At 58.3% G+C, this 57671-nt stretch carries 53 protein-coding genes (2 of these 53 only partly in view); 42 read left to right on the top strand and 11 right to left on the bottom strand.

The annotated features are described in order from the left end of the window. On the bottom strand, positions 1 to 345 hold the 5' portion of the coding sequence (locus tag JJN09_RS19645; protein ID WP_249483147.1) for a chorismate lyase. It extends 207 nt beyond the left edge of the window; 345 of the gene's 552 nt are visible here — the first part of the coding sequence; the start codon lies at positions 343 to 345; its stop codon lies beyond the left edge, outside the window. A gap of 199 nt (positions 346 to 544) precedes the next feature. Here JJN09_RS19645 and JJN09_RS19640 point away from each other — a divergent pair, with 199 nt between their 5' ends. The 5 genes from JJN09_RS19640 to JJN09_RS19620 all read left to right on the top strand — a co-directional run bounded on the left by JJN09_RS19640 (position 545) and on the right by JJN09_RS19620 (position 4440). Continuing rightward, positions 545 to 712 (top strand): rubredoxin, encoded by a 168-nt coding sequence (locus JJN09_RS19640; protein ID WP_007954349.1) that lies wholly within the window; start codon positions 545 to 547, stop codon positions 710 to 712. 20 nt (positions 713 to 732) lie between these two features. Next, a complete protein-coding gene (locus JJN09_RS19635; RefSeq protein WP_249483145.1) occupies positions 733 to 1881 on the top strand; it encodes an NAD(P)/FAD-dependent oxidoreductase in 1149 nt (382 codons plus the stop codon). A gap of 192 nt (positions 1882 to 2073) precedes the next feature. Continuing rightward, positions 2074 to 2349 carry an HU family DNA-binding protein gene (locus JJN09_RS19630; protein WP_003213368.1) on the top strand — a complete coding sequence of 92 codons (276 nt, stop codon included), beginning with the start codon at positions 2074 to 2076 and terminating at the stop codon, positions 2347 to 2349. A 409-nt stretch (positions 2350 to 2758) separates the two neighbouring features. Then, positions 2759 to 3133, top strand: coding sequence for a helix-turn-helix transcriptional regulator (locus JJN09_RS19625; protein WP_249483144.1), 375 nt, complete (start codon positions 2759 to 2761; stop codon positions 3131 to 3133). Next, positions 3130 to 4440, top strand: a complete 1311-nt coding sequence (locus tag JJN09_RS19620; RefSeq protein ID WP_249483141.1) for a type II toxin-antitoxin system HipA family toxin — start codon at positions 3130 to 3132, stop codon at positions 4438 to 4440. The genes JJN09_RS19625 and JJN09_RS19620 overlap by 4 nt, the downstream gene beginning before the upstream one ends. Here the strand turns inward: JJN09_RS19620 and JJN09_RS19615 are convergent, their stop codons facing one another. The 5 genes from JJN09_RS19615 to tssI form a co-directional block, all read right to left on the bottom strand. Continuing rightward, positions 4441 to 5385, bottom strand: a complete 945-nt coding sequence (locus tag JJN09_RS19615; RefSeq protein ID WP_249483139.1) for a phosphatidate cytidylyltransferase — start codon at positions 5383 to 5385, stop codon at positions 4441 to 4443. It abuts the gene before it with no gap. After that, complete coding sequence (locus JJN09_RS19610; RefSeq protein WP_249483138.1) at positions 5382 to 5981, bottom strand: 1-acyl-sn-glycerol-3-phosphate acyltransferase; 600 nt, start codon at positions 5979 to 5981, stop codon at positions 5382 to 5384. Before JJN09_RS19610 ends, JJN09_RS19615 begins: the two co-directional genes overlap by 4 nt. Continuing rightward, positions 5968 to 6600, bottom strand: a complete 633-nt coding sequence (locus JJN09_RS19605) for a CDP-alcohol phosphatidyltransferase family protein (RefSeq protein ID WP_249483137.1) — start codon at positions 6598 to 6600, stop codon at positions 5968 to 5970. Before JJN09_RS19605 ends, JJN09_RS19610 begins: the two co-directional genes overlap by 14 nt. Positions 6601 to 6681: 81 nt before the next feature. Then, entirely contained in the window at positions 6682 to 7371 is a 690-nt protein-coding gene (locus JJN09_RS19600; protein WP_249483135.1) for a DUF2931 family protein, read from the bottom strand. Further along, entirely contained in the window at positions 7364 to 10705 is a 3342-nt protein-coding gene (tssI, locus tag JJN09_RS19595) for a type VI secretion system tip protein TssI/VgrG (RefSeq protein ID WP_249483134.1), read from the bottom strand. Before tssI ends, JJN09_RS19600 begins: the two co-directional genes overlap by 8 nt. Before the next feature lie 715 nt (positions 10706 to 11420). On the opposite strand from tssI, the gene tssA reads away from it, so the two are divergent. The 36 genes from tssA (at position 11421) to JJN09_RS19415 (ending at position 51461) form a co-directional block, all read left to right on the top strand. Further along, positions 11421 to 12983, top strand: coding sequence for a type VI secretion system protein TssA (gene tssA, locus JJN09_RS19590; RefSeq protein WP_249483133.1), 1563 nt, complete (start codon positions 11421 to 11423; stop codon positions 12981 to 12983). A gap of 32 nt (positions 12984 to 13015) precedes the next feature. After that, a complete protein-coding gene (tssB, locus tag JJN09_RS19585; protein WP_096817191.1) occupies positions 13016 to 13519 on the top strand; it encodes a type VI secretion system contractile sheath small subunit in 504 nt (167 codons plus the stop codon). A gap of 28 nt (positions 13520 to 13547) precedes the next feature. Continuing rightward, positions 13548 to 15023, top strand: coding sequence for a type VI secretion system contractile sheath large subunit (gene tssC / locus JJN09_RS19580; protein WP_249483131.1), 1476 nt, complete (start codon positions 13548 to 13550; stop codon positions 15021 to 15023). Between the two features lie 9 nt (positions 15024 to 15032). Beyond that, positions 15033 to 15440, top strand: a complete 408-nt coding sequence (gene tssE, locus JJN09_RS19575; protein WP_085708830.1) for a type VI secretion system baseplate subunit TssE — start codon at positions 15033 to 15035, stop codon at positions 15438 to 15440. An 11-nt stretch (positions 15441 to 15451) separates the two neighbouring features. Then, complete coding sequence (locus tag JJN09_RS19570) at positions 15452 to 15976, top strand: PAAR domain-containing protein (protein ID WP_249483129.1); 525 nt, start codon at positions 15452 to 15454, stop codon at positions 15974 to 15976. Between the two features lie 57 nt (positions 15977 to 16033). Beyond that, positions 16034 to 17002 carry a DUF6402 family protein gene (locus JJN09_RS19565; RefSeq protein ID WP_249483127.1) on the top strand — a complete coding sequence of 323 codons (969 nt, stop codon included), beginning with the start codon at positions 16034 to 16036 and terminating at the stop codon, positions 17000 to 17002. A 20-nt stretch (positions 17003 to 17022) separates the two neighbouring features. Continuing rightward, complete coding sequence (locus JJN09_RS19560) at positions 17023 to 17412, top strand: hypothetical protein (protein WP_249483125.1); 390 nt, start codon at positions 17023 to 17025, stop codon at positions 17410 to 17412. A 134-nt stretch (positions 17413 to 17546) separates the two neighbouring features. After that, entirely contained in the window at positions 17547 to 17828 is a 282-nt protein-coding gene (locus JJN09_RS19555; RefSeq protein WP_236187594.1) for a hypothetical protein, read from the top strand. Between the two features lie 147 nt (positions 17829 to 17975). Further along, positions 17976 to 19763: a type VI secretion system baseplate subunit TssF gene (gene tssF / locus JJN09_RS19550; protein WP_249483123.1), complete on the top strand. Its 1788-nt coding sequence runs from the start codon at positions 17976 to 17978 to the stop codon at positions 19761 to 19763. Continuing rightward, complete coding sequence (gene tssG / locus JJN09_RS19545; RefSeq protein ID WP_007954381.1) at positions 19727 to 20734, top strand: type VI secretion system baseplate subunit TssG; 1008 nt, start codon at positions 19727 to 19729, stop codon at positions 20732 to 20734. The genes tssF and tssG overlap by 37 nt, the downstream gene beginning before the upstream one ends. Positions 20735 to 20745: 11 nt before the next feature. After that, positions 20746 to 23403 (top strand): type VI secretion system ATPase TssH, encoded by a 2658-nt coding sequence (gene tssH, locus JJN09_RS19540; RefSeq protein WP_249483122.1) that lies wholly within the window; start codon positions 20746 to 20748, stop codon positions 23401 to 23403. 10 nt (positions 23404 to 23413) lie between these two features. Continuing rightward, positions 23414 to 24940 carry a sigma-54-dependent Fis family transcriptional regulator gene (locus JJN09_RS19535; protein ID WP_249483121.1) on the top strand — a complete coding sequence of 509 codons (1527 nt, stop codon included), beginning with the start codon at positions 23414 to 23416 and terminating at the stop codon, positions 24938 to 24940. 93 nt (positions 24941 to 25033) lie between these two features. Then, positions 25034 to 25174 (top strand): hypothetical protein, encoded by a 141-nt coding sequence (locus JJN09_RS19530; RefSeq protein WP_003229566.1) that lies wholly within the window; start codon positions 25034 to 25036, stop codon positions 25172 to 25174. An 18-nt stretch (positions 25175 to 25192) separates the two neighbouring features. Next, positions 25193 to 26386 carry a type VI secretion system-associated FHA domain protein TagH gene (gene tagH, locus JJN09_RS19525; RefSeq protein WP_249483120.1) on the top strand — a complete coding sequence of 398 codons (1194 nt, stop codon included), beginning with the start codon at positions 25193 to 25195 and terminating at the stop codon, positions 26384 to 26386. A gap of 5 nt (positions 26387 to 26391) precedes the next feature. Beyond that, positions 26392 to 26892 (top strand): type VI secretion system lipoprotein TssJ, encoded by a 501-nt coding sequence (tssJ, locus tag JJN09_RS19520; RefSeq protein WP_249483118.1) that lies wholly within the window; start codon positions 26392 to 26394, stop codon positions 26890 to 26892. 2 nt (positions 26893 to 26894) lie between these two features. After that, complete coding sequence (gene tssK / locus JJN09_RS19515) at positions 26895 to 28226, top strand: type VI secretion system baseplate subunit TssK (protein WP_096817226.1); 1332 nt, start codon at positions 26895 to 26897, stop codon at positions 28224 to 28226. Between the two features lie 5 nt (positions 28227 to 28231). Beyond that, on the top strand, positions 28232 to 29107 hold the full coding sequence (icmH, locus tag JJN09_RS19510) for a type IVB secretion system protein IcmH/DotU (RefSeq protein WP_007954389.1): 876 nt from the start codon (positions 28232 to 28234) through the stop codon (positions 29105 to 29107). A 13-nt stretch (positions 29108 to 29120) separates the two neighbouring features. Then, positions 29121 to 32660 carry a type VI secretion system membrane subunit TssM gene (gene tssM, locus JJN09_RS19505; protein ID WP_249483116.1) on the top strand — a complete coding sequence of 1180 codons (3540 nt, stop codon included), beginning with the start codon at positions 29121 to 29123 and terminating at the stop codon, positions 32658 to 32660. Continuing rightward, positions 32660 to 33388 carry a PP2C family serine/threonine-protein phosphatase gene (locus JJN09_RS19500; RefSeq protein WP_011336583.1) on the top strand — a complete coding sequence of 243 codons (729 nt, stop codon included), beginning with the start codon at positions 32660 to 32662 and terminating at the stop codon, positions 33386 to 33388. The genes tssM and JJN09_RS19500 overlap by 1 nt, the downstream gene beginning before the upstream one ends. Continuing rightward, positions 33385 to 34386, top strand: a complete 1002-nt coding sequence (locus JJN09_RS19495; protein WP_249483115.1) for a serine/threonine-protein kinase — start codon at positions 33385 to 33387, stop codon at positions 34384 to 34386. The genes JJN09_RS19500 and JJN09_RS19495 overlap by 4 nt, the downstream gene beginning before the upstream one ends. Before the next feature lie 28 nt (positions 34387 to 34414). Next, positions 34415 to 36451, top strand: a complete 2037-nt coding sequence (locus tag JJN09_RS19490) for a type VI secretion system tip protein VgrG (RefSeq protein ID WP_249483114.1) — start codon at positions 34415 to 34417, stop codon at positions 36449 to 36451. Positions 36452 to 36461: 10 nt separating this feature from the next. Then, the gene (locus JJN09_RS19485; protein WP_249483113.1) at positions 36462 to 37484 is read left to right on the top strand and encodes a tetratricopeptide repeat protein; all 1023 of its coding nucleotides are present in this window, start codon (positions 36462 to 36464) and stop codon (positions 37482 to 37484) included. Beyond that, positions 37484 to 40498, top strand: a complete 3015-nt coding sequence (locus JJN09_RS19480; protein WP_249483112.1) for an NlpC/P60 family protein — start codon at positions 37484 to 37486, stop codon at positions 40496 to 40498. The genes JJN09_RS19485 and JJN09_RS19480 overlap by 1 nt, the downstream gene beginning before the upstream one ends. Before the next feature lie 8 nt (positions 40499 to 40506). Then, complete coding sequence (locus JJN09_RS19475) at positions 40507 to 40911, top strand: hypothetical protein (protein ID WP_249483111.1); 405 nt, start codon at positions 40507 to 40509, stop codon at positions 40909 to 40911. A 127-nt stretch (positions 40912 to 41038) separates the two neighbouring features. Beyond that, positions 41039 to 41614 carry a hypothetical protein gene (locus JJN09_RS19470; RefSeq protein ID WP_249483110.1) on the top strand — a complete coding sequence of 192 codons (576 nt, stop codon included), beginning with the start codon at positions 41039 to 41041 and terminating at the stop codon, positions 41612 to 41614. A 208-nt stretch (positions 41615 to 41822) separates the two neighbouring features. Beyond that, on the top strand, positions 41823 to 42410 hold the full coding sequence (locus JJN09_RS19465) for a hypothetical protein (RefSeq protein ID WP_249483109.1): 588 nt from the start codon (positions 41823 to 41825) through the stop codon (positions 42408 to 42410). 233 nt (positions 42411 to 42643) lie between these two features. Next, positions 42644 to 43075: a hypothetical protein gene (locus JJN09_RS19460; protein WP_042561777.1), complete on the top strand. Its 432-nt coding sequence runs from the start codon at positions 42644 to 42646 to the stop codon at positions 43073 to 43075. After that, positions 43072 to 43518, top strand: coding sequence for a hypothetical protein (locus tag JJN09_RS19455; RefSeq protein WP_249490831.1), 447 nt, complete (start codon positions 43072 to 43074; stop codon positions 43516 to 43518). The genes JJN09_RS19460 and JJN09_RS19455 overlap by 4 nt, the downstream gene beginning before the upstream one ends. A gap of 99 nt (positions 43519 to 43617) precedes the next feature. Further along, positions 43618 to 45012, top strand: a complete 1395-nt coding sequence (locus JJN09_RS19450; protein WP_249483108.1) for a TIGR01777 family oxidoreductase — start codon at positions 43618 to 43620, stop codon at positions 45010 to 45012. 9 nt (positions 45013 to 45021) lie between these two features. Further along, complete coding sequence (locus tag JJN09_RS19445; RefSeq protein ID WP_249483107.1) at positions 45022 to 47472, top strand: alpha/beta fold hydrolase; 2451 nt, start codon at positions 45022 to 45024, stop codon at positions 47470 to 47472. Beyond that, positions 47469 to 48191 (top strand): hypothetical protein, encoded by a 723-nt coding sequence (locus JJN09_RS19440; protein ID WP_249483106.1) that lies wholly within the window; start codon positions 47469 to 47471, stop codon positions 48189 to 48191. The genes JJN09_RS19445 and JJN09_RS19440 overlap by 4 nt, the downstream gene beginning before the upstream one ends. A gap of 88 nt (positions 48192 to 48279) precedes the next feature. After that, complete coding sequence (locus JJN09_RS19435; protein WP_249490830.1) at positions 48280 to 48735, top strand: hypothetical protein; 456 nt, start codon at positions 48280 to 48282, stop codon at positions 48733 to 48735. A 4-nt stretch (positions 48736 to 48739) separates the two neighbouring features. Next, complete coding sequence (locus tag JJN09_RS19430; RefSeq protein WP_249483105.1) at positions 48740 to 49603, top strand: type IV pilus biogenesis/stability protein PilW; 864 nt, start codon at positions 48740 to 48742, stop codon at positions 49601 to 49603. Positions 49604 to 49605: 2 nt separating this feature from the next. Then, entirely contained in the window at positions 49606 to 50415 is an 810-nt protein-coding gene (locus JJN09_RS19425) for a lysozyme inhibitor LprI family protein (RefSeq protein WP_249483104.1), read from the top strand. Then, positions 50412 to 51017 carry a lysozyme inhibitor LprI family protein gene (locus tag JJN09_RS19420; protein ID WP_249483103.1) on the top strand — a complete coding sequence of 202 codons (606 nt, stop codon included), beginning with the start codon at positions 50412 to 50414 and terminating at the stop codon, positions 51015 to 51017. The genes JJN09_RS19425 and JJN09_RS19420 overlap by 4 nt, the downstream gene beginning before the upstream one ends. 12 nt (positions 51018 to 51029) lie before the next feature. Further along, positions 51030 to 51461 (top strand): hypothetical protein, encoded by a 432-nt coding sequence (locus JJN09_RS19415; protein WP_368388965.1) that lies wholly within the window; start codon positions 51030 to 51032, stop codon positions 51459 to 51461. A gap of 56 nt (positions 51462 to 51517) precedes the next feature. On the opposite strand, the gene JJN09_RS19410 is transcribed toward JJN09_RS19415, so the two are convergent. Beyond that, entirely contained in the window at positions 51518 to 51895 is a 378-nt protein-coding gene (locus tag JJN09_RS19410; protein ID WP_249483102.1) for a DUF6124 family protein, read from the bottom strand. A 587-nt stretch (positions 51896 to 52482) separates the two neighbouring features. Here JJN09_RS19410 and JJN09_RS19405 point away from each other — a divergent pair. After that, a complete protein-coding gene (locus tag JJN09_RS19405) occupies positions 52483 to 52866 on the top strand; it encodes an SCP2 sterol-binding domain-containing protein (RefSeq protein WP_096817262.1) in 384 nt (127 codons plus the stop codon). Between the two features lie 119 nt (positions 52867 to 52985). Here JJN09_RS19405 and JJN09_RS19400 read toward each other — a convergent pair whose 3' ends face one another. The 4 genes from JJN09_RS19400 to JJN09_RS19385 form a co-directional block, all read right to left on the bottom strand. Continuing rightward, positions 52986 to 53243 carry a hypothetical protein gene (locus JJN09_RS19400; protein ID WP_249483101.1) on the bottom strand — a complete coding sequence of 86 codons (258 nt, stop codon included), beginning with the start codon at positions 53241 to 53243 and terminating at the stop codon, positions 52986 to 52988. 137 nt (positions 53244 to 53380) lie between these two features. Further along, positions 53381 to 54781 (bottom strand): aminoacyl-tRNA deacylase and HDOD domain-containing protein, encoded by a 1401-nt coding sequence (locus JJN09_RS19395; RefSeq protein ID WP_249483100.1) that lies wholly within the window; start codon positions 54779 to 54781, stop codon positions 53381 to 53383. A 79-nt stretch (positions 54782 to 54860) separates the two neighbouring features. After that, positions 54861 to 56936 (bottom strand): ATP-dependent DNA helicase RecG, encoded by a 2076-nt coding sequence (gene recG, locus JJN09_RS19390; protein WP_249483099.1) that lies wholly within the window; start codon positions 56934 to 56936, stop codon positions 54861 to 54863. A gap of 9 nt (positions 56937 to 56945) precedes the next feature. Then, positions 56946 to 57671, bottom strand: partial view of a hydrogen peroxide-inducible genes activator gene (locus JJN09_RS19385; RefSeq protein WP_249483098.1) — the 3' portion only. It continues 204 nt past the right edge of the window; only the last 726 of its 930 coding nucleotides appear in the window; the start codon falls outside the window, past its right edge; it ends in the stop codon at positions 56946 to 56948.

Below are 57671 nucleotides of genomic sequence, written 5' to 3'. Positions count from 1 at the left end.
GCCCAGCGAGCGGCTGCCCAACTCATCCATATGCAACCCGTCGCCCTGCAAGGCGCTGCGCGACGCAACGCTGCGAGCGAACACCCAGGCCTCGCCAAGACCGCGCAGATACACTTCGCGCACCCAGCCTTCGCTACCTTCGGCCAGGTCCAGCGCCGCGCATTCGTCGTCGCGCAGGGTCTGCCAGCCTTCGAACAGCGGCGTGACGCTGAAGCCGTCATCGGACAGACGCGTCAGGCGGCGGGTCAGGGAGCCTTCGTCGAACAGCCAGTCGAGCGTGGACGTGTCGGGGAGGGGTGTCAGGTGGCTTTGCAGGCGCCACAGCGGGGCGTTTTTGAGTTGCACAATGAGTCATTATTGGCAGCAAATGAGGCGGCGAGCTTACCATGGCGAACCGCGAGTTTGATTGATCCGGGCCGCCATTGCGCCGAACAGGCTTGCATCTGGCCGGTACGATCAGTACAAAACGCCCTGAGCCGGACGGCAGCGCTGCACCATCGACCGTCCGCGCCAGCTAAAGCCTGAATCCTGAGGAAGTACCTGAATGAAGAAGTGGCAATGTGTGGTCTGCGGCCTGATCTATAACGAAGCCGATGGCTGGCCGGACGACGGCATCGCGCCGGGCACCCTGTGGCAGGACGTGCCGGAAGACTGGCTATGCCCGGACTGCGGCGTCGGCAAGATGGACTTCGAAATGATCGAAATCAACTGAGAACCCACAAGGAGTAAGGCATGAGCGCACCTGTCGTAATCGTCGGCACCGGGCTGGCGGGTTACAACCTGGCCCGTGAGTTTCGCAAACTCGATGGCGAAACCCCGCTGCTCTTGATTACCGCCGATGACGGTCGTTCCTACTCCAAGCCGATGCTCTCCACCGGCTTCGGCAAGAACAAGGACGCCGACGGCTTGAGCATGGCCGAACCGGGCGCAATGGCCGAGCAATTGAAGGCCGAGATCCGCACGCACACCCGCATCAGCGGCATCGACCCGGGCCACAAGCGGCTGTGGATCGGTGAGGAAGCGGTGAACTATCGCGACCTGATCCTCGCCTGGGGCGCCGAAACTGTGCGTGTGCCGATCGAAGGCGATGGCGCAGACCTTGTATTCCCGATCAACGATCTCGAAGACTACGCACGTTTTCGCGCTGCGGCGGCGGGCAAGCGCCGGGTGTTGCTGCTCGGTGCCGGCCTGATCGGCTGTGAGTTCGCCAACGACCTGATCCTCGGCGGCTATGAAGTGCAACTGGTTGCACCGTGCGAGCAAGTGATGCCGACCTTGCTGCATCCGTCCGCTGCGGCAGCGGTGCAGGCCGGGCTGGAAAGCCTCGGTGCGCGGTTCCACCTCGGCCCGGTACTGACCCGACTGCAAAAAGTCGCCGATGGACTGGAAGCCCACCTGTCCGACGGCCAGGTTGTCCCTTGCGATGTGGTGGTCTCGGCAATCGGCCTACGCCCACGGATCGATCTGGCGGCGGCTGCCGGTATCCAGACCAATCGCGGCGTGATGGTCGACCGCCACCTGCAAACCTCTCACGCCAACATTTATGCCTTGGGCGACTGCGCCGAGGTCGACGGGCTGAATCTTCTGTACGTAATGCCCCTCATGAGTTGTGCGCGAGCGCTGGCACAGACCCTGGCCGGCAACCCGACGGCGGTGAACTACGGGCCGATGCCGATCACCGTGAAAACCCCGGTCTGCCCACTGGTGGTTTCGCCGCCACCACGGGGCCGCGAAGGCGTCTGGACGGTCGAAGGGCAGGGCGCCGACGTCAAGGCGCTGTGTCACGACGCAGAAGGGCAATTGCTCGGTTATGCCCTGACCGGCGCGGCGGTGATGGAAAAACTCGCGCTGAACAAACAGCTTCCGGCCTTGCTGGCGTAAATACTGGTCGTTCTGTCGGAATCACCCCGCTTTTGCCCCCACAAAGGTCACGGGGAGACTGGCGCCGCCCTTAACCGCGTGCCATCCTCACTCCCGTCTGCCGCAGAGTAGAGCCTGCGGCGCCTTGGGCGCTGTTCCAACGAGAACAGCACGGACATAACAACAAAAAACCGACTCAAAGGGGCTTCACTAATGCGTAAACCAGAACTCGCCGCTGCAATCGCTGAAAAAGCGGATCTGACCAAAGAGCAGGCCAACCGCGTTCTCAACGCTGTTCTCGAAGAAATCACCGGCGCCCTGCACCGCAAGGACAGCGTCACGCTGGTGGGCTTCGGCACCTTCCTGCAACGCCATCGCGGTGCCCGCACCGGCAAAAACCCGCAAACCGGTGAGCCGGTGAAGATCAAGGCCAGCAACACTGTTGCGTTCAAGCCAGGCAAATCGTTGAAAGACAGCGTCAATCCATAATTGCGGCGTACTTCCTGAATCACGGGGAGAACCGGAATGAAAAAATGGGCACACCGATCAAACCGGGTGCCCATTTTTTGTGTCTGGAGGATTCCAGAGACCGCCGATTCTCATCTGGCCGTCATTCCTGTTTTGGTTGAGTGTATGTTGTCTTGATATTCATACGTTATCAGCCAATATCTTGTTTATTGTCTAGTTATGTAGGCATTGCTGGTGTTGCGTATAGTGTGAATATTGCTGAGATCCAATGCCTTTAAATTGAGACATAAGGGCCATTTTATTCATTAGTGCCCAGATTTTCGTACGCAGGGATTGCATTGAGTGTGATGCAGCTCGATCCTTCTGCAATGTCTAGTATTGAATACACACACTTCGTGATTTGCACATTCGCTCCAGGAATTTAGACACTATGCGCCTCCAAGCCATGACTGACGATGCGATTGCCAGCGCCATTGGTGCCCGGCTCCAGGAATTGCGCCTGAAGAAAAATCTCAGCCAGGAGCATGTCGCCAGGGAAGCCGGCATCAGCCGGCAGACCTTGATCAACCTTCTCCATGGCAAAGGCACCCTGGTGAATCTGCTGGCCGTCCTGCGTGTCATTGGCGAGCTGGAAAGAGCAGCTTCACTCGTAGAGCCTGTTCGGCCGAGCCCTTTGCAAGTGATCAAGATGGCCGGGACCCGGCGTATGCGGGCAACCGGCACACGGGCGGTGGGCAAGGCATCGGCAGGGAGCGCAAGCGATACGGTGTCCGGTAGCGAAGTCAAAAAGGAGGTTGATTGGTGATTACTGCAAAGGTGTATCTGTTCGACCGGTTTGTCGGGGGGCTGCTTTGGGATGAGGGCACCGAACTCGGATTGTTCGAATACGATCCTGAATTCGTAAAAACCGGTATCGAAATCTCGCCCATCCATATGCCCTTGGCAGCCAATGAGACATACGCTTTTCCCGGCCTGAACCGGGAAACCTACAAAGGCCTTCCGGCTATCCTGGCTGACTCTCTGCCGGACGATTTCGGTAACGCACTGATCGACGCCTGGCTCGCCAAGGAGGGACGTGACAAAGCGACGTTCACTCCTGTTGAAAGGATCCTGTATCAGGGTTCGCGCGGGATGGGTGGGCTCGAATATCGGCCCGCCCTCACAGGCTCGGTTAACGCCAGTGAAAGTGTCCAGATTGACGCGCTGGTAGAGCTCGCCAGCGAAGTGCTCTCGCAACGCGAAAGCCTGGCTGATCGTCTCGCCCATCACGATACCCAGGTCGATGATGAGGCTCTGAAACGTTTGATCCAGGTCGGTACCAGCGCTGGCGGTGCGCGGGCCAAAGCGGTTATTGCGATGAATGCGGCTGGCGAGATCCGCTCAGGGCAAGTCATGGCGCCAAAAGGGTTTTCCTACTGGCTGCTGAAATTCGACGTTGCCAAGAACACCGACGTCCTGGCCGACTCGCAAGGCTTCGGCCGCGTGGAGTACGCCTATTCGCTCATGGCCAAGGCCGCCGGCATCACCATGAGCCCGTGTGAGTTGCTGGAAGAGGGTGGCCGTGCCCACTTTCTGACCAAGCGCTTTGATCGAACCGATGACGGTGAAAAGATCCACATGGCCACTCTTTGTGCCATGGATCATGCCGACTACAAACAGCCGGGCGGCTATTCGTACGAGGAGGCTTTCGGGGTCATGCGAGTTCTTGGTTTGCCGCGCAGTGACGCCGTAGAGTACTTCCGCCGCATGGTTTTCAACGTAGTGGGCCGCAATCAGGATGACCACACCAAGAACACCAGCTTCCTGATGGATCAGGCAGGCACTTGGTCTCTTTCCCCGGCCTATGACGTTTCGTGGTCGTACCAGCCTGGCAGTTTCTGGGTCGCGACCCACCAGATGACGATCAATGGCAAGCGCGACAAGTTTGAACTCGCGGACCTCGAGGTCGTCGCCAGACAGATCCGAGGCATCGATGCCCCGGCCATCATCCAAGAAGTTTGCGCTGCCGTTAAGCGCTGGCGCGAGATCGCCGGATCGGTAGGTGTTGCACCGCGATTGATCGATGAGATCGAGAAAACACACCGGCTCTATCTCGGCGAAACCCTCGCCTGATCAAGCGGAGAAAAAATACCGGGTCAGGTGAAAGAAAATCGGTGCGGCGAAGCAGATCGAGTCCATCCGGTCGAGCATCCCGCCGTGGCCCTTGATCATCGTGCCCCAATCTTTCGCGCTCAGGCTGCGCTTGATCGCGGACATGACCAGGCCGCCAAGGAACCCCATCACCACGATGACCAGCGACATCAGCAGCGATTGCCAGAAGCTGAACGGTGTCATCCAGAACATGCAGCCACCGATCAGCGTGGCGGACAGCCCGCCACCGACCAGCCCCTCCACGGTCTTCGACGGGCTCACCAGCGGCGCAACCTTGCGTTTGCCGAAGAGCTTGCCGAACACGTACTGCAGCACGTCACTCATTTGCACCACGAACACCAGATAGAACAGCAGCAGTGCGTTCTGGCCCTGGAAACCCTGCAGATCCAGCAACAACAGCGCAGGCGCATGGCTGATGCAGTAGATGCAAATCATCACCCCCCACTGAATCTTCGCCGTGCGCTCCAGAAAACCGTCGGTGTCCTGGCTCAGTACCGCAATCGCCGGCAGCAGCAGGAACGCGTAAACGGGCACCAGCAGGGTGAACATCGAATACCAATGAGTGCCGATCAGCAGGTATTGCAGCGGGATCAGTATGAAAAACGCCGAAAACAGCGCGTTATGGTCACCGCGCGCCGTGGGCGTCAGGGTGATGAACTCGCGCAGTGCAAACAGGGAAATGAAACCGAACAACACAACCGTCGCATTGGGGCCAAGCAGCCAGGAGACGAAGAAGATAATGACCATCCCCCACCAGGCATTTACGCGCTGGTTAAGGTTTTCGATGGTTGCGATCGAGCTCTCACTCTTCGCGCGTCTGGCCAGTACACCGCCAATCAGCGAGGCCACCGCCAGCAGCCCGGCGATCGCCGCGAAGAACCACAGGAACTTGGTTTCCAGACTCATTTCGACAACCTCACGATGGCGTCACGCGCCCGCTCCAGGAACACCGGTTTCTCCTCGCCTTCAATCCTTTGCAAAGGATCGCCGATGCGGATCGTGCAAATGATCGGCAGCGGCACGTGCTTGCCCTTTGGCATCGAGCGATGCAGGTTTTCCAGGTAGATCGGCACCAGATCGACCTCGGGGAAGGTCTCGGCCAAACGGAAGATTCCGGATTTGAATTCACCGGGCAACGCCTGCGTCGAGCGGGTGCCCTCGGGGAAGATGATGATCGAATGGCCGGCGCGCACCACGTCGAAGATCGGCTCCAGCACGTTGACGCCCGGCGCCGGATTGCGCTCGATCAGCACCGCATTCAGGCCTTTCTGCGAGATGTATGACAGGAAGCGGTTCTTGCCCCAGTAATCGGCGGCGGCCACCGGCTTCACGTTCACCCGAGCTTCCGGCGGCAGTGCGGCGATGATCGCCAGGGTGTCCATGTGACTGGTGTGGTTGGCGAAATAAATGCGCTGGCGCGTGAGGTCCGGCGGGCTTTCCCAGCGGGCGGTCACGCCGATCAAGAAGCGCAGCACCGAAATCAGTGCATTACTGATCCACATGGGCGTTCCCCTTCAGTTGTCTGGCGATGGCCAGGGTTCGCGTCACGCAGGTAGCGACCGAGCCGATGGCAATGACGACCAGTGCGATCAGCAAAGCGTAGTGCGTCGCGTAGTAACTGGTTTCGAACACGTTCAACAGTAAGGCCACCGTCATCACCGCCATCCGGTGCTGCTTGGCCATCGGCCCCATGAAGCTCTGCGTGAGCCCAAGTGAACCGCCAAAGACCCGGATATAAGCCGTCAGCGCGGCGACCAGTGCGGCAAACCAGCCAAGATCGGACTGGCCGATGGCAAAGCCCAGCCCGACAATCAGCAGACTGTCCGCGACCCGATCCGGAAATTCGTTGTACAGGCTGCCAATGGCCGACTGCTTGCCGCCCTCGATCGCCACCATCCCGTCGAACAGATTGCACAACAGCCGTAACTGAATGCCGACGATGCACAAGATTGAACCGGCCACGCCGTTGTCGATGTTCAGCGTCACCGCGCCGAACAGCGCGAACACCATGCTGACGACGGAAATCTGGTTGGGGGAAATGTCCCGCTTGACCAGTACGTCCGTGAAGCGCCGCGCCCAACCCGCCGAGCGGGTCTTGATGGGCCTTCTGTTTTCATCCATTTGCCAATGTCCGTATCAGTGATGAGTTGCAGTGAGTTTATTGTGGTCGCTGGCGGTAGACGGTGCCTGACAATCGGGTGGTCACCAGGAATCGTAGGGGATGCCGAATTTTTCGATGTAGGCTTTGGATTCTTCATAGAGCTGCCTGTGTCTTCCGTTGGTCTTGCCACCGTAGGGACCTTTGGGATCGATCTTGCCCTGGACCCGCATGACTTCGGTCGACAAAAGACACTGGCCGCCCAGCCAGACCTTGGCGATGCCGCCTGGCGCGAGGCCGATGACCATCATATTTCGGTAATCCGTGATCCACTTGCCGTCAGCCCGACAGAAAACTCTCTCACCCTTGAGCATGATCTGGCGCACTGAGTCCGGGATTTTTATGAAGGCTTTGTAAGTCTGTGGTTCGGCCATAGACTGCCAGCGGACGAAGACCAGATAGGGCAGCGCGGCCCCCGTAACACGTCGACCTTTGCCTACCGGATGTTCCGGCCATCCTGGTGCCTGCCCACGGAAAGTGGTGGGCACGCCTTTGCTGTACGGTCGAGGATAGGCAAAGGCTGGAACTCCTCCGGCTGCGTCCAGAAACACGCGTTTGTTGACGTCCACGACGTCAGCATTTTCGATCCAGGCCTCCATGTAGTCGGGTGTGAAAAACCTGAGCATCCAGCCGTCATAAGGCAGCGATCTTGTACCACCGGATGTGCAGCCGCCCAGCAACACAATGAATATCAATGCAAAGCCAATCTTGAGCATGTACGAGTTCTCACGCATTGGGGTGTACCACACGAACAGACTGATCGGCGGGGCGGTTGATAAACAGGATGCTCAGCCCGGTTTCGTTGAGTCCCTTCGCAGCATTCCAGTTGGATGACAGATGAATGTAGCGTTGAGCGAGTAGCGCATGCTCGTTCAGGCTCAGATCGAGACTGCGGGATTCACCCAGCGCAAACGTCATCATTTTTCGAGCGATACCTATGAGCTCTTCCGGTAACGGGTAACTCTGAGATTCTTGGCTAATCGTTTCGAACTCGACCCCGTGCCGGCTCGCCAGCTCCCGCATGATTCGCAGGTAAATCAGGGACAGGTCATTGCGTACGACTCGTTCGCTGTAAACCGCCGCATACACATTCTTTGATTTGCGCCGATCGCCCTTGACGTTGCTGACCGTTTCCACCGCCCAGGTTTTGACTTGAAGCGTCAGCCCATAGAGATGCAGTTGGTCCTGAAGCCTGCCGAGTTCTTGCTCGGCCAATCGATAAGCATTGGTCGACGACGAGGGGGTATCAAAATCCACGTCGCGACTGCAGCGCGGCTTGCTCAGCAGTACCCGTTCAACAAGATTCGGTAAGTACCCGCCGCCCAAGTCGGAGTGGACGCCCGGCAACACAATGTCGGCGCTTCCACCACTGTTGAGCGAAAAGTTGTGGCGGCGTTCGTCCCGGGCAACCAGGTGCACAACTTTCTTTGCAATGTCCGGCGCCAGATACAGATTGACTTCGGGGTTGTTGGCGTCATGGACGCTGAAGTCGCCGTCGACCATGCTGCCTATGGCGGCAGCGGTGTCGAAGATGCCGATGAAGTTGATGCTGACATCGATGTTGGCCCGCCAGGAGAAGCTCTCAAGGAACAGTGACGAGTCCGCGGGAAGTAATTGCGCCAGCGGGCTTTGCTCGCCTTTCATTACTTCATTGGCGAAGTGTCTCGCAGCAGCGGCACCGCGGCTGAAGCCGAAGATGTCGAACTGAACGGATTCCACTTTCAAGGTCGGGTTTGCCAGCTCAAAAACGCGAATCCCGGCAATGATGCTCGCTGGGCTTTGCTTGACTCTCGCCAATACACCTTGTGCACCTGTGCCGGTCATTTGCGAAAACACCGAGTCGTCCTCATTGGCACTCGTACCTATGCCATCAAAGTAAATCGGTAGGTGCCAGATGGTTTCTTCTTCTACCAGTCGCCGTCCTTGGTCATCGCGATACAACCTATACAACTTCGCCACATTGCTAGTGTCATTCCCATAACTGCTATCCGGCACATTGCCCTGTCCGTCATACCCATGCGACTGGCAGAACTGTTGAATGTCCTCGGCTTCCTCTTCAAGATTCACATCCCGCGCATAGCAACCTTTCACCTGCTCGCTGTTGAACAGATTGTTCCCCGTCCCATCGAAAAACACGCCGATCCGCAACGTAATCCCGGCAGGCTTTTCATCCTCCAACTCGACTTCTTCTTCCTCTTCTTCGAGTTCGCTGTTCTCCGGAGCTTGAGTAGAGGCAGCCGCCTGTCCAGCGGCCAGGGCCGCCGCCATTTCGGTCGCTGGAACTTCAGTTGCTTCACCTGCGGATAACTTTCCACCCGTCACAATCTCGGTACTGCTGAAGATCCCGCCCTCGTCGATCACGATGTGATGACCGCCCGCGTTCAGCGTGATGCTGGCGCCCGCATCCAGCACCACAGTGGCTCCGGCCTTGATCTGCACTTGCTGTCCCGCCTCGACGGCAATGACCTTTCCGGCAGATGTCTGGCTGTTGCCCTGGATGCTTTCCCATCGATCCCGCCCAACCTCCAGCCGACTGTCATGGAGAATCTGCCGCTCCATATCGCGCTGGGCACGCAGATAAATCAGCTCCCGCCCGGCACGGTCTTCAAGCGTCAGTTCGTTGTAGCCGCCGGTGTCGGGTGAGCTGCGACTGCGCAGCACGGTTCGGGTCTTGTGCTCGGGCAGCTTGTAAGGCGCAGGCGTGAGTTTGTTGATCACGCAACCGGTGATCAGCGGATGGTCGGGGTCACCCTCCAGAAAGGTCACCACCACTTCCATCCCGACACGAGGGAGGGTGACGGCACCGAAGCCGTTTCCGGCCCAGTTCGATGACACTCGTACCCAGCAACTGCTGCGCTCGCTGTTCAACTCGGCCCGGTCCCAGGGGAATTCGATCTTCACGCGACCGAACTCATCGCAGTAGATCTCTTCACCTTTTGGTCCAGTTACCCGAGCGGTCTGGCTCACCAACGGTGACCGGCGCGCAGGCAGTGGAGGGCGGAAAACCACTTCGGCAGGAATGGCGCGGAAGCTGTTGCGGTATCCCTGGGTGAAACCGTCGGTGGGCTTGAGTTCGTTGGTGGCCGATTCCTCCAGCACTTGAGGTTGTCGCCCGGTGTGGGTGACTTCAAGCAACTGCCAAAGGCCGTTGCATTGCTTGCGGGTGTGTTCGGTCAGCTCGAACAGGTAACCACAGCGCAGGGTCGGCTGGTTGCTCTGGCCCTCGGTCGTTTCATAGTCGGCGCGATGGCGCTCCAGGGTCTGACGGGCAAGTTGTTTGCCGCGTTTTTCGTTCTCCATCGCTAATGGGTAGCGATAGTCTTCAAGTCGCGGCGTGAACCCGGCGCTGAAGCGGCTTTCCAGCAAGAGATGCGGGCGTTTCAGGTCGTAATCGCGGCGTGTGACATGACTGGTGCGTGTTCGGGCGTGCAGCGAAAACCGGCTGACCACCGGGTGCTCGGGCACCATCCCACAATCCTGCCGATAGGGAGTCGCACGCAGAGTTGGCAGGAACACCGTGTCATCGGTGAACAGCAGCAGATGCCCCTCGGCCGAGTGTTGGTGATGCCACGCCATACCTTCTTCGGCGCACAACCGCTGGATGAACTCGAAATCGGTTTCACCGTACTGGGTGCAATACGCACGTGGTGGCAAGGTCTGGACATGGAACCTGAACGCATCGGCAAGGATGCCGTGCCGTTTGAGCACTTGCGTGATGATCTGCGGGACAGTCTGGTTCTGGAAAATCCGTTGGTCGTGACTGAACTGCAAATAGTGAAGCTCTGGAACCAGTGTCAGGCCATAGTGCGACAGGCGCTTTTCCGACTCAGCGGCCTGCACATCCTCGATGCGCCCGTGAATACCTTCGCCATCCAGCCCGAATTGCAGGAACGCCGGCTGACCCAGCAAACTTTCCACGTCGAAGTCAGGGACCTCGCTGACGAGTTCAACCTTGATGGCATAAAGCGTGCTGACGGCCTCGGAACCCTCGAAAGCCAACACCTTGAAGTCGTTGCGAACGGCGGGGATCTGCAGCGTAAATCGCGCAGAACTGACAGCTCCAGACATGCGCTTATCCTTAAGCAGGGAAGGGGATTTGGCGTGATGTCGAAACCCTCCCTGGTCAGCGCACGCGAACATTGCCCGGCACGCTAACAAGGTGTGAAACAAATTTATGTAAGAAGAATCTCTGGTTTAAGTCGGAGCGTTCCGCGTTGTAAAACAACGTTTCGATTGTGGGAAATGCCTGTGGGAAAGTGATTCAAGACGATAAAACGCCCAAGCGATAATCCTGTGTGCAGGTATTCCAACAGTATTCAACATATGAATTGCCATCAATTTGATGGCACTTTTATTGTTCGCAGTTGTCGCCAGTCATTTGTTAATAGATGAGGGTGTATTTTCGGAAGCGTCCTACTTCAAATTTTTTCCGGGTTTGTCATGCTTTCCTCGGTATTTATGGAACGGGCGTGCTAGTGCTGTCGTTTGTTTTCACTGGATGCTCTAAATCAATGCTTCTGGGGGTTTTTGCCGAAAATGTGAAATATAAACCAATATCAGGGAAACCCCTGTCACATATAGGGCGATCTCCTACACACCCCAATGAACAGTTCGTCTTGTTGTTTAATCGGATGCTTGCTAGTGGCCATCATTGTGATTACGATGCGCGCACTTGAAAGAGCACACACTCAATTGGATGAGTCTTCTCACTGCTCTTCGATACTGTCCCCGCGCCGCTGCAACTCCAATAGGCGCACGACCGTAATCCAAATAAAGGCCATGGATGTCCTACTCAAGCAAACTTTCCGCCCATTACCTCGAACTCGCTAAAGTCTCTGTTTCCAAAGAGAATTTCGCGGGCGAAGACGTTCGTTTTTCGAGCGAATTCGAGGCGCTGGAAAGCGAGCTGGCCAAAGCCTCGTCGATGCACGAAAGCGGGCAGATCGACTGGCTGAAAATCCGCGAAAACAGCGAAAACCTGCTGCGTACCCAATCCAAGGATTTACGTGTGGGCGCCTGGCTCGCCTGGTCGCTGTACCAGCGTGAATCCTTCCCCGGGCTGCTTGCCGGCCTCGGTTTGCTGCACCACTTGTCGGAAAACAACTGGGCCGAAGTTCACCCGCTCAAACCCCGTACCCGAGCCGCCGCCATCGGCTGGCTGGTGCCGCGTCTGGAGCAGGTGATCACCGAGAACATCGCGATCAAGGAACAGCTGCCGATGTTCCGGCAGTTGTCCGAGCATCTTTCCGGTCTCGACGCGGCCTGTACCGAACATCTGGGCGATGACGCGCCGCTGCTGCTGCCGCTCTCCCGTCGCCTGAAAACCATGATCCAGCGCGCCGCCGACAACCAGCCGGCACCCGGCGTGGTGGGCGCTGCGGTGGCACAGGTCAAGCAGGCTGCCAGCCAATTGCTGGCGCCCGGCGCGCCCATCGATAACGAGAAAGAAGCCCATAAGGCCCTGCGTGCCCAGCAGGATAGCGCTCGCCCATTGTGCGCCTGGTGGCTCAAGCAGAAAGCCACCGACCTGCGCGCCCTGCGCCTCAACCGCACCTTGCTGTGGATGACGATCGACGCGGTGCCGGAGCGAAACGCCGAGCAGATCACCATGCTGCGCGGGTTGCCGGTCGACAAGCTCAAGCAGTATCAGGACCGTTTTGACCAGGGTAAATACGCCGACTTGCTGGTGGAACTGGAGGCGAGCCTGGCGAAGGCGCCGTTCTGGTTCGATGGGCAACGAATGGTCTGGGAATGCCTCCAGAACCTCAACGCCGAGCTCGCCATGCGCGAAGTGGAAATCCACTTCGCGCTTTTGATTCAGCGCCTGCCCGGCATCATCGAACTGCGTTTCCATGACGGCGCGCCGTTTGCCGATCCGTCCACCCGGGCGTGGATCGCCGGCAACGTCATGCCGCATCTGCAAAGCGCCAGCGCGCCACGCAAGGTGGAAAGCGAGAACGTCGAAACCCAGCCCGCCTGGGAAAAGGCTTTGGAAGAAGTCCAGCCGATCCTGCGCAAGGAAGGCCTCAAGCCTGCCGTGCAGATCCTCAAGCAGGGTCTGCAATCGGCTCACGGCGGCCGCGAACGCTTCTTCTGGCAATTCGCTCTCGCGCGGCTGTGCTTCCTGGCCAAGAAATACGAACTCGCCAAGAACCAGCTCGAAACCCTCGATCAGACATTACAGGACTCAGGCCTGCACGCCTGGGAGCCCGATCTTGCATTGGAAGTGCTGCACCTGCTGCACAGTTGCTGCGAGTTGTTACCGCAGAACCATGCCGTACGTGAACGCAAGGAAGAGATTTATCGCAGGCTGTGCCACCTCGATCTCGAAGTGGTACTCGAATAGGCCCCAGGGCCACAACCGCAAGGAGAAAAGCCATGGCCAAAGAAGGCTCGGTAGCCCCCAAGGAACGCATCAACGTCACCTTCAAACCCGCCACCGGCGGTGCTCAGGAAGAGATTGAACTGCCGCTGAAGCTGCTGGCAATCGGTGACTACACCCACCGCAAGGACGATCGCAAGATCGAGGATCGCAAGCCGATCAGCATCGACAAGATGACCTTCGACGAAGTGCTGGCCAAGCAAGAGCTGCAGCTGACACTGAGCGTACCGAACCGTCTGCAGGAAGATGGCGAAGCTGACGAACTGGCCGTGCAACTGCGCGTCAATTCGATGAAGGACTTCAACCCGGCCAGCCTGGTCGAGCAAGTGCCTGAGCTGAAAAAGCTGATGGAACTGCGCGACGCGCTGGTGGCCCTCAAAGGCCCGCTGGGTAACGCACCTGCGTTCCGTAAAGCCATCGAAGGCGTGCTCGCCGACGACGAATCCCGCGGTCGCGTACTCGGTGAGCTGGGCCTGAACGCCGCAGCCCCGGACGCCTGAGAATCCAGCAGCCAAGGAAGCCAACACAATGAGCACTAGCGCAGCACAAGAGAAAAGCGCCGCGAGCGGCGAGTACAGCATTCTCGACAGCATCATCGCCGAAACCCGCCTGACGCCGGACGACGAAGCCTACGACATCGCCAAACGCGGTGTGTCGGCGTTCATCGAAGAGCTGCTCAAGCCGCAGAACAACGGTGAGCCGGTCAAGAAAGCCATGGTTGACCGCATGATCGCCGAGATCGATGCCAAGCTCAGCCGTCAGATGGACGAAATCCTGCACCACCCGGACTTCCAGTCGCTGGAATCGTCGTGGCGTGGTCTGCAACTGCTGGTCGACCGCACCAACTTCCGTGAAAACATCAAGATCGAAATCCTCAACGTCTCCAAGGACGACCTGCTGGACGACTTCGAAGATTCGCCGGAAGTGATGCAGTCGGGTCTGTACAAGCACATCTACACCGCTGAATACGGCCAGTTCGGTGGTCAGCCGGTTGGCGCGATCATCGCCAACTACTACCTGTCCCCAAGCTCGCCGGACGTGAAGCTGATGCAGTACGTGGCCAGCGTATCCTGCATGTCCCACGCGCCGTTCATCGCCGCTGCCGGCCCGAAATTCTTCGGCCTGGAAAGCTTCACCGGTCTGCCGGACCTGAAGGATCTGAAAGATCACTTCGAAGGCCCGCAATTCACCAAATGGCAGAGCTTCCGTACCTCGGAAGACTCCCGCTACGTTGGCCTGACCGTTCCGCGTTTCCTGCTGCGTAACCCGTACGATCCGGAAGAGAACCCGGTCAAATCGTTCGTGTACAAGGAAAACGTTGCCAACAGCCACGAGCACTACCTGTGGGGCAACACCGCCTACGCGTTCGGCACCAAGCTGACCGACAGCTTCGCCAAGTTCCGCTGGTGCCCGAACATCATCGGCCCACAGAGCGGCGGCGCGGTTGAAGACCTGCCTCTGCACCACTTCGAAAGCATGGGCGAAATCGAAACCAAGATTCCTACCGAGGTTCTGGTTTCCGACCGTCGTGAATACGAACTGGCCGAGGAAGGCTTCATCTCCCTGACCATGCGTAAAGGCTCCGACAACGCGGCGTTCTTCTCCGCCAGCTCGGTGCAGAAGCCGAAGTTCTTCGGCATCAGCGCAGAAGGCAAGGCTGCAGAGCTGAACTACAAGCTCGGCACCCAACTGCCGTACATGATGATCGTCAACCGCCTGGCTCACTACCTGAAAGTGCTGCAGCGCGAGCAACTCGGTTCGTGGAAAGAACGTACCGACCTCGAGCTGGAACTGAACAAGTGGATCCGCCAGTACGTGGCCGACCAGGAAAACCCGAGCGCCGAAGTACGGGGCCGTCGTCCGCTGCGCGCTGCGCAAGTGATCGTCAGCGACGTTGAAGGCGAGCCGGGCTGGTACCGCGTTAGCCTGAACGTGCGCCCGCACTTCAAGTACATGGGTGCCGATTTCACCCTGTCGCTGGTTGGCAAGCTGGACAAAGAGTAAGAGCGACTCATGGACGGATACGGCAGCCTTTTCGAACGCCTCAACGGCGACGCGGAACTACGCAAGGGCAGAAGCCTCGAGGCTTCTGCCATGGCGTCAGTGGCTGCCCATCTGGCCAAAATGCTCAGCACCCGGGCCGGCAGCGTGCAAACGCTGTCCGACTACGGGTTGCCCGATCTCAATGACATGCGCCTGAGCCTGCACGACTCCCTGAGTCAGGCCCGCCTGGCCATCGAAAGCTTCATCGAAGCCTACGAGCCGCGCCTGAGCAACGTGCGTGTCATTTCCCTGCCGCGAGACCACGACCAGCTCCGCCTGGCCTTCAGCATCGAAGGCCTGCTGGAAGTCGAGGGTTTCAAGCGTCAGGTCAGTTTCGCCGCGCGCCTGGATGGCAGCGGTCAAGTGAAGGTCACCTAAGGAGAACCCCGATGTCTGGCAAACCAGCAGCACGCGTATCCGACCCCACCGCTTGCCCGCTCCCCGGCCACGGTACCAACCCGATCGCCGCCGGTTCGGGCGACGTGTTCTTCGACGGCCTCGCGGCCGCCCGCGAAGGCGATGCCTCCGCGTGTGGTGGTGCGATGGTCGGCGGTTTGGCCACGACGGTGAAAATCAATGGCAAGTCTGCTGTCACTGTTGATTCCGTGGGCTCCCACGGCAACAAGGTTACGGCGGGGTCTTCGACGGTGATTATCGGGAATTCGCATTCGCCGGCGCCGTTTGTGCCGCCGTTGCCGGTTGAACTCAAATGGCCATTTAACGAGCACTTCGTGATCAATTGCGAAGAGACAGGCAAGCCGCTAGCCGGGGTGGAATACACACTTAAAACAGCTTCGGGGAAAATCATAAACGGTGTGACAGGTGCCGACGGGAAAACCCAAAAAGTGTTTTCCGTTACCGCAGAAGCGGTTGAATTGATCATAGAGCCTCAGAGTAAGGTTGTTCTCGCTTAGTTGTTGAGTCTCAAAGCTGGCGAAAGTTGAGTGAAGTGATATCAGAGGGATATGAAGATGGCTGCAACGACAGTAGCAACGACAATGACTCCGGCGAGTAACAAGTCCGGCCAGACTGCTACTGCACGTCAGTACAAGATTACTGATATTCCAAACACGATGAGAAAACTCAACTGGCCTGTTGCAGCGGATCTGATGGCCCATTGGTTCAATGGCAAACCATGGCCAAACGAAAGTGGTGGGATGGATGATGCTGTTAAAAGGCATGAAGCTTTTTCACCGGCAGAGTACATCGAAGAGTCCATTGTAAAAATGAGTTGGGTCCTTGGGTTTGAGCGTGCAAGTACCGCATTCAAACAACTGAAGGCGAATTGGAATAGCCCGCTTGGGACCGATCTGATAAAGCAGAGATTGCGCAAGGCTTTTTCCAATAGTGCTCCTGGCTGTTACCCACTGGCTTTTAATGGGGTGGCAAGTGCTGCTGAAAAATTTGGTTACTCCAATAATAAAGTTGTCGAGTTCAAACAGACCGGGGCTGATGACCTAAACGAGCTTCGAGCAGCGCTCGCTAACTTCAACTTGCGCGTCATTGCCGAAGGCTCAGTCGTCGTGACAGGCAAGAACATTGTATTTACGCCATCAAAAATTGGTTTTTATATTGAAGATGCTTACGACTTTAATGATGGCATTGCTCTTTTTAGTCAGGTTCTAGGCTACTGGAACTCTGATAAAGTGATTACTGATCCCGCCGTCGGTTTTAAAACAAACGCCAAACTGGCTGCCGAAATGAATTCTGTGATGGCCGAGTCCACGTACAAGCAGGTCACTGGGCAGCAATCCCCCCAGCAAAAAGAAGAAGCAGTACGTCGTTATAGAGAGTTGGAAGGCAAGCATTACATACTTGTTCAAAATAGCGATTTTCGTGACTATCGGGATCAAAATAAAAAAGGCGGAGACTTTCGCGTTTATTCGGACATCTTGTACGAAAGTGTATCAGTCGCTCCTATTGAGGTCGTTTCTAAGTGATCTCATGGCGTAAGTTTTTTATGAATTTTGCAGCGCTGCTGGCTAGCTTGGTAATCACTGTTGCTTTTGTAGTAAATGGTATTTTGAGTCGTGCGCCTGATGTCTCAAAAAAGAGTCCGTCCGGGCAATATCTTATAGAGTCTATTCCGGCGAGTTCGCTTTTGACTCCACGAGATTCGGTGTACTTGCGCTTTACGGATTTGAATAATCCTGCTCGTACTTATCGAACTCCTCTGTTTTCTGATGTTTCACTGGATATGAATGCCGATGAGGATGATGAGGCGGTCGGTGTTGTATTCATTGAGCTGGATAAGGGAAGCAAGGAATTCACGTTGGCGCTATCTAATCCGAGAAAACATTGGCTTGATCTGTTTATCAGTAATACACCTTACAAGGTGCTGGAGAATTGATGTTTTGGCTAAGGAAAGAGGGAGCATTGTGCAATTGCACCAACAGAGCGCATCCAGCCCTTAAGTTGCTTGTTGCTTTCCTTAGCTCCGTTGGGCTTCTAACGATTTTGGTTTTGTTAGCAGTATTGCTGCGAATGGAACGATCTAACCCGCCGACGTTGATCGCTCACCCCAACGCACATTGGGTGGGGGCTGAAGATGGTGGCGTATTTGTCGAGATCGCCAAAGCCGAGGCCCCGGACTACTACGTGCAAGTCCGTCACGAAAGCGGCGAGATATGGTCAGAAGGCTGGGTTCGCTATGGCACAAAAGACGGCTATCCGCTGAGTGCTGCCGGGATTGTCGGGTTTGATGGTGTCGAGCTTTATCTGCACACCAGCATGGCGATGACACCTGAAAAATCGAAGGACCAATAATTATGAGGGCGATGGATTTTCGCAATGTCTGTGAACCGTGTGCGAGGAGCCGTCGCCTTGCTCATCGTGGGCTAGGTGGTGTCCGGACTGAGAGTCGCGCTCTACAGGATATTTTTTTGATGAGTTCCACTACCAGGCAGGTAACCCGTGTCCTTTAACCACTACTACCAAAGCGAACTCACCGCACTGCGCCAACTGGGCCGCCGTTTCGCCGAGCGTAGTCCGGCGTTGGCGCCGTTCCTGGGGCAGGCCGGGCGGGATCCGGATGTGGAGCGGTTGCTGGAAGGCTTTGCGTTTCTGACCGGGCGGCTGCGCCAGAAGCTCGATGACGAGTTGCCGGAGCTCAGCCATTCGCTGATGCAGTTGCTGTGGCCGAACTACATGCGCCCGCTGCCGGCGTTCAGCATTCTGCAGTTCGATCCGCTGAAACGCTCGGGGCCGGCGCTGAAGGTCGAGCGTGATACGCCGATCGAGAGCGTGCCGATCGAAGACGTGCGTTGCCGCTTCCGTACCTGCTACCCGACCGAAGTCATGGCGATGGATCTGGCCGCGCTGAACTACTCGGTGAAGGGTGACGGTTCGCTGCTCAGCCTGCGCCTGGAGATGAGTGCCGACGGCCACCTCGGCGAGCTGGAGCTGAGCAAGCTGCGCCTGCACTTTGCCGGCGAGCGCTACATCAGCCAGATGCTCTACCTGAGCCTGTTGCGCAACCTCGACGGCATCGAACTGATTCCGCTCGACGGCGCCGGCAAGCCTATCGATGGTGTGAGCGGCAAACCGATGGCGTTCAAGATTCCGGGCGACCGTGTCAAACCTGTGGGCTTTGCCGAAGAAGAAGCGTTGATCCCGTATCCGCTGAACACCTTCCGGGGCTATCGCTACCTGCAGGAATACTTCGCCTTCCAGGACAAGTTCCTGTTTGTCGATGTCCATGGCCTGGACATCCTCAAGGCGCTGCCGGAAGACACCCTCAAGCAGATGCGCGGCCTGGAATTGCGCTTCGATATCCGCAAGAGCGGCATCATGCGCATGCGTCCGACCCTGGATAACGTGAAGCTGTTCTGCACACCGATCGTCAACCTGTTCAAGCACGACGCACTGCCGATTCGCCTCGACGGCAAGCAGGACGAATACCTGCTGCTGCCGGCGGAATTCGATCTGGAAAACTGCGGTGTGTTCTCGGTGGAAACCGTGACTGGCTGGAAGCCCGGCGGCCTCGGTTATCAGGAGTACGTGCCATTCGAATCCTTCGAGCACGACCCGAGCTTCGACGTGCCCAACAGCCGTCCGCATTACAGCATCCGCCAGCGCTCGTCGCTGCTGCACGACGGCCTCGACACTTATTTGAGCTTCGGCATCCGCCACACCGAAGCCCATGAAACCCTGTCGATCGAACTGGTCTGCACCAACCAGAACCTGCCGCGCAAACTCAAGCTCGGGCAGATCTGCATGGCCTGCGAAGAGACCCCGGAGTTCCTGAGTTTCCGCAACATCACCCCCGCCACTTCGAGTTTTGCGCCGCCGCTGAACCGTGACTTCCTGTGGAAGCTGATCAGCAACATGTCGCTCAACTATCTGTCGCTGGCCGACGTCAATGCACTGAAGGTGATTCTCGAAACCTACGACCTGCCGCGCTACTACGACCAGCACGCGGAGAAGGTCAGCAAACGCCTGTTGGGCGGTCTGAAACTGATCAAGCATCACCACGTGGACCGGTTGCACCGTGGTCTGCCGGTGCGCGGTTTGCGCACCGAACTGACCATCGACCCGGAAGGGTATATCGGTGAGGGCGACCTGTTCGTCTTTGCCTCGGTTCTCAACGAGTTTTTCGCGCTTTACGCCAGTCTCAATTCATTCCACGAGCTGCGGGTAAAAAGCACACAGGGAGAGGTGTACCAATGGACACCACGTATGGGCCTGCAGCCCCTGCTTTAAGCGGGCTGACGAAGGTAATACGCGAGTACTCGCTGTTTCAGGCCGTGCTGCTGGTGATCGACCGGCTGCGCGATGCGCACCCGTACCTGAGCGAAGACGACCTGTACGACCAGCTGGAATTCCAGGCCAACCCGAGCCTCGGATTTCCGCGCAGCGATGTCGATCGTGTCGAGTTTTTCGAAGAGCACGGGCAGATGCGCGCGCGCCTGCGCTTCAACCTGATCGGCCTGGTCGGTTCCGGCTCGCCGCTCCCGGCGTTCTATGGCGAGCAAGCCCTGGGCGACAGCGAAGACGGCAACCCGACGCGCAATTTCCTCGACCTGTTCCACCATCGCCTGCAACGGCTGATGCTGCCGATCTGGCGCAAGTATCGCTATCGCGCGAGCTTCCAGAGTGGCGCGGTCGATCCGTTTTCGTCGCAGCTGTTTGCCCTGATCGGCCTCGGCGGTGACGAGATCCGCAAGGCCAAGGAACTGAACTGGAAACGCCTGCTGCCGTACCTCGGCCTGCTCAGTTTGCGGGCGCACTCGGCGGCGCTGATCGAAGCCGTGCTGCGTTACTACTTCAAGCACGAAGACCTGGTCATCGAGCAGTGCATCGAGCGCCGCGTGGAAATCCTCGAAGAACAGCGCAACCGCCTCGGTTTCGCCAACAGCGTGCTGGGTGAAGACCTGGTACTGGGCGAACACGTGCGCGACCGCAGCGGCAAATTCCGCATTCACATCACCGAACTCGACTGGGAGCGATTCCACGAATTCCTGCCCATCGGTTTCGGTTACCAGCCGCTCTGCGCGCTGGTGCGGTTCACCTTGCGTGACCCGCTCGATTACGACATTCGCCTGGTGCTGCGCCCGGAAGAAATCCGCGAACTGCGCATTGGCGAGAAGAACGACTGTCGCCTGGGGTGGACCAGTTGGCTGGGCTGCGAAAAAGCAGACGGCGTGGTGACCCTCGGCAGCAAAATTCATTAAGGACGTGAGCCATGATCAACGTAGACCTGCAACAACTCATCCAGGCGCTGGACGCCGAAACCCGTCGCGATCTGGAGCGTTCGGCCGAGCGCTGCGTCGCCCGTGGCGGCAGCAAGATTCTGGTCGAGGACTTGCTGCTCGGCCTGCTGGAGCGCCCGAACGGTCTGCTCTCCCGCGCGCTGCAAGATGCCGACGTTGACGCTGGCGAACTGAGCGCCGCCCTGCAATCGCGGGTCGAGCACAGCGCTTCGCGCAACCCGGTGTTCGCTCCGGAACTGGTGCAGTGGCTGCAAGACGCGCTGCTGGTGGCCAACCTTGAACTGGGCCAGACCTCGGTCGAAGACGCGGCGCTGATTCTCGCGCTGCTGCGCAACCCGATGCGCTACGCCGGCAGCCGCTACCAGCCGTTGCTCGCCAAACTGAACATCGATCGCCTGAAGGAATTTGCCCTCTCGCAACAGCCTCAGGCTGCGGCCAACGGCAAGCCGGCCGCCCAAGGTGAATCGCTGCTCGAGCGCTTCACTCACAACCTGACCCAACAGGCCCGCGACGGCAAACTCGACCCGGTGCTGTGCCGCGATGGCGCGATCCGCCAGATGGTCGACATCCTCGCCCGTCGCCGCAAGAACAACCCGATCGTGGTCGGTGAAGCCGGTGTCGGTAAAACCGCCATCGTCGAAGGCCTGGCCTCGCGCATCGCTGCCGGTGAAGTGCCGCAAGTGCTCAAGGGCGTCGAGCTGCTGTCGCTGGACATGGGCCTGTTGCAGGCTGGCGCGAGCGTCAAAGGTGAATTCGAACGTCGTCTGAAAGGCGTGATCGACGAGGTCAAAGCCTCACCGAAACCGATCATCCTGTTCATCGACGAAGCCCACACCCTGATCGGTGCGGGCGGCAATGCCGGCGGTTCCGACGCAGCCAACTTGCTGAAACCGGCGCTGGCCCGTGGCGAACTGCGCACTATCGCCGCGACCACCTGGGCCGAGTACAAGAAATACTTCGAGAAAGACCCGGCGCTGGCCCGTCGTTTCCAACCGGTTCAGCTGCACGAACCGACCGTGAGCGAAGCGGTGACCATTCTGCGTGGCCTGGCTCAGGTCTACGAGAAGAGCCACGGCATCTACCTGCGCGATGACGCGGTGGTTTCTGCAGCTGAGCTGTCTGCCCGTTACCTCGCCGGTCGGCAACTGCCGGACAAGGCCGTCGACGTCCTCGACACCGCGTGCGCCCGCGTTCGCATCAGCCTCGCCGCCGCCCCGGAAAGCCTGGAGCGCCTGCGTGGTGAACTGGCTGAAGGTGGCCGCCAGCGTCAAGCCCTGCGCCGCGATGCCGAAGCCGGTCTGCTGATCGACCACGAAGCGCTGGATGCACTGGAAGCGCGTCTGGACGAAGCCGAAGACGAAATGGTCGCACTGGAAACCCAGTGGACCGAGCAGAAACAACTGGCCGAGCGCCTGCTGGAACTGCGTCAGCAACTGGCCAAGGCTCGTGAAGCCGCTGCGGTCGAGCCGGTGGTCACTGTTGAGGAAGACGCCGAAGGCACCGTGATCGAAACCGTTGCCGCTGAAGTTGAAGAAGGCCAAAGCGTCGAAGCGCTGGAAGCGCAACTCAACGAAACCCACAGCGCCCTGACCGCCGCTCAGGTCAAGGAGCGTCTGGTCAGCTTCGAAGTCTGCCCGCGTCTGGTGGCCGAAGTGATCAGCGCCTGGACCGGCGTGCCGCTGGCGCAACTGGCCCGTGAACACAACGCCAAAGTCGCAAGCTTCGCCACCGACCTGCGCACCCGCATCCGTGGTCAGGAACAAGCCGTGCACGCACTGGATCGCTCGATGCGCGCCACCGCTGCCGGCCTGAACAAGCCTGACGCACCGGTCGGCGTGTTCCTGCTGGTGGGCCCGAGCGGCGTCGGCAAGACCGAAACCGCACTGGCACTCGCCGACCTGCTGTACGGCGGCGACCGTTTCATCACCACCATCAACATGTCCGAGTTCCAGGAGAAGCACACCGTTTCCCGCCTGATCGGTGCGCCGCCAGGCTACGTCGGTTACGGCGAGGGCGGCATGCTCACCGAAGCCGTGCGCCAGAAACCGTACTCGGTGGTGCTGCTCGATGAGGTCGAGAAGGCCGACCCGGACGTGCTCAACCTGTTCTACCAAATCTTCGACAAAGGCGTGGCCAACGACGGCGAAGGACGCGAAATCGACTTCCGCAACACGTTGATCCTGATGACCTCGAACTTGGGCAGCGACAAGATCAGCGACCTCTGTGAAGACGGCGCGCGTCCGACTGCCGAAGTGCTGGAAGAAACCATTCGCCCGGTGCTCAGCAAACACTTCAAACCGGCGCTGCTGGCGCGGATGAAAGTGGTGCCGTATTACCCGGTCGGTGGCCCGGTGCTCCGAGAGCTGATCGAGATCAAACTCGGTCGTCTGGGCGAGCGCCTGAACCGTCGTCAGCTGGATTTCAGCTGGTGCCAGAACCTTGTCGATCACCTGTCCGAGCGCTGCACCCAGAGCGAAAGCGGTGCGCGCCTGATCGACCACTTGCTCGACCAGCACGTATTGCCGCTGGTGGCCGACCGCTTGCTCGACGCCATGGCCACCGGTGAAAGCCTCAAGCGCGTGCATGCGACGCTCGACGGTGGCGCCAGCGTGACCTGCGAGTTCGCCTGAGGTGAGTGTGATGTTCACTCAAGTGCCGCAGCCACTGCTCTATGCCGAAGCCTTGCTGGCGCAGTTCGCCAGCCTGTCGCGCTCGGCGGACGGTGCTGCGCTGCTGGGTGACTTCGTGCGGGGCGTGGCCGGGTTGAGCGGTTGCGAATTGACGCAGCTGTACTTGCTCGACGCCACGCACACCAGCCTCGGAATGAACGCCGAGTGCCTCGACGGCTTGCTGCAACCGCGTGGCGCGGCGAGCCTGCCGGCGGACTACAACGGCGAGCAATTGCTGCAGTTCGCCCTGTGCCAGAACCGCGTGGTGTGCCTCGACGACCTCGGCGGCAGCCTGCACGAAACCAGTTTCCTGCCGGCGTCGTTCGAGGCGTGGCAGTCGCTGTTGTGCGTGCCGCTGGTCAACGGGCAGAAGGCTGTCGAAGGCCTGTTGCTGTGCGCCAGCCGTCGTCACATCAACCTGCAAGGCTTCGCCGATTCCCTCGGTCAGCTCGGCTCGTTCGTGCTCGGTCAATTGCACTTGCTGCAGCGCCTGCGGCAGCCCATGGATGCGGCTGCACCGGTCGTGCGCAGCCTGCCGAGTGCCAGCGGTTACGGCCTGATCGGCAAGAGCGCGGCGATGCGCCAGACCTACTCGCTGATCAGCAAAGTTCTGCACAGCCCGTACACCGTGCTGTTGCGCGGCGAGACCGGCACCGGCAAGGAAGTGGTCGCGCGTGCGATCCATGATTGCGGCCCGCGCCGGTCCCAGGCGTTCATCGTGCAGAACTGCGCGGCGTTCCCGGAAAACCTGCTGGAAAGCGAGCTGTTCGGCTACCGCAAAGGCGCCTTCACCGGTGCCGATCGCGACCGCGCCGGGCTGTTCGATGCGGCCAATGGCGGGACGCTGTTGCTCGACGAAATCGGCGACATGCCGCTGGCGTTGCAGGCCAAGTTGCTGCGCGTATTGCAGGAAGGCGAGATCCGTCCGCTGGGTTCCAACGACACCCACAAGATCGACGTGCGCATCATCGCCGCGACGCACCGCGACCTGTCGGTGCTGGTCAGCGAAGGTAAATTCCGCGAGGACTTGTACTACCGCCTCGCGCAGTTCCCGATCGAGTTGCCGGCCCTGCGTCAGCGCGAAGGCGACATCCTCGATCTGGCCAAGCACTTCGCCGACAAGGCCTGCACATTCCTGCAGCGGGATCCGGTGCGCTGGTCGGAAGCGGCGCTGGATCACCTGTCCGGTTACACCTTCCCCGGCAACGTGCGCGAACTCAAAGGCCTGGTCGAGCGGGCGGTGCTGCTGTGCGAGGGCGGTGAGTTGCTGGCCGAGCATTTCTCGCTGCGCCTGGAACCTGCACCGGCGCCGGAAGACCACTGCGGCCTCAATCTGCGCGAACGACTGGAAGCGGTCGAACGCAATCTGCTGCTCGACTGCCTGCGCAAGAACGACGGCAACCAGACGCTCGCCGCCCGGGAACTGGGCTTGCCCCGGCGCACGCTGCTTTATCGGCTCGGCCGTTTGAACATCAATCTGGGTGACTTCGATGGGTAGGCAAAAGTCTGTCGGTTTCACCTCGTCCGCTTATATCAGCGCCGCCCGAAAGGGTCGGCGCTTTGTGCTTTGTCTACACCTGGAGACCCTCTGATGTCTGTTCGTCACTGGCACGCTGTCCTGCTGACCCTCGTCGTTCTATGCGGCCTCGGCGGCTGTAGCGGCAATTACAAATTCAACGATAACGATTACCGCCCATTGGGTGATCCGCAGGCGGTCAATCGCGGCAAGTGACCGCAAGGAGCATCAAACATGGAATTGGTTTTCGAAATGCTGAACACCAAGCAGTTCGTGCCCACCGAGCTGTGCCAGCGGACCTTCAAACAGGCCGGCGGCGTGATCGGGCGGGGCGAGGACTGCGACTGGATCATCCCTGACCGCAAGCGTCACTTGTCCAACCACCACGCGATCGTCAGTTATCGCGAGGGCACGTTTTTCCTGACCGACACCAGCAGCAACGGTGTTCAGGACGGCGACAGCGGCGCACGTCTGCACAAGGGCGAACCGGTGCGCATCGAGCACGGCAGCACCTACGTGCTGGGCGACTTCGAGATCCGTGCGCGCCTGGTGCGTGACCCGGCGACCTTCGACGGTGAAGCGGGCCTGCCACGCGCCGCCGGCACCATCATTCCGGACGACGCGTTCCTCGACCTCGACCCGTTGAAGTCGCTGGAGCAGCAAGAGCGCGTGTACTCGGAATTCGAGGAAATGCTCGCGCCGGTCACCGACCCCGAAGACTCCCGTCAGCGCGCCGACTATGCGCGCATCGACATGGAAAGCCTGATGGTGCCGGAGCTGATCGTCGAGCCCAAGCCTGAACCTGTGCCGGCACCGAAAGAAGTCGAACGTCAGCCACAGGGTTTCTGGGATCACTTCGGTGCGGCACTGGGTGTCGATCTGAAAGGCCTGAGCCATGACGAGCGCGAAGCACTGGCGGTCAATGCCGCACGTCTGCTGCGCCAGAGCATCGGCGGTCTGCAACAGAGCCTGCGCACCCGTTCGGAGCTGAAGAACGAACTGCGTCTGGCCCAGACCACCGTGCAAGGCACCAACAAGAATCCACTGAAATTCGCCGTCGATCCGAGCGAGGCACTGGACATCCTGTTGCATCCGCACAAGCCGGGCCACTTGCCGGCCGAACAGGCGATCTCCCGTGCGTTCCGCGACTTGCAGGCGCATCAGGTGGCGCTGCTGACGGCCAGCCGCGCGGCGGTGCGCGGCACCTTGGAGCACTTCTCGCCGGAGCAACTGACCCTGCGTTTCGAGCGTGACAACAAGCCGTTGCTCGCCACTTCCGGCGGCCGCTGGAGAGCGTTCAACCGCTACCACCATGCGCTGCGTCAGGATGATGACTGGAGCGAGCGCCTGCTGGCCCGCGACTTCGCCCAGGCTTACGAAGAACAGATCCGCCTGATCTCCACCCTCCACACCGACCACCAAGGATGATGCGCATGTCTCGCCGCTCGACCGCTTTTTTCCAGACGCTGACCGCGCTCACCCTGATGGTGCTGCTCGCCGGTTGCTCGTCGATGTCGCCGTATTCGAAAGTGACCAAGATCAACCTCAAGATCACCGGCAGCGATCAGTTGAACCCGGACCTCAACGGTCGTCCGTCACCGATCGTGGTGCGCCTGTTTGAACTCAAGCATCCGGTGACCTTTGAAAACGCCGATTTCTTCAGCCTCTACGAGCGCGCCAAGGAATCCCTCAACCCGGATCTGGTGGCCAGCGAAGAACTCGAACTGCGCCCGGGTGAAACCGTGGAACTGAAACTCAGCGTGGAGGAGGGCAGCCGCTACATCGGCATCCTCGCCGCGTATCGCGACCTGCCGGAAACCAAATGGCGCCACACGTTCCCGATCACGCCGCTGGAAGTTACCGAAGCCGATCTGACGCTGGACCAGGCCGGTATCCGCAAGACCAACGAAGTGCTCGCCAAGGCGGATGACTGATCATGAATACCCATAAAGTCATCTGGCAGGAAGGCATGCTGCTGCGTCCGCAGCACTTCCAGCACAACGACCGCTACTACGATCACCAGATGAAGACCCGCACCCAATTGCTGGGCGGCTACACCTGGGGTTTCCTGAATCTTGAGATCGACTTGCAGTTCCTCAACATGGGCAAACTGGTGATCAGTGAAGCCTCGGGGATCCTGCCGGACGGCAGCCTGTTCGAGCTCGGTGGCAACACCGAACCGCTGGCACTGGACGTGCCGCCGAACACCGGCAACATGCCGATTTACCTGGCGCTGCCGCTGGTCACCGGTAACCACATCGAGGCCCGTCGCCCGGAGCAGTCCGACGTGCTGGCGCGCTACACAGCCTATGAAACCGAAGTGGCCGACTCCAACGCCGGCGACGATTCCGCGAGCCAGGTCAAATGCGGTCGCCCGGACTTCAAGCTGTTGCTCGGCGAGCAACAGAGCGACCAGGCCTACGTGAAGCTGAAGATCTGCGACGTGCTCGACACCACGCCGGACGGCGTGATCAGCCTCGACCCGGATTTCGTGCCGACCTACATTCAGGCCCACGCTTCCAGCTACCTGCTGTCGTGCCTGAAAGAAGTGATCAGCATGCTCGGTCACCGTGGCGACACAATTGCCGAGCGTATTCGTTCGAACGGCAAGGTCGGCGGCGCGGAAATCGGCGACTTCATGATGCTGCAACTGATCAACCGCACCGAACTGCTGCTGCGCCATTACTTGGGCCTGGAGCAGGTTCACCCGGAAGAGTTGTATCGCACGCTGCTGACCATGCTCGGCGATCTGGCGACCTTCTCCAGCGACAGCAAACGCCCGCGTCTGGACAGCCGTTACTCCCACGCCGACCAGGGTGCGAGCTTTCGCAAACTGATGGAGTCGATCCGTCAGGTGCTGTCGATGGTGCTGGAACAGCACGCCATCGAACTGATCCTGCAGGCGCGTCAGTACGGGATCATCGTGTCGCCGCTGCACGACCACAAACTGCTGGGCTCGGCGTCGTTCGTGCTGGCAGCCAGTGCCAACTGCGACTCCGAAGAACTGCGCAACCGCTTGCCTGCGCACCTCAAGGTCGGCCCGGTGGAGCGCATCCGTCAACTGGTCAACCTGCACCTGCCGGGGATCAAGGTCAAACCGTTGCCGGTGGCGCCGCGGCAGATCGCGTTTCATTCGAACAAAACCTATTTCATCCTCGAACTCAGTTCCGAAGACCTGGCACAACTCGAGCGCTCCGGCGGCTTCGCGTTCCACGTGTCCGGCGAATTCGCCGAGCTTGAACTGAAATTCTGGGCCATCAGGAACTGACCGACATGATCAAGGACATGGAACATAACCAGGACGACAAAACCGTCCTGCTCGACCGTCAGGGCCATGGCCCGGCGGCGAGTCCGCTGACCGACTTCGCTGCGCCGCCGCGCTTCGAACAATTGGAAGAACGGATGATCTACGCCGCGCGCCTGCGCCCGGCGGAGGCCTTCAACATCAGCCTCAATTCGCTGGTGGCGGCGTCGTCCGAACTGCTGTCGGAAGTGGTGCGCCTCAAGCACAGCGAAACCCGCGAAGACCTCTACGCGCTCAACGAGCGCCTGACCGCCGGGCTCAAGCTGTTTGAAGTGCGCGCCCTGCACAACGGCGCCGAAAGCAGCCAGGTGATGGCCGCCCGTTACGTGCTCTGCACTGTGGTCGACGAAGCCGTCGTGACCACGCCGTGGGGCAACGAAAGCGAGTGGTCGCAGATGAGCCTGCTCAGCAGCTTCCACAACGAAACCTTCGGCGGCGAGAAGTTCTTCCAACTGCTCGATCGACTGTCGAAAAACCCGGTCAAACACCTGCCGATGCTGGAGCTGATGTACCTGTGCCTGTCCCTCGGTTTCGAAGGCAAGTACCGCGTACAGGCGCGCGGCATGCTGGAACTCGAAGGCATCCGCGACGCCCTGTACCGGCAGATCCGTCAGTTGCGTGGCGACGTGCCGCGTGAATTGTCGCCGCAGTGGGAAGGCCTCAACGATCAGCGCCGCAATCTGGTGCGCATCGTGCCGGCGTGGATGGTGGTGCTGTTCACCTTCGTCTGCCTGGTGATGATGTATTCGGGCTTCGCCTGGGTCTTGGGCGAGCAGCGCGACACCGTGCTGCAACCTTATCAGCCGCTTGATCCGGCCGCGGTCCAGCCGCAGTCGCAGCCGTAAACAGGGACGTGTGATGAAAAAGTTTTTCAAGAAAGTCGGCGCCTTCCTGCGCCAGACCTGGGTCTGGACCTTGCTGCTGGTGCTGTTCGTGGCGCTGCTGGTGTGGTTCGTCGGCCCGCTGTTGGCGGTGGATGACTACAAGTTCTGGGAAGGTTCGACCTCCCGGTTGCTGACCATCAGCGTGCTGTTCCTGATCTGGGGCCTGACCATGGTCTTCGTCAGCTGGCGCGCCGGTATCCGCAAGAAAGCCGTCGAGGAAACCGAAGACGGCCAGGACCGTATCCGTCGCGACGACCTGATCGAAGAAGAGCAGAAAGAGTTGAAGGAGCGTTTCAAGGACGCCCTGAAAACCCTGAAGACTTCGAGCCTGTATCGCGGTCGTAGCGAGCGCTGGCGCAGTGACCTGCCGTGGTACTTGCTGATTGGCCCGCAGGCTAGCGGCAAGACCAGCCTGCTGGACTTCTCCGGGCTGGAATTCCCGATCAACAAGATCGACCGCAAGCTGACCCGCGACACCCACGGCACCCGTCATTGCGACTGGTACTTCGCCGACCACGGTGTGCTCATCGACACCGCCGGCCGCTACCTGACCCAGCCGGATTCGGAAGTCGACGGCAGCGCCTGGACCACTTTGCTAGAACTGCTGCGCAAGCGTCGTCGCGGGCGTCCGCTGAACGGCGTGCTGGTGACCATTCCGGTGGAAACCCTCACCAGTGGCAGCGAGCAGGACATCGACACTCTGGCTCGCCAGGTGCGCGCGCGTCTGCAAGACGTCTATCAGAAGCTGCACGTCGATGTGCCTGTGTATCTGGTGCTGAGCAAGGCTGACAAGCTGCTGGGCTTCGACGAATTCTTCGACCAACTGACCCGCGAAGAAAGCGATCAGGTGCTGGGCACCAGCTTCCGCAAGGATCAGGTCGGCACCGACGTGGCTGTACTGCGCGGCGAGTTCGAAGAGCTGCTGCGTCGCCTCAACAGCCAGGTGATCATGCGCATGCACTCCGAGCGCGACACCCAGCGCCGTGGCCGCATCCTCGACTTCCCGCACCAGATGGGCCAGATCGGCGAACGTCTGTGCCTGTTCGTCGACATGGCATTCACTGGCAACCGCTACCAGCGTGCGACGCAACTGCGTGGTTTCTACCTGACCAGCGCACCGCACCTGACCCACGAAATGGATTCGACCACCGCCGGTATCGGCGCCAGCCTGGGCATGAGCGCCGGCGTGCTGCCGACCCTGCGCAGCGGTCGTTCACGTTTCATCCATCACTTGCTCAGCCGGGTGATTTTCCCGGAGGCCGATCTGGCCGGTCTGGACAAGCGCGAGCGCAGCCGCATCCATTGGGGCCAGCGTGCGTTGTACGTCGGTGCATTGGGCGCACTGGCGCTGTTCGGCATGCTTTGGGCCGGTGGTTTCTCGGCCAACTACGAGCGTCTGGAAAACCTGCGCAATCTTGCACAGAACTGGACGCAGCAGCGCACGGCACTGTCGCCGCGCGATGACGCCATGGGCACGCTGAAAACCCTCGACACCAGCTACGCCGCGACTCAGGTGTTCCCGAAGAAGGGCGACGCTGCGTACCACGAGCGCGTTGGTCTGTATCAGGGCCAGGACGTCAATCCGGTGGTCAAGGAGGCTTACGAGCGCGAGCTTGAGAAGCAACTGCTGCCACGCGTCGCCACCCTGCTCGAAGGTCAGATCCGCGCCAACATGAAGGACCGCGAAAAGCTGATCAACAGCCTGCGCGCGTACCTGATGCTGAACATGAAGGACCGTCGTGATGCGGCATGGCTAAAGGACTGGGTCGCTACTGACTGGTCCCAACGCTACACCAGCAACACCGCGGTGCAGAACGGTTTGAACGCGCACCTTGAGCGTCTGCTGAAGCTGCCGTTTATCTACCCGCTCAACGAGCAACTGGTGACTCAGGCGCGTCAGGTTCTGCGCAGTGAATCGCTGGCAAACGTGGTTTACCGCATGCTCCGTGAGCAGGCGCGCAACCTGCCGGACTATCGCTTCAGCCAGCACCTCGGCCCGCAGGGCTCGTTGTTCATCGGCACCGAATACGTGATCCCGGGCTTCTACACCCAGACCGGTTATCAGCAGTATTTTTCGGTACAGGGCTCCGCGCTGGTCACCGACATCCTGCGTGACAACTGGGTGCTGGGCGAAGGCGCCGGCATCAGCGACATGGATCTGCGTCGCCTGATGGTCGAGCTGGAGCAACTGTACTTCCGCGACTACGCCAACTACTGGAGCGAGGCCGTTGGCCAGGTGGCACTGCCGCCGATCAGCGATGCCGGTGAAGGCGCCGAGCAACTGGCAGGCCTGACCTCGGCCAACTCGCCGGTGCTGGCACTGCTGACCGAAGTGCGCGAAAACACCCGCTTCCAGGCAGCCCCGGAGCCGGTGGATGAAGCCGGTGATGCCGCCGATGCGCTGGCGGGGCAGAAAGGCAAACTGGGCAAGGTCGGCAAACTCGCTTCCGCTGTCGCGGACAAGGCTGCGGCCATGAACGTGGCGAAGAATCTGCCGGACACCGCCAAGAAGTCGCTGCAACGTCGCTTCGAACCGCTGCATAAACTGCTCGACGACAACAACGGCCCGGCCGCTGACCTGACCCCGGCCTTCACCGCACTCAACGACCTGCAACTGCAACTGGCGGGCCTCGCCCGTTCCAGCACGCCAGAGCAAGCCGCGTTCGAACTGGCCAAGACCCGCATGAGCGGCCAGCGTGATGCGCTGACCAACCTGCGCAACGCGTCCGGTCGTCTGCCGCGTCCGCTGAGCGTGTGGTTCAACGTACTGGCCGAAGACTCGTGGCGCCTGGTGCTCAACGATGCTTACCAATACCTGAACGGCCGCTATCAGAGCGAGCTGTACAGCGTGTATGGCAAGACCATCAACCAGCGTTACCCGTTCAGCGCGTCGAGCACCAGCGACGTGGCGATCAGTGATTTCCGCGAGTTCTTCCGGGCTCAAGGCACCATCGACCGCTTCTTCGACAGCTACATGCGTCCGTTCGTCAGCGGTGATCCGGGCAGCTACCGGATGCGCAGCATCGACGGTCGCAGCCTGCCGGTGTCCAAGGTGTTCCTCGACCAGATGGCGGCGGCACTGAACATTCGTCAGAGCTTCTTCTCGATCAATCCGGCCGAGCCGACCGTGCAGTTCAAGTTGGAGCCGTACACCCTCGATCCGGCGGTCAGCCGTTCCGAGTTCAAGTTCGGCGACAAGACCATGGAATACCGCCACGGTCCGATCCTGCCCATGAACTTCAAGTGGCCGACCGATGCTGAAGACGGTCGCACCAGCCTCGTCATGGACAAGATGGCCGGCCGCCCGATCGGCATCGAGAAGAACTCCGGCCCGTGGTCGCTGTTCCGTCTGTTCGACCTGATGCAGACCGAGTACCTGACCGGTCGCGACGTGTTGGTGCTGAAAGCCGATGTGGGTGGCCTGCGCGCCAACTACCTGCTGACCAGCCAGCGCACGCCGAACCCGTTCGACATGGGCGTGATGCGCACCTTCCGTATGCCGGTGCAGCTCTGATGCTGGTGGCCAGTCCCTGGCGCAGCGCGGCGCGAACCGACCCGGGCAAGGTGCGGTCGCGCAACGAAGATGCCTTCCTCGACACCCCGCAGCATGGGCTGTGGGTGGTCGCGGACGGCATGGGCGGTCATCAGGGTGGCGACATTGCCAGCCAGTTGATTGTCGCCAGCCTGGCTGAATTGCCGCAACACGAAGACTTCGACGAACGCCTCAAAGCCATCCGCCAGTGCCTGCACTGGCTGAACCGGCGCCTGGGGCAAGAGCTGACCGTCACCGCCGGGCGTCACGACAGCATCATGGGCAGCACCGTCGTGGCGCTGCTGGTGGACGGCAATCGCGCGGCCTGCATCTGGGCCGGCGACAGCCGTTGCTACATGTGGCGCGGGCAGCGCCTGTATCAGCTGTCGAAGGACCATTCTCTGCAGCAGCAACTGATCGACGAGCAACAGATGAGCGTCGAACAAGCGGCGGCGCACCCGGCAGCCCAGGCCTTGACCCGGGCGGTCGGCGCGGCGGAACAACTGACCCTCGATGTGCTGGAACTCGAGGTTTATCCGGGCGATGTGTTCCTGCTGTGCAGCGATGGCTTGTATCAAGGCCTGAGCAGCGATGCCCTCGGCAATGCTCTCAGCCTGGCGGCGCCGCATGTGGCGCTGGAACGTCTGTTCGACGGCGCCCTGCGGGGTGCCGCTCGCGACAACCTGACTGCCGTGGTGATCCGCCAATGACTGAACTCGAATCCTCAGTCGACGACTTGCTGATGAGCGAAGAGCAGGCCAACAACCTGACCTACTTCGCTTTCGCTAAGGAAAACAAGGCAGAGCCTTTGCTGGCGCCGACCAAGGCCAGCATCGGTGCATTGCCGGACGTACTCGCCGGCCGCTATCACCTCGAGCGTCTGCTCGGGGCCGGCGGCATGGGGGCGGTTTACCGGGCCCGGGATCTGCTGCACGAACAGTTCGGCGATCCCGATCCTTACATTGCGCTGAAAATCCTCAGCGAAGAATTTGCCGAGTCGCCGGACGCCAGCGCCTTGCTCTACAGCGAGTTCGCCCTGACCCGACGCCTGCGCCACGACAACGTGCTGCGACCGCACACGTTCGAAGTCGACACCGATTGCCAGCGTGCCTTCATCACCATGGAACTCATGCGTGGCCTGACCCTGGACAAACTGCTCTGCGAGCGGCCGCTGGGCCTGCCGTGGAAGGAACTGCGCGACATCGCGCTGCCGCTGCTCGACGCGCTGGCCTACGCCCACCGTCGCGGCGTGCTGCACGGTGACATGAAACCGAGCAACGTCATGCTCTGCGAAGACGGCGTGCGCCTGTTTGACTTCGGTCTCGGGCAAGCCGAGGAGGGCATCCTGCCCGGCCTGCCGCACCTGAGTCGCGAGCGCTTCAACGCCTGGACCCCGGGTTACGCCGCCCCCGAACTGCTTGAGGGCCAACCGCTGTCGGCCAGCGCGGACGTGTACGGCGTGGCCTGCGTGATCTATGAACTGGCGGGCGGCAAACACCCGTTCCGCCGCTTGCCCTCGACCCAGGCCCGAGACGAACACCTGGATCGCGAGCTGCAAGCCCCGGCAAATCTACCGACACACTGCTGGCCCGCGCTGCGCACCGCGCTGGCCTTTGACGCGGCAGAGCGCACCATCACTGCCGACCAATTGCGTGACGCCTTGGGCGCCACCTCGTCCTGGCTGCAGCGTTTGCGACTGCGGGCGTAACGGATGACATTCGAACAGGGAGCACACTATGTTCAACCCAGCTAACGAAACGCACTTCAGCCTGACCGTTGAAGATTACGTAGGCGACCTGCAAGTCCTGTCGTTCACCGGCACTGAAGGCATCAGCCAGCCGTTCCGTTTCGACCTGGAACTGGTCAGCGAAAACCCGGATCTGGACCTGGAAAAACTCCTGCACAAACAGGCCTTCCTCGCCCTCGATCCACAAGGCTCCGGTATTCACGGCCAGATCTACCGCGTCGCCCAGGGCGACGCCGGCAAGCGCCTGACCCGCTACAAAGTCTCGCTGGTGCCGCAGCTGCAATACCTGCATCACCGCACTAACCAGCGCATCTACCAGCAGATGTCGGCGCCGAAAATCATCGCGCTGATCCTCGACGAGCACGGCATCAAGGGCAACGCCTACAGCTTCCAGCTCAGCCAGCCATGCCCGGATCGCGACTACTGCGTGCAGTACGACGAAACCGACCTGCACTTCGTCCAGCGCCTGTGCGAAGAGGAAGGCATTCACTACCACTTCCAGCACAGCAAGAAAGGCCACCTGCTGGTGTTCGGCGATGACCAGACCGTGTTCCCGAACCTCGGCCAGCCGACCGCGTATGTGCAGGGCAGCGGCATGGTCGCCGAAGAACCGGTGATCAAAGGCTTCCGGTTGCGTCTGGAAACCCGCACCAGCCGCACCACCCGCCGCGACTACGATTTCGAAAAGCCGCGCCTGCAAATGGAAGCGGCCTACAAACCGGACGGTGAGAGCACTGAACCTGATCTCGAAGACTACGACTACCCCGGCCGCTTCATCGACCGCGCGCGCGGCAAATTCCTCAGCCAGCGCGCCCTCGAACGCCATCGCGCCGACTACCGCCAGGCCGAGGGTCGCGGCGACCAGACCAAACTCGTCAGCGGCCACTTCATGGAAATGTCCGACCACCCGCGCAGCGAGTGGAACGACCTGTGGCTGCTCACCGAAATATTCCACGAAGGTAAACAGCCGCAAGTCCTCGAAGAATCGGTGACCAGCGACACCACCGACAACAAGGACGACTTCCACCAGGGCTACCGCAACACCTTCCTCGCCACCCCGTGGGACGTGTTCTACCGCCCGGCCCTCGAGCACCCGAAACCCCGCGTGCTCGGCAGCCAGACCGCCATGGTCACCGGCCCCAAAGGCGAAGAAATCCATTGCGACCAATACGGCCGCATCAAAGTGCAATTCCACTGGGACCGCGAAGGCCTGGCCGACGACAAAACCAGCTGCTGGTTGCGCGTCTCCAGCTCCTGGGCCGGCGACCGCTACGGCGCCATCTCCATCCCGCGCATCGGCATGGAAGTCCTCGTGACCTTCCTCGAAGGCGACCCAGACCAGCCACTGGTCACCGGCTGCCTGTACCACAAGGAAAACCCGGTGCCGTACGCCCTGCCGGCGAACAAAACCCGCAGCGTCTTCAAAACCCTCAGCTCCCCGGGCGGCGGTGGCTACAACGAACTGCGCATCGAAGACAAAAAAGGCGCCGAACAAATCTTCATCCACGCCCAGCGCGACTGGGATGAAAACGTTGAGCACGACCAGAAGATTCGGGTCGGGAATGAACGGCACGACACGGTGGTGAAGAACACCTACACCGAGCTGAAGGCTGAAGAACACCGCACCACGATTTCCGACCGCAAAGTCGAAGCGCGGATGGACGACCACCTGACTATTGGTGAGAACCAGCATGTGAAGCTCGGGACGGCGCAACTGACCAGTGCCGGGAAAGAGATTCACATCAAGGCTGGGGACAAGATTGTTATTGAGGCTGGGACTGAGCTGACGATTCTCGGCGGCGGCAGTTTCATCAAGCTCGATGGTGGTGGTGTGACGGTGGTTGGGCCGGTGGTGAAGATCAACGCCGGCGGCTCGCCGGGAGCAGGCACTGGCATCGGGATCAAACCGCCGGTGTTGCCGGGGGCGGCGGATAAGGATAAGGCGGGGAGTTTGATGGATCAGGCGTTGTTGAATGCGCCGCCTGAGAAGGTTAAGCCGAAGGCTTTTTTTGTGTTTTCTGAGTGATGAGTTCGTGATGACAACAAACAAATACATAATGAAGTGGTTTTCCATTGCGCTCTTGAGCTTGGGGATGAGTTCAGGTGCCTATGCCTCATCGCCCAATGCCACCCAATGTCCAAGCAGCGATTTTGTCGAGTTCGTCAAAGCTTTTTCATCCGAACCTGAGATACAGAAAGCCTTTATCGCGCCCTCTGTGAAGCATGTTCATGTAACAGCTGATGGGAAAATACCGAAGGTTGTTGAGCGGAGCCTGAATGCGATTGACGCTGACGAGTTGAAGGTACTGCTTCCGGAAAATGCGGCCGCAGCGAACCTCATAATTCAAATCAAGGTGCCAAACAGAGTAATCGTCCGCGATGAGGCGGGCCATTTTTTGAAGATCTTTGTTTTCAAGCGTGGCGGCTGCTGGGTCTTGAACCGAGTGGAGGATTGGACTCTCGATGCGGTCATGAATGAAATCACTCAGTCTGAAAAACTAACGCCCGGTGAGCTGGAGCTAAAGAAAGGCGTCATATTCGACAGGTTGGTGAATAAGGCTTCTCCTGACTCTGGCATCTACCTGTACGCCGCAGCATTGGATAGCTATTTGGATGGCGCCCGGAAAGGCTCGCCAAAAGCAGCAATTGCAGCTGCTGGGATCAGTCTTTCCGGGCAAGCACCGCGTCTGGAAAACTCCAAGATCTTGGAGCTTTTCATTCAGGCATCAAACAACATTCCAGACGCAGGCTTGGCACTCTCAATGTTCTATTGCGATGAGGGTAATTACGACAATGAACGTCCGTGCATCAATCCAGAAAAATCGATGGTCGCGTTGGAAAGCGCTGCGCAGCGGGGTTCAATCAACGCCCTTGTCCGACTGGGTGAAGTATATGAAACGGGCGCCGTAGTCCCATCGGATCCGCCTCGAGCGATGGCGTGTTATCAGGAAGCTCAACGAAAAGACCCTGAGTCCAGCACACCCTCTGTTGAACGCTTGGCGACTCAAGGCGTCGTCAGGAATCCTTCAATTCAATGCATTAAAGTAGGAAGCTTGTGATGAGTACTGGACTACTTGAACATCTAGATCCATATCGTAGCGGTTATGAGTACGGTCCACACAAGGGCGAAGCTGATCTTGATAACAATGGTAAGAAGGAAATCGATTGTTCGGGCCTTGTTTACCGAATAATGAAAGATGCTGGTTATACAATTCCTTATCGAACAACCTCAATGTTGAATACCGACCGGGAGCATTTCGAAGAGATTCCAGTCGCGAACGCACAACCCGGCGATATTGCACTTTGGATTAACTTTCATGGTCATACCGGAGTAATCGAGAAACTGAGCACTGCTCAGACGCCTGGAAAATTCTTTGGCTCGCAATCGGCGGGACCGAAAACGGCTCTTTACGGTCCGGATAGTAATTATTGGCCGATGCCAGAAAAGGTCTTGCGACCAAAACCTCAATTTAGAGGTGCACAACCGGCACCTGCCGCTGCGCCAGCTCCCACCCCGGCGCCTGCTCCGGTAGGCGCAGCTCCACTTATGAATTTCCAGTATCCATTTCGAAAGGCTGACGGTAAGCAATTCACTGATGTGGAGGATGTTTACAAAGCCCTCGAAGCCGAGACCGCCGGCCACTACCTGCTGGGCAGCAACAAGTTCTGGCACGGCGGCATTCACATCAGCAATGCCAGCGCTCCTCAGTGCATTTTGAACGAGCCAATTCGGTGTATGGCCGACGGTGAAGTCGTGGCCTATCGTCTTAACGAGGACTATCTAAAATCGACATTCGGTACAGGAGATACGGCCAAAAAACTCGATTATTCTAGTTCCTTCTGTTTAGTGAGGCATGAATATAAGTCCGCGCCAAATCCAGAAGAAGGACCGAATAAAGGAAAGCAGAATAAGCTAAATTTTTATAGCCTATATATGCATCTTTTGCCGTATAAGCACTATCCGCTAGCGGAGAATGAAAGTCCGAACCCGATAGTGACGATGACTGTAAAAGACTTCAAAGCGTATGATGATTTTCCCGCGTCGAATAACTTTCCATACCCAGGAAAGCTGGCGAAGCACACTAGGCTTGAAGTTTTGGAAAAGCGCTCCGTTGAAAATGTTACTTATGCTAAGGGAAAAATCCTTTCCGGTAGTGTAAAGCATGGATCAACTAAAGTTCGCGAAGCAGGGCAAGAGGTATGGTTTGCATACTTGAAAAATAATGAGCCATATCAAAACTCCAGTCATAATGCTATTTGGGTAGCAGATGTGATACCCGAGCGTGCGAGGCCAAAGTATTGGCAAGGGAAGGTAAAGGCTAAGACCACTCAACGTTTAGCTATGTTCAGCGCGCCAACGACCCCTGCGAACGGGCAGCCTGCAGGTGCACGCATTGAAAGCAATCGAGAAATTACAGTAGGCAGTATCATTGAGTTCGATAGCAAAGATGTAGTGAATTTAGTGGTCGGAAATAAACTACGACGTATGGCCCCCTGCACTCCAGTGGATGCCAGCATTTGGAATGATAATGGGGCTGTGCCAAGTAATTTTTGGGCGATTATCGAAAGCGAGAAGGATAGTCAGTACACGCAATGGGAGTCGCTCACTCCTACAAATTTTGAAGTTGTGACGACTAGCATCGGAATCAAGGCCGGTGACCCTATTGGTTATTTAGGTAAAGTTGAAAATTTAGTAAATGAAAATGGCCTTGCGGATGGTAAATTTCAAGTTCATGTTGAGATATTTACAGCTCAGGCTGAGGTAAAAGATTTTCTAGATAATGTCGCTGCATTAAAAGTCGGGCGTCAGTATTTACATTTGCCAAAAGGTGCCCAGCTTAAGAAAAAAATGCCTGCTACTGGAACGAGTGATCCTTTAAAAGAAGAGCACGCTATCGACCTAGGCAAAGTGCCGGTTATAAAGGAAGGCAATGAGGATTGGTATGAGATTTCCGTGAATGATGAAGATCAACCGATTTCTGGGTTGGTGAAAAAGTCTGACGCAAAATTTATCACTCCACACGATTGGACAAAAATGGGTTTTCAGCTTGTTGAGGAAAGCAATTCCGCAGCTGACGGCTTTCTCGATCCCGATGATATGCCCGACTTTTTTAAAGATCTTCTGAAAAAAATAGACAAAAACCATGACGGAGAGATAGAGCCATCTGAACTTGCTGATGCATTGAAAAGTACGGAGACGCGGCAGCATTGGACAAAGTTAGTAGCACACCATCCTACGGAGTGGAAGGATGATACAAAATCAGAAAAATGGAAGAGATTGGATACTCTTCTAGAAGATTCTGAAAAGTTACTGAAGCATGAAAAGGAAAGAATAGATTCATTCATCTTCTGGGATAAATTGGCTGATAAAACCCCAGCGGGTACGGGATTGATTTACCATTTTCACCCTATAGGTTTCGTTTCAAACTTTCTCGCGATGGAGGATGATAATGATCTGAAGTGGCTAAAGGTTGAGAAGGGACAGCTGACTTTTGATGTGGAAGGTAATGATATAGAGGATTCGTCGAATTCTTTGCATATGTATTTCAGTCGGAAAGCGCATTGGCCTGGCGGAGCATCCGGTATTACGATCGGGAGAGGATATGATCTTGGTCAAAAATCAGATCCAATGGGTGATCTAACTGCGGTAGGTATTACGGAACCATTGTTGAGTTGGTTAGTTGGAGCAAAAGGTCTAAGTGGTACTGCTGCACGGAATTATCTTAATAGCGCGAGTCCTGAAATTCGGAAAACATTCATTACGCGCAAACAGCAATATAAGTTGTTTGTTTCTGTCTATGAAATTATGAAGAATAAAGTCATAACGATTTCTGAGCAATCTTTCAACGTCGGTCATTATGGTGCGCTGAACTGGGATTCTGTTGATACAAAGATCCAAGATATGATTGTGGACTTGATTTATCGTGGCGATTATAAGCCTTCATCAAGGGAAATTGTTCAGCGACCTTTTGTTGAAAATAATAAAGCTGAGTTGAAGGCTATCATGTCCCTTGAAGGCAATTGGCCTGGTGTTCCTGCTGCCAGATTTTCTGCACGAAAAAACTATCTCTGAGGTTGAAAATGAAAAATATTGCGCTATTGATTGGCTTAGCCTTCTCAAGTTGTGTATTGGCTACAGAGGAGAAAAAGGTAGCCACGGACGTATATAAAGCAGATACGGCCATGGTCGCTGGCAAGTTGGTTCGCTATTATCAGACTTTTGCTAGCCCCTGCGTTATGGTTCAGATTTTGAAACCGGGTGGAGGGGGGGAGGCCAGTAATTCAAGAAAATTCTGCAATATCTCAGGAAAAAATTTTAGTGATGACTTTTCTGAAGTTGTTTTGGAACGTGGGGAATTTTCGAAGGAAGATCTTTCGCTCACCATGAAGCTTATGCCTCTGACTGAAGGTGCAGATGTTATTGAAGTGTGCAGTTTTAAGGTTGAAGGTGAAGTGCTTGGCGAGCCGAAATGTAATATTAAATAGTAGATAACTGAAGGAAGAGTTAAAGGGGACAGATTTATTTGTTGCGCTTAGTGGCTTTGGTCTTCGTAGGGTATTTAAACAGATCTGTCCAGCTTCTGTCAGATCCGTTTAGGGCAAGGAAGCAGTGATGAAGGTTTGGTTAATTGTTTTGGCTCTTTCATTTTCGTCGGTCTTGTTCGCTAATGAAGCAAATGCGAAACCATCGGTCATATTTGCAGATCTCAATGCGTGCGAATTTAAAATGAATGATTTGTACGGAGGTGATTATGAAGTGGACCAGGAAGAAGTGCCTGCACTCTTGTTTTATTCGAAAGTTATTAAGCCTAATTCTAGGAGGCCGATAGAAGTCAATTTAAAGTTTCGATGTGTAGATCCCGCCGATGCCCGAACTTTCGCTAACTTTTCAGGTGGGAAAATGACCGACAATGGATGGGTCATGAGTTTAGATCCAGATGTTGAGGCTGACACGTCCATGCATAATACTTTTTATGTGTTAAAAGGGAAGAATTGGGAAGGTCCAGCGATATCTCAGGACGTTACAAATGGTGAAGAGGAGGGCCGAACGCGTGGGTTTGGATTCTGCATCCCCCATGGATCTGCTGCACTTTGTGGAGGTGGAAATGTGGCCTACCTGAATGATCTAAATGGGTCTGCGTTGAAGGAAGTCATTAAGATGGTTGAAACTATTGAGTTTGTTGAGTGAGACTCTAGTGAGTGAAAAGGAGCACGACAGGGGACGGATTTATTTGCTGCGCTCACTGGCTTTGGTCTTGGTAGGGCCGTTTAAATAGATCTACCTCGCTTCTTTCGTAAGGAAGTCAAAGGGGGCGGATTTATTTGTTACGCTTAGTGGCTTTGGTCTTCGTGGGGGGTTAAATAGATCTGTCCCGTCTTTGAAAGGATATATCACGTTGAAAAAATATTTGACTCTATTTAAACGGCATTTTATTCCGTTTGTAGCTTTTGGCTTCGTAGCGTCCAATGTGTTTGCGGATGCCGCACCCACATTAAGTGAATTCCATCCTACGGTGGTAGCTTCTTTGGGCGAAGAAAAGATCGCTGTATTTTTTTTGAAAAATAGTCTGAAGGCGTTAGCTAAAGAAGAGCATGTTGCCGATGCTGAGATATATTACTCATCATTGAGTTCCGGTAAACCGTCTCTAAATTATGTTTGGAAGGTTGAGGGGGATCAGATCGCTTCTGTATTTTTTTACGAGTGGAAGTCCCCTGCGAGAGCCGGAAAATCTATGTTTGTATTGACGAAAAGAAAAGTGTCTAACTCGGCATTTGACGGTTTTGCTTATTCGGTTATGGAACTCCCGATAAGGAGAGAAGGTGGAAGTGTATCCTTGCTTCATTTTAGTGGTGACTTACCAGACCCAGCTTTAGATAATTGTTTGGAAGGGGCAGATCTGGTTGCGGGAAATAAAGTGGTCTGTGCTTATAAAGATGCGGCGAGCATTAAAAACTACTTTAGCTTGCAGGACAAAAAGCATTAAAAAATTCGCGCGGCAATAGAGAGAACGGGACGGTTCATTTTTAGCTGAATTTGTCCCGTTAATCGAAAAGGGGACGGATTTATTTTGTGTTTTGTAAAAAATGAGCAGACCGAATTTTTCGAGTTTGGTGGTTTCAGCCCTAGCGGAGCTCGATAAATAGATCTGCCCCGCTTCTTTTTTCCAGTCGCTGTGACTATTGCCAAGGCGCGTCATTTCTTCTGAACGGATTCAAGATGAGAAAGCTACTCCCGTTACTCATGGTTTTCCTCCCCCTGACTGCCCATAGCGAGGTCACCTCCGAAAACTACTGCTTCGATGACGCCCACTCGATCAAGTTCGAACTCAGAACCTTCTACGATCACGAAAGCAATTGGTCGGGTGGTTTCGTCAAATACGCCAAGTCGAAAACGCCGATTTCCATCGTACTGACGGATCATCAGGAAGAAATACTTGCTCCGGACGCACCCACGCAAAATACCCGTACCTGGTCCGAGATTGTCGACGGCAAGGTCACGGGAACCTATGAGTGGGTCACCCAAGCAGCGATGAGCGTTTCGATGGTTTACACCAAGAAGTCCAACGGCAAGGAATACAGTTTCCTGCTTGACCCCAATGTCGATGTTTCTCTAGACGGTGGTTGCAAGTGGGAGCAGGGCGATCAATGAGTCGAGTGAGCTTGGGTCTGGCGCTGTTCGGGGTGTTGGAATCGGCGTCGGCGGGGGCAGAGGCAACATCGTTCAGCCCTGTTAAAAACGTTGAAGCGATGTTGGAAGTGAGCGGGCCGAAAGTGACGGTTCAAGTCGATGCTCGCGAGTCGCGAACCATCGACTTTTCCGCTGAAAAATCCCTGCACGTCGCTATCGACGATTTCAACTTCGATGGCATGAAAGATTTTTCGGTCTGGCAGATCGACGACGGCATGGGCACCTACACCATCCACCGGATTTTCATCTACCGGCCGAAAACCGCTGACTTCGAGGAAGTGCAGCCGGATTGTGGCGATGGTTTCGTCAACCTCCGTGTCGACAAGAAACGCAAAGTATTACTCAGCACTTACTGGGGAATGAACGGGCCGCAGTCATGTGTGACGCGCTTTCACAAGCGCTGAGCCTAAGCCCGTCACGGTAAACGCTTAACGCTTGTGCATCTGACACCCCCCATTTTCCTTTAAACTCGCGGCCCTCAAGGAACGCGCTCAGGACACGGAATGCCAGCCCCCTCTTTCTCTCTTCGCCCCGCGATGGTGCTTTGGCTGTATGCCGCGGCAATCGTACATGTGCTCGCCGGGCTCACGTTGACCTGGGCCGGTCATTCCGGATTACTCGACGGCTATCTTCACACCCTCGAACTCGCATTCTGGGGCGCCGATGCGGTCCCTGCCGCCGGTCACGAGCTACAGGTCTGGTGGCTCGCGTTGTTTGGCGCGACGTTGCAAAGTTATTCGCTGTACATGCTCACGTTGGTGTGCCTCGGCAACCGTCTTAAAGCTCCTGCAATTTGGGGCTGGTTGATGGCGGGCGTGCTGTTATGGGCGCCGCAGGACATGTGGCTTTCAGCGCAAAAACAGGTCTGGTCGCACTTGTGGCTCGACGGTTTTGCGCTGCTGGTGCTGTTGCCGCCGCTGATCTGGTTGCTGCGCCATGATCGTCGGAAATACCCGCCGGAAAGAACCGTGAGCGAGTCCAACCCCTTTGTCGGCGGCGCCTACAAGCGTGTGCTGATCACCGGGGGCACCGGGTTTATCGGTGAAGCCGTAGTCGATCAATTACTCGACGCCGGCCACACGGTCAGCGTGTTGGCGCGGGATCCGTTGAAAGCGGCGAACCTGTTCGACGGTCGCGTTCGCTGTGTGCGGTCGTTGAGCGAACTCGGCTGCGACGAACCCTTCGACGTGGTGATCAACCTCGCCGGCGCACCGGTCGCCGGGCCGCGCTGGAGTCCCAAGCGCCAGGCGCAATTGATCGCCAGTCGGGTCAACACCACTGAAGCGTTGATGACCTGGCTGAAAAACGCCAGGCACAAACCCGCGCTGTGGATTCAAGCCTCGGCCATCGGTTTCTACGGCGTGCGTGATGCCAGCGAAAACCTTGATGAAAGCGCCAGTAAGGGCGACGGTTTCATGGCCGAGCTCTGCGCGCGCTGGGAGGCTTCGGCGCAACCCGTCACGCAGTTTGGTGTGCGTCAGGTGGTGCTGCGCCTCGGCGTGGTGTTTGGTCCGGGCGGTGCGCTGCTGCCATTGCTGATTCCGTTTCGCCTGGGCTTCGGCGGGCGCATGGGCGACGGTCAGCAGATCATGAGCTGGGTGCATCGCGACGATGTGATTCAGGTGATCGCTCGATCCTTCCACGATGAAAATTTGCGCGGCACCTACAACATGGTCGCGCCGGAAACGGTCAGTCAGGCAGCCTTCGCCGAGAACGTCGGAAAAGTCCTCAAGCGCCCGGTGTGGTTCCACATTCCAGCAGCGCCCGTGCGTGCGTTGGCCGGGGAAATGGCTCAGCTGTTCTTCGACGGTCAGCGTGTAGTGCCGCAGCGTTTGAGCGAGGCGGGCTACACGTTCCGCTATCCGACCCTCGACGCCGCGCTGCGCGATCTGGCCTGAGGATCGCCCATGAGCAAGCCTCTGATGTACCTGCTGGCCGGCAACGGCAGCGCCGCCGATTGGTGGGATGACGCGCTGCCGCATTTTCAGCGTTACGACGTGGTGCCGCTGGAGTTGCCGGGCTTCGGCGCTAACCCGCAGCCGCCCTGCGAGGATCTGGCGGCTTACGCCCAGACCTTGTTGGCGATGACGCAAAAGGGCAGTGCGATCATGGCCGTCGGGGTCAACGCGCTGCTGGTGCTGCATGCGCTGCAACGTCGGCCCGGGCACTTTTCTCGCAGTGTTTTGCTGGCGCCGGTGGGCGCTTTTTTGTGGCAGCGTCGATTGCCGGCGCTGATGTCACCGCTGCCAATCCGAAAGAGCATTCATTGGCTGCTGTCGAACAAACCCACGCTGTTCGCGCGCAAGTTCTCCAACCAGACCTGGACGCCCGCGCAGTACCAGCGCATGGGCGCCGGTTATGCGCGTTGCCGTGCGTTTGTGCCGCACTGGGATCTGATCCGTGCCGACACCGCACTGCCATTGCTAGAGTGGATCACCGACCCGGTCGAGCTGGTCTGGGGCGATCAGGACAAGGTGCTTGGCATCGAGCAAGCGGCGGCATGGTCGGCGATTCTTGCGCGCGCAGACCTGACCATCAGCCTGAAACCCGGTTGGGGTCATTACCCGTGGATCGACGCGCCCGCGCAGTTTGCGCAGTGGCTGGAGTCGGACGAGCGCGGCTTCGTCGCGCATACCAAGGGCGGGCGTTTGCGTCTGGCGGAACTGGCCCGGCAAGCAGTTCCGGCGGCGCTGACCCTCAACGATTGCAACGACCCGCGACTACCGACCTTCCTCGCCCGCCAACCACAGGCGATCTGGGCGGTGCGCTCCTCCAGTTATGGCGAAGATCAGGCCGACTCGGCGAATGCCGGTTTGAGCACGACCTACCTGCGCGAGCCTACCGCCAACGTGTCGGCGCGCATCGCCGAGCTGACTGCCGAAGGTGTTGAGGAAGTGGTGGTGCAGCGCTTCATCACGCCGCAGGTGTCGGGCATCGCGTTTGTGCGTCATCTGTCGGTGGAACTCGAATGGGTTGAAGGTCATCTTGAGTCCCTTGCCGACGGTCAGATCAGCCCGGAGCGGGCGACGCTTTCGCGGCTCGGCGATGCCTGGCGCAGTGGCACGTTCACGGCCACGCACGGTTTGACCGAAGACGTGCTGTGGCGCTTTCTCCAGGATGTCTTGCGGGTGTTCCACTACGTGCCCGGCGATGTCGAATGGGCCTGGGACGGTACGCAACTGTGGCTGCTGCAATACCGGCCGATCAGCGATTACGGCTGGCGCCGCCACCTGACGGCCGCCAACATCGCCGAGATCCTGCCGCCGCAACCCAGCGTGCTGGTGGAGTACGCCCAGCGCCGGGCCGCCGCGAGTATTCCGGCGATCATGGCCCGTTGGGATGCGCGGGTGTTGCAGGACAACGAGCCGTTCGCGGCTGTATTTGGCGGTGCGTCCTACATCAACAACGACCTGTTTCTCGCACGGTTGGCCGACTGGGGCATCAGCGCCAGCAACTATGCCGGTGAAGTCGGCGGCGCGACCCCGCATCTGCCGTGGCGACCGCTGCGGATGTTGCGTTCGCTGCCGTTGTTTCTGCGCATGCAACGTATCGCTCGCGGACATTTGCTGAGCCTTGAGCACGGCTTGCAGCGCTTCGACCAAGAGCTGACCGACCTCGTCGCCCAGGGTGCTGACGGTCAGCAATTGGCCGACTGGTTCACCCGGTTTTATGTGTTCGTGGTGCAGGGCAATCTGTGCATCGCCACGGCGCAGGCCAGCAGCGGCGGGGACTGGCTGGGCCGACCGCCCACCGCTTACGACAACCTGGAAAACAGTCCCCATCGGCTGCCGTGGGAGACCGATCCGGCCACACCTCGACCCGCGTCGAGCGCGTTGCCACTACAGGCCTTCCCGCAATGGTCAGGGCTGATTCACCTCGCTCATTCGACCGGCCTGCCGGGCCTGCGTGGTTACTACCTGCAAGTGCGCGAGTGGTATCGCGACAACCTGATGCGCATCTTCTTCCGCCTGCATCACGCCATGCCACTGGCGGATCGCGAACACTGGTTTGCGCCGCACCCGGACATCCGCACGCGCGACGGCAGCTTCTGGCAGGACGGCCGCGAAGGTGCCGAACAGGCCACCGGGTTCATGATTTACCCGGGGCAGGTGAGGGGCATTCTTGGCGAAGACATCTTGCTGGAAGACACCCTCGATCCGGGGCGTCACGCGCACTATCAGGCCGCGCGGGCGGTGATTGCGCGGATGGGTGGGCGGTTGTCGCATGGCTCGACGTTGTTGCGGGAACTGCGCAAGCCTTCGGCGGTGATGCCGCAGGTGGATCTGGCGTGGGTGGGGTGTGAGGTGGTGTATCGAGATGGTGAACTGGAATTGATGAATTCGAAGGATGTGAAGTGAACGCCCGATACTTCCATGGGTTGATGTCTGGTTTGCTCGTGCTTGCTCAGGTGGGCCATGCCGCCGATGCCGTGATAGTCGGCAATTCAATGGGTCAGTCACAGGTCCTTCACGGCCCGGCGGCGGCAGTTGTAGACATGGGGTCATGTCGGTTCTCAATGCCGCTGCTGCAAGACCAATGGTTGACGTTCGATGATTTCTATCCGGTCTTTGTGGCAGCCAAACAGTTGCCCAAATCGTCCAGCGCGCCTCGCTTGTGGCAAGCGCCAACGTCGAGTGGCTCCGAGTGGCACTTCGAGAAACCCTCCAACCTGAGCCAGCCATGGTTTGGTTTGATGTGTGAAAGTACGGAATTTTTTTCCCGCCTCACCGCCTGGAAACCTCCGGAAGACGATGCATTTGCGGTGCAAGTCCTGCGTGATGACAACGACCGAAGGTGCCCGGCGACCCTCACTGATCACGGTTGGGTACCCAACGAGTTGGCGGGCCGTGCGAACACCTACACCTTCGAGCAATGGGCTGGGGAGGCGTCTTCGGGTTTCATCTTCGGCTTCCACGACAAGCCACGACGGCACATTACCCGCGTCGCTTTTTGCCTGCTGCGGGGTAAAGACGTGCTGATCGGCTCGGCGGAATCAGGCTCGGCCAAACCGTTGGCGATCAGCGCTGATGGGTTTGATCAAATCAAGACAGCGGTTCGCAGCATCGCCTTCGAATGAATATCCAGACGATGAATGTCAAAGATGGAGTTACAGCGTGAAAGGATTTTCGATTGTTCTCGGCAGCTTGCTGTTAGCTGCCACTTCCATGGCATTCGCCGCCGATCCAGACTTCAAGGACTACACCGTCACCCCCGTTTTCAGCGGCCCCAACCATGAGCCGGTGCAGCAGGAACAAAGCAACCCGGTCATGGACAGCGCCCGGGCGAAGGCCCTGCAAGGCAAGGTCAACTTCGCCGGCCATTACATCCTGTACAGGTTCGGCTGTGGCGGCGGCGCCATTTGCGGCGAAGTGCTGGACGCCCAGACCGGTGATGTCGTTGGTGGTCTTCCGAATGCCTATGACGGCAGCACTTTCGACACGACGTATTTGCCCGATAGTCGCTTGATCATCATTTCCGGCGTCACGCTCGATGGTGAAGAAGACGCCCAGGGAAATCGCCTGGAAAACCGTAACCGGGATCGGTACTACGAATTTGTGAACAACGAGTTCCGGTTGCTTGGCATGACCGACGTGGAATCGCCGTCGATTGATGAGGAATGAGTGGATGAACCGTCTACTCGCGGGCAGCGTTAAGTGGGTGATGATTGTCATGAGCCTGTTTGCTTCAGCCAATGCCTTGGCGGAGAACATACAGATCGTCGGGGTTGGCGGGCACATGTTGACGCTGAAGGATAAGAAATGGAGCAGGCCTGCTCCGGAGTCAGCGGTCGCCTCGTTTACCGCGAATGGCAAGACTTTTCCCCTCTATATTTCCGATGTTGGTACCGAAACGCATGACAGTTGGCTAAGTCCTGACAAGAAAACAGTGCTGCTTCTTCAGACTCTGTATGGTGTTGTCATTGGTCAAGAGGGTGAAGAGATTCCGACGGAGGAGACGGGTTGCGGTGTCATTTCGATGGAGACCGGTTGCGTACTAAGTGAGCACGTAGCCAGGTTTTGCGACGGCACGTGGGAGGGCAATCGATGGGCTTCCGGTGAGGGGGAAGTTCTTGACCTCGCCTTGACGACACCGTCTCCAAAGGATTTTTTGAATCAAGTCTCAAGTATTGAGATGCCGCAATCTCGCGTGGAAGAACTCGAATTCAATCTTCGCATTATAAGTCCAGACGCCTATATGGCTTGTCACCCGCCGGCGCGCAATGTTCAAGCTCTCAACGACCTGGCCTTCTACTTGGCCGAGGGCGGCAACGATGAGCTTGCACTGAAGTTCTATCGCGGCGTTGAGGCCGTCGGTAAACGCACAGTGCTGATGTTGAACATCGCCGATTCACTCTGGCGCCTTGATCGCAAAGACGAAGCTCAGCGTTATTACAGCCAGTACCGCGACGCGATGAGCGCCGATGGCAAGGCGCAGAAAATACCTCAGCGCGCAGTTGAGCGATCCGTCATTCAGGGAATGAAACATTGAACATGTTTGTGCGCTTTATCGCGTTGTCCTTAGGCCTGCTGTCCGCTTCAATCGCGCTCGCTGAGGACAACTGCAAAGTCATCACAGTGAGCTGGCAATACGACCAATGCGTGGAAGCCGACCGCAAGAGTGCCGATGCAAAACTCAATGCCAGCTACAAACTATTGATGACTCGATTCGAGTCTCAATGGAAGCGTCAGCCTGAACAAGCGAAGGCATACATGGCCATGGCCAGAGACTCGCAACGCGCGTGGATCAAGTTACGCGACACCACATGCCCTCTCGAAGCCATAGAGACTGAAACCGGATCCAAGGCATATGCCACGCTGACCAATAACTGCATCGCCAGAATGAGTCTGGAGCGAGCCGCTTATCTGGACACTGTCGCGCCGGATGATCCGAGTGAAGTGGTCGATGTTGCCAAGGTTTCCAACTCTGCCTCTCAACGCTTTGGTGATGTTGTTGCTCGTTATGTCACCGCGTTTGGTAGTCCGTGCCTCGATGTGCAAATCCTTGCGCCGGACGGCAATTGGAGGGTGTTGTCGTCCAGGCGCTTTTGCAGTTTTGACGGCAAATCGTTCAGGTCGGGTTATAGCTATGCCGGGTTTGAAGATCACGTATTTGCGGACGACGGTTTGCACGTGACGCTTAGCCTGACAGAGCTTCGCCCTACCGGCGAAAAGCGCCTCGCCTGTGTAATTCCGATTCAAAACGAGCAGATCAAAGAACTGAAGTGCGGCGCATCCGAGCCCGGTGCCTCGAAGACTTCTGGACGGGTAGCTGAGCGCAGTGCCGGAGTATCCGGATCATGATCAAACTCAAGGCGTTATTTGAACTGGTCGCGGGTGCTTCTTTGGCTGCATTGCTGGTTCCTGCGCATGCCCAGGAAACCTGTAATCCCGACAGCTTTTCCAATCCCGATATGATTATTTGCGGTCAGCAGACTCTCGAGAAAGTCGATGCGGTGTTGAATGAGCAATACAAGAAAGCGCTGGTCAGTTTGGCACCTGCCGACAAGAAACAACTGACTGATGTGCAAAAGAAGTGGGTGCGCTTCAAAGAGGCGTATTGCGAGGAGATCTATCAGTCGGCCTTGCCCGGTGCAGAGGCACCCATCGAAAGGCTTGGGTGCCTGGTGCAAACAACCAATGCCCGGTTGGGGGAATTGGTTGCTCTACAGACTGGCATGATGATTGATGGCTTCTACAAGGCGGCATCCGTAATGGCAGGTGTCGGTGAGAACCGGGAGAGGGAAATGATGGCTTCAATCGAGCGATTGGGAGGGGCTGAGCTCGATGATCCGCTATTTAAGCAATACGCCAGTGGGCACTGCGAAATGAGCGAACGTGTGCTCCGGGAAGATTTAGTCTATTGCACGGCGCGAATGCGTTTTCAGTTACCTCTGAACCGTTAAGGATTGATCGGTTTGAAATCATTGTCTGTGTTTCTTCCTGCGTTTTTACTTCTCTGTCCACTGATGGCCCACAGTGAGATCAAAGCGGAGGTTTATTGCTTTCGCTCGAAAGAGGGCAAAAGCATCAATTTCGAATTCAGAACCTACTACGACTCCGTTTTGAAATGGAGCGGAGCGGGTGTCAGGTACAGCACGTCGAAGAAAGCTATTGATCTGGTTCACCGCAGTACTGAACAAGAAGAGTTGTTGTATGGGCGTCCGTATCAATACACGACGACTTGGGTTGAAGTGGCTGACGGTGCGCTGACAGGTGAGTATCAAATGGTCACTCAGGGCGGCCGGGTAGATGAGATGACCTACACAAACTACAAATCTGGAAAAAAGTATTCTTTTGACCATGCGTTCAACATGGAGCCGTCAACAAATGCGGGCTGTCAGTGGTGAATCGTAATCACTGAAGAAGGGGACTCATCGTCCCCTTTTTTCCGCCCGCGATTCAGCTACGGCTTGGCCTGATACTCTCGAAACTCAATGTGATCGAGCGTGCCTTCAACCATCAACCGCACGCCATCCGCCATTCTGCTCAGGCCCAGCGCCATCGAGCGGCGTGGGCCGTCGAGGTCGTCGGCCAGGTTGGCGGCGAAGGCACTGATGGACAGGAGGTCTTCGGAGGCGTTGGCCATGAGGGCTTCGGCGTCAGCGTTGGGGCATAGGGCGAACAGGCCGCCCAGGCGTTTGGGGCGTGGGGCGCTGGGTTTGAAGTGGTGGTCGAGGGCGCGTTCGGCGGCTTCGTGGAGTTTCTTCGAATCGTGGGATTCGTAGGGGGAGGTTTCTGGGTTTTCTGGAATTTCGGGGGGATTCGGTGTTGGTTTGATCATTAGGTCTTGCTCCATGTTTTAGGAGCCGACACCGTTTTCGCTCGCACTTCGAAAGTGGTGGCAGCTGTGCATAGGTGTGCAAGACCGGTGGAGCTATCCGGCAGGCTCGGAAGCCTCCCACACACAGCCGCCATAACGACCCGCGAGCATAGGAAAATGCCCGATGAATTGCCATAAGCGATTGTGTGCCCCATCGGACTTGCACGTCCGAGTCACCGATTTTGCGGCGACACATAGAGGCTATCGACGATGCTCCAGCCTGCCTAGTTCATGGACAGCACCGCAGTTTGAAGGACATTTCCCAAGGATTTGCGGGTAGAGGAACAAGAAACCACTGCTATCGGCAGCTCCTACAGGAATGTGTTTCTTCAGGTGTAGGACGGGGGGATGGTGTAACGCGGAGCGTCACGGGATGCATTCCCACGCGGAGCGCGGGAACGATCAGGTTCGGGGGTTGGAGTTCGTGACTTGGTAGTCATCTGGCGGGAAAAGCGCTACATCGTCTTCTATCAATCCAAGATAGTGGCGAATCCACCCGAATCACTTACACTCCCCCGGCCGTTCATTTTCCTTTTGAGGCTGTGCGCATGAAATTTCGTTTTCTTCTGTGGATGCTGGGTCTGTTGATGGGTAAGGCCAGTCGGACAAATCCTGCGTTCCAGCAGCAGTTGGGTGACAAGGATCTGGTGTTTCAGCTACAGACTCTGGACGGGAAGGTGGCGCGGCATTTCGTGGTGAAGGACCAGCGGATTACCAGCAAGTCCGGGGTGGTGGCGGAGCCGGCGTTTGCGATTGCCTTTAAAGACGCGGCGTTCGGGTTTGCCACGATGCAGGCGAAGAACAAGCAGCTGGCGTTCATGCAGGGGATTCAGGACAAGTCGATCCAGCTCAAGGGGAATCCGGCGCTGGTGATGTGGTTTCAGGGGTTGATGAAGTATTTGAAGCCGCGGAAGGCCAAGCCGAAGGCATAGGTCTTTCAGGTAGCTTGCCGGGACGGTTCAGCCTCTTCAGCTATCGGGCTCAGGAGGCTCGGAGTCCAGCGAGTTTTGAAGATATCCAGCCGTTTCGAAGTCGCCGAACGGATCAAAAGTCATGCGCTACGTTTCTGTGCACGCCTTTCCTGAAGATAGCGCCCTTGGAGCGCCAGGATTTCAGATTTGCTCAGAATGCCTTTTCGCTTGAGATTGACGAGCAACTGTTCGATGCCATCCAGCTCGACGACATCACCAGCCAAGCGGGTAATTCCCACGGCCATACGACTCATGCCGTCACGTCTGGCCGTAACCTTGTTGTCTTTGGCTAGTTTGCGAACTTCGCTTGCAACGCTGACAGCATCTGTTTGGGTCATCGGAAATCCCTCTGTTTGCCGTCAAATCATAGCAGGGCGCTAGTTTGCTGTCGTTGCTGGCAAAGTGACCGAAATCTGTGGAACCAGGGCCCTATTTGCAATCAAAACAGGCCCTGGTTGACGTTCCGAAGAGTGCTTTAAGCCTGGCTAAACTGCGAAGCCAGTTCACGCAACAGCACTTCCGCCTCAAGCACTTTGCTGACGACGTCATTGGCCTTGTCGCGAGTCAGACCAACGCGTTCCAGCAACGCATCCGGAATGTCTTCATCCGGCCCGGAGCCGATTCCGCGACCGCGCAGCAGGCGCACGGCCAGGCAGACGAGGTTCGGGTATTCGGCGTAGGCACCGTCGTAGTTCGGGTCGTGCTGGAAGCGCAAGGCGGTGGCCAGTTCGTCCGGCATGTCCCAGTAGCGCATCAGCCAGGAGCCGATCTGTTCGCGGCTGATGCCCAGCAGGTGTTGCTCGACGTAGCTGTGGCACAGGTGCGGGTTGACCTCCAGGTGGCGGCAGATCAGCGAGAAGTGCGGCGGGAACACGTGGGCCAGCAGCAGGTAGCCGAAGTTGTGCAGCAGGCCGGCGAGGTAGGTCAGGCCGGCTTCCGGGCGCTGGGCGCGCGGCATGGCGCGGGTCAGGCCTTCGATGACGGCAGCGGTGTAGATCGACTGCTGCCAGTACGGCGTGGTGTGTTGCGGGTGATCCTTGGGCAGGCTCAGGGTCTTGCCGAGGGCCAGGCCCAGCGCCAGGTTGATCACCAGATCGAAGCCCAGCACGCGGACGATCGCGTCTTCCACCGAACGGATCTTGCCTGGCGAGGCGTAGTACGGCGACGCCGCCCAGCTCACCACTTGCGCAGCCAGCGCCGGGTCGGTTTCGACCACGCCGGTGATGTCGTCGATGGTGGCGTTCGGGTCTACGCGCAGCTTGATGATTTTTTGTGCGGTTTCGGCCAGCGGCGGGATCTCGATGGTCGCTTCCAGACGCTGCTGGATGCGCCGCGCGGTGAACGCCTGCACGGCCTGGGTGATTTCCTCGCGGTCATCGTCCGGACGGTCGAGGTTCGGGCGGATGCTGCTCAGGGCTTCGCCAAAGTTGGCGGCGCTGGCCTTGGTCAGCATGGTCTTGAAGTCTTCGCTGGCGATTTCCAGCAGCAGGCCCGGCTCGCCGGAGTTGATCAGCAACTTCGGCTCGCGCAGCAGGCCCTCTTCGTAGAGGCACGGCGAACTGGTCAGCGCCGGCAGGCCTGGCAGCAGGCTCAGGCTGTGTTTGCCGAGCATCTTTTCCAGGCGCTCGGTGGACACGGCGGTCAGGCGACGGCCCGTCAGTTCGGCGAGGCGGTTGAGATCCAGCAACTGGCTCTGTGGAAACAGCACCATCAGCGCACCGACCGCGTCGTCCAGCAACACGGCCTGCACTTTGCGCGAGGCATTGAGGCCGTGGTGGTCGAGCACTTCTTCGTAGGCGATGCCCAGCTTGTTGAGCAGCAGCCGAATAACAGACGGAGCGTGCGGGAGTTCGGGGGCGAGAGCAGCTTCGGTCATGGTCTGTATCCGTTTTTGAAACAATTGCAGGAGTATAACCAGCTTGCCTGGAACGAGCTGTCAGAAACTGCGACGGTGCTCACACTTGGCCATATTGCTGCCCGTGTCGCAGCCAGCGGTCGAGCAACGGGCTGACGTGGGTGGGCCAGCGCTCGAGCAATGCCTGGGCGGCATCGCGCACGGCGGGCAGCAGGTCGGCGTCGCGCATCAGGTCGGCGACCTTGAATTGCAACAGGCCGGTCTGGCGGGTGCCGAGCATTTCGCCGGGGCCGCGCAGTTCGAGGTCTTTTTCGGCGATGACGAAACCGTCGTTGGTCTCGCGCATGATGCCCAGGCGCTGGCGGCCGATCTGCGACAGCGGCGGATGGTAGAGCAGCACGCAATGGCTGACCGCGCTGCCCCGGCCGACGCGACCGCGCAACTGGTGCAGTTGCGCGAGGCCAAGGCGCTCGGGGTTTTCGATGATCATCAGGCTGGCGTTGGGCACGTCGACACCGACTTCGATCACCGTGGTGGCGACCAGCAGTTGCAGGTTGCCGGCCTTGAATTCGGCCATGACGGCGGCTTTCTCGGCGGGTTTCATGCGGCCGTGGATCAGTCCGACCTTCAACTCGCCAAGGGCGGCGGTGAGGTCTTCGAAAGTGGTTTCGGCGGCCTGACAGGTCAGCTCTTCGGACTCTTCGATCAGCGTGCACACCCAATAGGCCTGACGGCCTTCGGCGCAGGCGCTGCGTACGCGCTCGATGACTTCGACGCGGCGGGTGTCGGTGACCAGCACGGTGTTGACCGGGGTTCGACCGGGCGGCAGTTCATCGAGGATCGAGGTGTCGAGGTCGGCGTAGGCGCTCATCGCCAGCGTCCGGGGAATCGGCGTGGCGGTCATGATCAGTTGATGCGGGCACATGCGCCCGCCGACGCCTTTCTGCCGCAGCGCCAGACGCTGTTGCACGCCGAAGCGGTGTTGTTCGTCGATGATCACCAGCGCGAGGTTCTTGAACTGCACTTCGTCCTGGAACAGCGCGTGAGTGCCGACCACCATCGGCGTGCCGCTGGCGATCTGCTCCAGCGCGGCGACGCGGTTCTTGCCCTTGAGCTTGCCGGCCAGCCACGCTACTTCAATGCCCAGCGGTTCGAGCCAGCGCTTGAAGGTGATGAAGTGCTGCTCGGCGAGAATCTCGGTCGGCGCCATCAGCGCGACCTGATAACCCGCCTCCAGCGCTTGCAGCGCGGCGAGGGCAGCGACCACGGTTTTGCCTGCGCCGACGTCGCCCTGAATCAGCCGCAGCATCGGTTCGTGCTGGCTGAGGTCGTAGGCGATTTCGTTGCCGACTCGTTGCTGAGCGCCGGTCGGATTGAAACCGAGGTTGGCCAGGTATTTCGGCGGCAGTTTCGTGGCTTTCGGCATGGCTGGTGCGCGCAGGGAACGCATGCTTTCGCGCAAGCGCTGCTGGGACAGTTGATGAGTCAGCAGTTCTTCGAAAGCCAGGCGATGCTGGGCCCAGTGATGACCGAGGGCGAGTTCGTCGACGTCGGCATCGGCGGGCGGGTTGTGCAGGTAGCGGATCGCATCGGCCAGCGGCGCCAGTTGATAGTCGCGGGCCAGTTCGGTCGGCAGCCAGTCGGGCAGGGTGGCCGGCTTGAGCAGGGTCAGGGTTTGCAAACACAACTGGCGCAGGCGCGCCTGGGTCAGGCCTTCGGTCAGCGGGTAGACCGGAGTAAGGGTTTCATCCACGGGAGGAGGTTCGTCGCCGGTAATGGCGCGGTATTCCGGGTGGTAGATTTCCAGCCCCGAGGCGCCGGGCCGGGCTTCGCCGTAGCAGCGAACCCGCGTGCCGCGCTTGAGGCCTTCTTTCTGCGCGTTGCTGAAGTGGTAGAAGCGCAGGCTCAGTCCGCCGGTGCCGTCCTGCAAGCGCACGACGAGGCTGCGGCGTCGGCCCATGACCACGTCGGCGCCGCTGACGGTGCCTTCGACCACGGCGTCCTGTCCTGGCCGCAACGCGCCGATCGGCACCACGCGGGTGCGATCCTGATAACGCAGCGGTAGGTGGAACAGCACGTCCTGGAGGTTCTCCAGGCCGACCTTGGCCAGTTTCTCGGCCATGGCTTCACCGACACCCTTGAGTGCGGTGACCGACACCTGCGACAGCTCAGTCATGACGCTGACTTAACCGGCCGTGACCGGCGCGGCGGGTTTGGCGACCGAGCACAGGCGAATGGAGTCGGCGAGGATCTCGATGGCTTTTGGCCGAGGGAAACTGGCACGCCAGGCGATGGCCACGGTGCGGAACGGCACCGGTGCCGACAGTGGGCGCACTTCGATCACGCCCGGAGCGTAGTGATGGCTGTCGACCGCCGACAGCGGCAGGATCGAGATGCCCAGGCCGGAGGCGACCATGTGCCGGATGGTTTCCAGCGAGCTGGATTCGACCGTGGTGTGCTTGGCGCCGTCGTTGCCCTTGGTCAGGGTCGGGCAGGCTTCCAGCACCTGATCGCGGAAGCAGTGGCCTTCGCCGAGCAGCAACAGGCTCTTGTCGTTGAGCAGCGCGGCGTCGATGGATTCTTTCTGGGTCCACGGGTGCTGGGCCGGCATCAGGACGTAGAACGGCTCGTCGTAGAGTTGCAGGGTCAGCACGTCGGCTTCGTTGAACGGCAGGGCGATGATGATCGCGTCCAGCTCGCCGTTGCGCAGTTTGTCGCGCAGCACGTGGGTGAAGTTTTCTTCGATGTACAACGGCATCTGCGGGGCGACCCGGTGCAGTTGCGGAATCAGGTGCGGGAACAGGTAGGGGCCGACGGTGTAGATCGCGCCGACTTTCAGTGGGGCGGTCAGTTGGTTCTTGCCGGCCTGGGCCAGTTCGCGAATGCCTTGGGCTTGCTCGAGGACTTTCTG

Source organism: Pseudomonas sp. HS6 (assembly GCF_023375815.1).
Classification (GTDB): Bacteria; Pseudomonadota; Gammaproteobacteria; order Pseudomonadales; family Pseudomonadaceae; genus Aquipseudomonas.
The sequence above is the reverse complement of the archived record's forward strand: the minus strand, read 5'-3'. Positions and strand labels throughout refer to the sequence as shown.

Bases quoted from the DNA above. Each gene is read 5' to 3' on its own strand.
- JJN09_RS19640 (WP_007954349.1), top strand. From the start codon at position 545: ATGAAGAAGTGGCAATGTGTGGTCTGCGGCCTGATCTATAACGAAGCC.
- JJN09_RS19635 (WP_249483145.1), top strand. From the start codon at position 733: ATGAGCGCACCTGTCGTAATCGTCGGCACCGGGCTGGCGGGTTACAAC.
- JJN09_RS19630 (WP_003213368.1), top strand. From the start codon at position 2,074: ATGCGTAAACCAGAACTCGCCGCTGCAATCGCTGAAAAAGCGGATCTG.
- JJN09_RS19625 (WP_249483144.1), top strand. From the start codon at position 2,759: ATGCGCCTCCAAGCCATGACTGACGATGCGATTGCCAGCGCCATTGGT.
- JJN09_RS19615 (WP_249483139.1), bottom strand. From the start codon at position 5,385: ATGAGTCTGGAAACCAAGTTCCTGTGGTTCTTCGCGGCGATCGCCGGG.
- JJN09_RS19610 (WP_249483138.1), bottom strand. From the start codon at position 5,981: ATGTGGATCAGTAATGCACTGATTTCGGTGCTGCGCTTCTTGATCGGC.
- JJN09_RS19605 (WP_249483137.1), bottom strand. From the start codon at position 6,600: ATGGATGAAAACAGAAGGCCCATCAAGACCCGCTCGGCGGGTTGGGCG.
- JJN09_RS19600 (WP_249483135.1), bottom strand. From the start codon at position 7,371: ATGCGTGAGAACTCGTACATGCTCAAGATTGGCTTTGCATTGATATTC.
- tssI (WP_249483134.1), bottom strand. From the start codon at position 10,705: ATGTCTGGAGCTGTCAGTTCTGCGCGATTTACGCTGCAGATCCCCGCC.
- tssA (WP_249483133.1), top strand. From the start codon at position 11,421: ATGTCCTACTCAAGCAAACTTTCCGCCCATTACCTCGAACTCGCTAAA.
- tssB (WP_096817191.1), top strand. From the start codon at position 13,016: ATGGCCAAAGAAGGCTCGGTAGCCCCCAAGGAACGCATCAACGTCACC.
- tssC (WP_249483131.1), top strand. From the start codon at position 13,548: ATGAGCACTAGCGCAGCACAAGAGAAAAGCGCCGCGAGCGGCGAGTAC.
- tssE (WP_085708830.1), top strand. From the start codon at position 15,033: ATGGACGGATACGGCAGCCTTTTCGAACGCCTCAACGGCGACGCGGAA.
- JJN09_RS19570 (WP_249483129.1), top strand. From the start codon at position 15,452: ATGTCTGGCAAACCAGCAGCACGCGTATCCGACCCCACCGCTTGCCCG.
- JJN09_RS19565 (WP_249483127.1), top strand. From the start codon at position 16,034: ATGGCTGCAACGACAGTAGCAACGACAATGACTCCGGCGAGTAACAAG.
- JJN09_RS19560 (WP_249483125.1), top strand. From the start codon at position 17,023: ATGAATTTTGCAGCGCTGCTGGCTAGCTTGGTAATCACTGTTGCTTTT.
- JJN09_RS19555 (WP_236187594.1), top strand. From the start codon at position 17,547: ATGGAACGATCTAACCCGCCGACGTTGATCGCTCACCCCAACGCACAT.
- tssG (WP_007954381.1), top strand. From the start codon at position 19,727: ATGGACACCACGTATGGGCCTGCAGCCCCTGCTTTAAGCGGGCTGACG.
- tssH (WP_249483122.1), top strand. From the start codon at position 20,746: ATGATCAACGTAGACCTGCAACAACTCATCCAGGCGCTGGACGCCGAA.
- JJN09_RS19535 (WP_249483121.1), top strand. From the start codon at position 23,414: ATGTTCACTCAAGTGCCGCAGCCACTGCTCTATGCCGAAGCCTTGCTG.
- JJN09_RS19530 (WP_003229566.1), top strand. From the start codon at position 25,034: ATGTCTGTTCGTCACTGGCACGCTGTCCTGCTGACCCTCGTCGTTCTA.
- tagH (WP_249483120.1), top strand. From the start codon at position 25,193: ATGGAATTGGTTTTCGAAATGCTGAACACCAAGCAGTTCGTGCCCACC.
- tssJ (WP_249483118.1), top strand. From the start codon at position 26,392: ATGTCTCGCCGCTCGACCGCTTTTTTCCAGACGCTGACCGCGCTCACC.
- tssK (WP_096817226.1), top strand. From the start codon at position 26,895: ATGAATACCCATAAAGTCATCTGGCAGGAAGGCATGCTGCTGCGTCCG.
- icmH (WP_007954389.1), top strand. From the start codon at position 28,232: ATGATCAAGGACATGGAACATAACCAGGACGACAAAACCGTCCTGCTC.
- tssM (WP_249483116.1), top strand. From the start codon at position 29,121: ATGAAAAAGTTTTTCAAGAAAGTCGGCGCCTTCCTGCGCCAGACCTGG.
- JJN09_RS19500 (WP_011336583.1), top strand. From the start codon at position 32,660: ATGCTGGTGGCCAGTCCCTGGCGCAGCGCGGCGCGAACCGACCCGGGC.
- JJN09_RS19495 (WP_249483115.1), top strand. From the start codon at position 33,385: ATGACTGAACTCGAATCCTCAGTCGACGACTTGCTGATGAGCGAAGAG.
- JJN09_RS19490 (WP_249483114.1), top strand. From the start codon at position 34,415: ATGTTCAACCCAGCTAACGAAACGCACTTCAGCCTGACCGTTGAAGAT.
- JJN09_RS19485 (WP_249483113.1), top strand. From the start codon at position 36,462: ATGACAACAAACAAATACATAATGAAGTGGTTTTCCATTGCGCTCTTG.
- JJN09_RS19480 (WP_249483112.1), top strand. From the start codon at position 37,484: ATGAGTACTGGACTACTTGAACATCTAGATCCATATCGTAGCGGTTAT.
- JJN09_RS19475 (WP_249483111.1), top strand. From the start codon at position 40,507: ATGAAAAATATTGCGCTATTGATTGGCTTAGCCTTCTCAAGTTGTGTA.
- JJN09_RS19470 (WP_249483110.1), top strand. From the start codon at position 41,039: ATGAAGGTTTGGTTAATTGTTTTGGCTCTTTCATTTTCGTCGGTCTTG.
- JJN09_RS19460 (WP_042561777.1), top strand. From the start codon at position 42,644: ATGAGAAAGCTACTCCCGTTACTCATGGTTTTCCTCCCCCTGACTGCC.
- JJN09_RS19455 (WP_249490831.1), top strand. From the start codon at position 43,072: ATGAGTCGAGTGAGCTTGGGTCTGGCGCTGTTCGGGGTGTTGGAATCG.
- JJN09_RS19450 (WP_249483108.1), top strand. From the start codon at position 43,618: ATGCCAGCCCCCTCTTTCTCTCTTCGCCCCGCGATGGTGCTTTGGCTG.
- JJN09_RS19445 (WP_249483107.1), top strand. From the start codon at position 45,022: ATGAGCAAGCCTCTGATGTACCTGCTGGCCGGCAACGGCAGCGCCGCC.
- JJN09_RS19435 (WP_249490830.1), top strand. From the start codon at position 48,280: ATGGCATTCGCCGCCGATCCAGACTTCAAGGACTACACCGTCACCCCC.
- JJN09_RS19430 (WP_249483105.1), top strand. From the start codon at position 48,740: ATGAACCGTCTACTCGCGGGCAGCGTTAAGTGGGTGATGATTGTCATG.
- JJN09_RS19425 (WP_249483104.1), top strand. From the start codon at position 49,606: ATGTTTGTGCGCTTTATCGCGTTGTCCTTAGGCCTGCTGTCCGCTTCA.
- JJN09_RS19420 (WP_249483103.1), top strand. From the start codon at position 50,412: ATGATCAAACTCAAGGCGTTATTTGAACTGGTCGCGGGTGCTTCTTTG.
- JJN09_RS19410 (WP_249483102.1), bottom strand. From the start codon at position 51,895: ATGATCAAACCAACACCGAATCCCCCCGAAATTCCAGAAAACCCAGAA.
- JJN09_RS19405 (WP_096817262.1), top strand. From the start codon at position 52,483: ATGAAATTTCGTTTTCTTCTGTGGATGCTGGGTCTGTTGATGGGTAAG.
- JJN09_RS19400 (WP_249483101.1), bottom strand. From the start codon at position 53,243: ATGACCCAAACAGATGCTGTCAGCGTTGCAAGCGAAGTTCGCAAACTA.
- JJN09_RS19395 (WP_249483100.1), bottom strand. From the start codon at position 54,781: ATGACCGAAGCTGCTCTCGCCCCCGAACTCCCGCACGCTCCGTCTGTT.
- recG (WP_249483099.1), bottom strand. From the start codon at position 56,936: ATGACTGAGCTGTCGCAGGTGTCGGTCACCGCACTCAAGGGTGTCGGT.